Source organism: Rhizobium sp. RAF36, from assembly GCF_052114105.1.
In the GTDB taxonomy this organism is placed as follows: domain Bacteria; phylum Pseudomonadota; class Alphaproteobacteria; order Rhizobiales; family Rhizobiaceae; genus Rhizobium.
The window spans coordinates 56,990-113,823 of record NZ_JBFREC010000006.1 but is presented as its reverse complement, the minus strand read 5'-3'; the positions used below and the strand labels follow the sequence as shown (position 1 = coordinate 113,823).

Genomic DNA, 56,834 nt, shown 5'->3' with positions numbered 1-56,834 from the left:
ACGATTGGCGCCGCGTCAGGATGCCCTTTCGAACGCCACGAGAGACCCCATCTCTTGCGGGCGATCCTGTCGGTGGAGAGATGCGGAAAATGGAGCGCCAGAATGCGCTGCGAGCTCGCCTGGAAAGCGAGTGACGGCTGATTGATCGACGGGGAGAAACTGGCGGTCATGGGGGTTCCACTCCAGGAAGAGGGAGAGGGGGGCCGGATTGCGGCTCTTCTCCAGGGTGAGATGAAAAACCGGATTGCCGATGCTGCCGCATAGCATCGAACCATCCGGCAGAGGCCGTTCCCGCGCGGGCGCAGGTTCGGCAAGAAAGCGGACATGGGCACTGCTTGCCTCTTCCTCTCCTGATTGCCGCAGCAGCAGGAGAGAACGGCCAGCCGATTTTGCCCTAAGATGAAAGCGCCGGCTTTCGGTCAGGCCGAAGGATTTCGGATTGCCGCGAATTTCCAGGATCGTAGTGATGAAAGCGCGGCTTTCCAGCGCCGCCTCCGCAAGCCAGAGCGCATCCTCCAGCTTGCGCGGACTTGCATGCAGAAACAGCTCCGGCCGCAATCCGAAATCCTTGAGCCCAACCGCATAGGGCACACCGGCCTCGATCGATCCGACCTTGTCGGCGATCCAGAGAACGGGATTTTTTTCCTCGGCCTTGTGCTGCAGCGCTGCCGCGAGCGCCAGAGCAAAGCCGCTGCTGACGCCTGCATCACGAAACATCCGGGTGCGGATTTCAATCAAGGCATCGAGCGGCAAGCCGCCTTCGAGGGCTTCGTCCAGCTGCGGAACGCCGAAGGAGAATTGTGGTGCCTTCCCCCTCTTTCGTGGCGCATTTCCGGCGCCCAACGCTTCCTGCTCTGCTGCCGCCAGCGCCGGAACCGGTTTGCCCTCAAGCTTCGCAATGGTTTCGCGGAGCGCAAAAAGCCGCTCGCGCGTCACGGCCGTCTGTGCCATGACGTTCACTCCAAGTCAGAATTGTTCCTGTTATGTTCTTATGGATTCCAGAGCTGTCAGAAAGAGTCAACAGCCATTTCATGTGAATTTATTCCTGCCGTTGATTCCACACTCGAAAATCCTTCGCAAAGGTTCTATATGGGCGGCAAAGAAAGGGGTTTTTGATGGCCCGCATAGACCAGAGCGAGGATTGGCGTGATCGCCATGCACCGACGCTCAGCTCATTTGAATCGCTGGCGATGGAGGCCTACAGCCACCTGCCGGACGAATTTCGTTCTCTGACCGCCAATCTGACGATCGAGATCGAAGATTTTCCTGATGACGACGTTTTCGAGGATATGGCGCTGGAAACGCCTTTCGATCTGCTCGGCCTTTTCGAGGGCCGGGGCATTTCGGAACGGTTCACGATGGAAACCGGCGAACTGCCGAACCGCATCCGCCTCTACCGCCGTCCGATCCTCGATTACTGGGCCGAGAACGACGAGACGCTCGGCGATATCATCACCCACGTCCTCATCCACGAAATCGGCCACCACTTCGGCCTCAGCGATGACGACATGGAGCGGATCGAAGAAAGCGCCGAAGAAGCAGCCGACCGATAGGTATTACTGCTCGGAGAGCTTCATATCCGGGTGGTAGTCCTTGCCTTCGACGTCCTTGACGATCGCCTGGGCGGCGATGATCTGCTTGGTCTCGGCGTTGAAGGTGACCGAGGGAGAGCCCTGCAGCGACCAGCCCTTGTTGAGGGCATCGGTGACACGGTGGCAGAAGGCGGCATCGTCCTGGCCGGTCAGAAGGCGGTAAAGCTTCATGTCATGATTTCCGTTCAGCAATGAGGCGGGATTTATGAACCAGACTTTCCGCCTGGACAAGATGCAGGCGCTCGATCATCCGGCCGTTTGAATTGATGACGTTGAGGCCATCGGTCGCAGGATCGGCAAAGGCAGCAATGATCTCCCGGGCTTCGCGGATCGCCGCCTCGCCGGGTGCAAAATGCCGGTTGGCGGCATCGATCTGCGCCGGATGGATCAGCATCTTGCCGTCGAAGCCCATGGCCCGTGCTTGCGCGCATTCGGCCTCGAAGGCATCTGTATCCTTGAAATCGTTGAAAACGCTGTCGATCGCATCAAGGCCGTAAGCCCGCACCGCGAGGATCACCTGCATCAGCCACGGCACCAGATAGGTCCGCCCCGGCTGCGGCAGCACGCCGGTTTCCTTGCGCAGGTCGTTGAGGCCGACGACGAAGCAATCGAGCCTCGAGCCGGCGGTGCGCCCGAATTCGGCGATCGCCGCGCTGTTCAGGATACCCCGCGGCGTCTCGATCATCGCCCAGATCCGGAGCGTATCAGGCGCGTCGGCATCGCCAAGCATGTCACTGATCGCCATGACATCCTGCGGCTCGCTGACCTTCGGCAGAAGCACCGCATCCGGCTCAAGCGTGCGCACCAGTTCCATATCGGCAGGGCCGAAGCCGGAAGAGAGAGCATTGATGCGGATGATCCTCTCTTTGCCTTCGAGTGCTGGGCCAGCAAAGAAAGCCTTCAGGTTTTGCCGCGCCTCATCCTTCTTTTCCGGTGCAACCGAATCTTCCAGATCGAAGATCACTGCATCGCAATCCAGCACATGGGTCTTCTCCAGCGCGCGGGCATTGATCGCGGGAACGCTCAGCACAGAACGGCGCAGAGTAAAGGAACGGGCAGGGGAATTTCGGCTCATCACGAATGTGTGCCAAGCTTTGTGAAGGCTGACAAGACAACAAAAAGCCATGCTTGCCTTGCAAGGAGGGAAATCAAGGACCACATTCCTTTCGAAGAGAGGTCTAGAATTATGCAGAATATCCGTTCCATCTTCCTCATGCTGGCAGGCGTCACCGTATTCGTGGCGCTGGCGCTGTTCACCTTCTCGGTCACGCTCGCCGTCGGCGGCATCCTGACCGTACTGATGGTTGGCCGCGCAATGTCGCTGAAGATGAAACCGGCTCCGGTGCGCGCCAAGGCCCAAACCCAGCAGCGCGAAATGCGCATCTGGAACGATGGTCGCGGCACGATCATCGATCTCTGATTTCAGAGCCAGCTTAAGCCTTCACGAAAAATTCTTCGGGGCGCTGTCGGCGCACGTGTGATCTCTACGTCCTTGAGACGGACGGCTACGATGCCGGACCTTCAAAATCAGGAGACGGAGGAAAGAATGAGCACGACGGAAAACGCACCCGCCAAGATGCCGCCGGTCAAGAATGGCCTGCTGCCCTATCTGACTGTTGATGGCGCCCTCAAGGCTGCGGAATTTTACAAGAAGGCATTCGGCGCCGAAGAGGCCTATGTCGTTCCGGCCGACGAAAAGGGCCGAACGATGCATGTGCATCTCTACATCAATGGCAGTTCGCTGATGTTGTCGGATGCCTATCCCGAATATGGCCATCCCTTCAAAGGTCATGAAGGCTTCGCCATCCAGCTTGTCATCGACGATATCGATGCCTGGTGGAACCGCGCGGTTGCCGCCGGCGCAGAAGTCGTCATGCCGATCGAACTGATGTTCTGGGGCGACCGTTACGGCCAGTTGCGCGATCCTTTCGGTGTCATCTGGGGTCTGAACGAAGCATCGAAATAGCCGCCCAAGCGACCCGGCAGGCTGCGCGAAACGCCGCGCAGCCGCCACTTTGGAAAGATTCTCCTTCATTTCGGCAAAAAACTGGACTAGATGCTGATCAACGAAAGTACATCCGCTGAATTTGGAGCCTAGGTCATGGATAAATTCGTGAAGCTCACCGGCGTTGCCGCGCCCTTGCCCGTCGTCAACATCGACACGGACATGATCATCCCGAAGGACTATCTGAAGACCATCAAGCGCACCGGCCTCGGTACCGGCCTCTTCGCCGAAGCCCGCTACAATGAAGACGGCTCGGAAAATGCCGATTTCGTGCTCAACAAGCCGGCTTACCGCGATGCCAAGATCCTGGTTGCCGGCGACAATTTCGGCTGTGGCTCTTCGCGCGAACACGCTCCGTGGGCGCTGCTCGACTTCGGCATCCGCTGCATCATCTCCACCAGCTTCGCCGACATTTTCTACAACAACTGCTTCAAGAACGGCATTCTGCCGATCAAGGTCAGCCAGGAAGACCTCGACAAGCTGATGGACGACGCGTCGCGCGGCTCCAACGCCATTCTGACCGTCGACCTGGAAAATCTTGAGATCACCGGCCCGGATGGCGGCTCGATAAAGTTCGATCTGGACGCGTTCAAGCGCCACTGCCTGCTGAACGGTCTCGACGATATCGGCCTGACGATGGAAAAGAGCAAGGCGATCGACAGCTTCGAAAAGCAGAACAGCGCTTCGCGCCCCTGGGCCGCCTGAGGCATCGGAAACGACGGACAAAAAAGCCGGGCTCTCGCCCGGCTTTTTCATTTTGATCAGAGAAACCGCTCTTTCCAGACCTTGAGCTTGTCGAGCGAAACGCCGATACCGCCGCAGACTTCGATCAGCGGATTTTCGAAGCGCGACAGCAGACCGGCATGCACATCGGCGACCGCAAGTGCGGCCCCGCAGGCGGGCTCGACGAGAATACGGTGCGCATCCGCAAATTTCAGGCAGGCAGCCACCGCTTGCGCGTCCGTCACCGTCACGCTTTCGATCGGGTGATGGCTGGGCAGATCGAAGACATGCTGCGCCACCTGCCGCGCACCGAGCGAATTGGCGATCGAGGTGATGGCAGGCAGAGTGATGCGCTCCTTCGCCTTCAACGCCTCATGGAAGGAGGCAGCCCCTTCGGTCTCGACGGCAATCACAGGCACATTATCAAGACCATTGCGCTTCAACCCGGCAACGATACCGGCAAGCAGGCCGCCGCCGCCGACGCTGACGACGACGCAGTCAAATTTTGCGCCTGAAGCCACAGCTTCATCGATCAGCGTTCCATGCCCTTCCCAGAGCAGCGGATGGTCGAAGGGATGAACATAGGCGGCATTCCGGGCTTCGGAGAGTTTGATCGCATAGGCATTCGCTTCATCGAAGACGGAGCCGTGAACCAGCACGGAAGCGCCGGCCGCCTCGATCAACTGCCGAACCTCCGCCGATGTCGTCTCCGGCACGACGATGGTCACGGGCACACCGAGCGCGCGCCCGGCAAAGGCCGCCGCGATCCCGGCATTGCCGCCGGACGCGCAGAAGATCTCCTTCGCACCATTCTCCACTTCATGCTGGCAAAGCCTGCTGACGCCGCGCATCTTGAAGCTTCCGGATGGCTGCAAGGCATCGAGTTTCAGCCATAGCGGCTTGCCGCTGGCGCTGTAATCGGCGGCGCTGCGCAGGAGAGGGGTGTTGAGATGCAATGGGGACGGGGACATTCTGAATTCCATTTCTTGAAACCTGACGGTCTTCTTGGCCCGGAGACAAGCAGGGGTCAACACTTCGCTGCCAGCCGATACCGCGGCAAACCGTACCGATTCGGCCTCTCCCTTGCTTGAAATGCCGATTTCCGGGGTCTAAGAAGCCGCAGCTTGTTTTTCCTTCGGAGGGTTTCATGACAGCGCGCAATCTCTTCCTGCTGCCGGGCGACGGCATTGGTCCTGAAGCCATGGGCGAAGTCCGCAAGATCATCGCCTACATGAACGAGGAGATGAAATCAGGTTTCGTAACCGACGAAGGCCTCGTCGGCGGCTCGGCCTATGACGCACATGGCCAGGCGATCTCGGAAGCCGACATGCAGAAGGCGCTCGCCGCCGATGCCGTTCTGTTCGGCGCCGTCGGCGGCCCGAAATGGGATAGCGTACCTTACGAAGTCCGTCCGGAAGCTGGCCTGCTGCGCCTGCGCAAGGATCTGGAACTCTTCGCAAACCTTCGCCCGGCGATCTGCTATCCGGCACTCGCTTCCGCTTCCTCGCTGAAGCCGGAACTGGTCGAAGGTCTCGATATCCTCATCATCCGCGAGCTGACAGGCGGCGTCTATTTCGGCGAACCGAAGGAGATCATCGATCTCGGCAACGGCCAGAAGCGCGGCATCGATACGCAGGTCTACGACACCTACGAAATCGAACGCATTGCCGGCGTGGCCTTCGAAATGGCCCGCACTCGCCAGAACCGCGTCTGCTCGATGGAAAAGCGCAACGTCATGAAGTCTGGCGTCCTCTGGAACCAGGTGGTGACGGCAACGCACAAGGAAAAATATTCGGACGTCCAGCTCGACCATATGCTGGCTGATGCCGGCGGCATGCAGCTAGTCCGCGCGCCGAAGCAGTTCGACGTCATCGTCACCGACAACCTGTTCGGCGACATGCTCTCCGACGTTGCCGCCATGCTGACAGGCTCGCTCGGCATGCTGCCGTCGGCTTCGCTCGGCGCGCCCGATGGCAAGACCGGCAAGCGCAAGGCGCTTTACGAGCCGGTTCATGGCTCGGCCCCTGACATTGCCGGCAAGGGCATCGCCAACCCGATCGCCATGATCGCCTCCTTCGCCATGTGCCTGCGTTATTCCTTCAACATGGTCACTGAAGCCGACAACCTCGAAAAAGCGATCGCCAACGTTCTCGACAAGGGCATCCGCACCGGCGACATCATGGCCGACGGCTGCAAGCAGGTCGGCACCATCGAGATGGGAGCGGCAATCCTTGCGGAATTCAAGGCGCTCTCGGCCTGATATTTCACGTGAAACGCTTTTCAAGGCCCTTCGCGCAGCCGCGCGGAGGGCTTTTTCATTGAAGCCGGCGCCTCGTCTCCCTATCTCCCCCGTGCCAACGACGAAGGGACAGAATGAGCGACACCGCCGGACCGAAGCCAGGCTGCAGGGCCTATCTGAAGAAGCGCTATGAGGCGCGGCGCACGATCCATCGGCGGGTTCCCTGGAAGGCCTTCGCGCTCTTCGCCATCAATGCCGTCGCCATCGCCTTCTTCGTTTTCGACCGGCCGCTGGGCCAAGCGGTAAAGAGCCTTTCGCCGCCGCTCGTCTCGTTTGCAGGCGACGTCACCGATATCGGCAGGCTCGCCTGGATTCTTGCCGGTCTGCTGACGATCCTGGTTACCAGCTACGTAGTCCGCCGCCGCCTCTGGAAGGTGCGAAGGCGATTCCGCATGGCCTATTTCGGCCAAATGGCCGCCTATGTCGGCCTTTCCGTCATCCTGGCCAGCGCCATCGCCAACCCGCTGAAATTCCTGATCGGCCGCGCCCGGCCGCTGCTTTACGAGCAGGAAGGCATCTTCAGCTTCACGCCCTTCAGCTGGGATTTTCTGCACCAGAGCTTTCCGTCCGGGCATTCGGCCAATATTGGCGCGCTATTCATGTCTCTGGCGCTGCTCTTTCCGCGCTTCCGGCTGGTGTTCATCGGCATCGGCCTCTGGCTCGGCGCGACGCGCGTCATCATCGGTGTCCACTATCCAAGCGACGTCGCCGCCGGATTGGCGCTCGGCGCATGGCTGGCTTTCGCGCTGTCGATGGCTTTCGCCCGTTTCGGCTTCGTCTTCTCAGTCGGCCGTGAAGGCTGGCCAATACCGCGGCTCAGCCGTCTGATCTGACAGCCTTCGTAAAAAAACTGTCGCCACCCGATGTTACCGTCGCGCCGTTCTCGATATTGATTTTTGAACGGATCGAATTGGATGCAGGCGATACTTTCTTCGCTCGACAGGCGCTGGCGGCGCAGCACCTGCCGGATGCCGCAACTACGCTGGCAGACCTGCCTGTTCATCACTTTCAATGCCGTTCTACTCTCCATGCTGCTGCTGGATGGTCCTGTCGGCGCCGGGCACGTGCCGCCCGCCATGCGCCGCCTCGGCCGTATCCTCACCGATTTCGGCACCTCGGGCTGGATCAGCATCACCAGCGCCTTTCTCTTCTTCGAAGGCCTTGCAGCCCTTCGCGTCGTCAGATCGCTGCGCACCCGCATTCAAGCACTGCAGATGTGCTGGATCGGCGCCTATCTGCTGATCTCCATCGCGCTCTCCGGCATCCTCGCCAACATCCTCAAGCGGGTGATCGGCCGCGCCCGGCCGCAGCATTTCGACGACTACGGGATATTTTCCTTCTCGCCCTTATCCGGAAATGCAGCCTTCGAAAGCTTCCCTTCGGGACATGCGACGACGATCGGCGCCTTCTTCGCCGCGCTATCGCTTCTCTTTCCCCGATACCGCGTCGTTTTCCTCGCCTGTGCGCTCTGGCTCGGCATGACCCGCGTCATGGTCAGCGCTCACTATCCGAGCGACGTGATCGCCGGACTGGCGCTCGGTGGCTGGTTCTCGTTGATGATCGCCATCGTCTTTTCGCGCTACGGCGTCCTCTTCAAGCTCGCTGACGGCTGGCCCGCTCCGAAACGGCTGCTGCGCGCATAAAAAACCCGGCGCCTTGTGAGCGCCGGGTTCTATCGTCTCAATCCATCCGGTCTTAGTCGGCGTGGATATCGCGGTTCTTGGTTTCCGGCAGGAACAGCAGGCCGATGACCAGCGTGATGCCTGCGAAGACGATCGGATACCAGAGACCGTAGTAGATATCGCCGGCAGCCGCGCTCATCGCGAAGGCTGTTGCCGGAAGCAGACCCCCGAACCAGCCATTGCCGATATGGTAGGGCAGCGACATGCCGGTGTAGCGGATACGGGTCGGGAAGAGCTCGACCAGCAGTGCTGCGATCGGGCCATAGACCATCGTCACGTAGAGCACGAGAACGAAAAGTACGGCGATCGTACCGACCCAGTTGACGCGTGCCGGATCAGCCACCATGGCGAAGGTGCCACCACCGGCGACCGTATAGACCGCCATGTCGGTGACGCCGTTCGCTTCCTCAGCCGTCAGCAGCTTGCCAGCGACCAGCTTGTCGGCAGGCATGGTTTCCTTCTCGCCGGCGCGGATCGTCTCGGCGTTCAGGTTGAGCTCCGGGTTAGCGGCGATAAAAGCATCGAGCTTGGAATCCGGAACCTTGGCAGCACCGCGGTTCAGCGGGTAACCGGCATCGTGAAGCGCAATGTTGGTGCTCTTCTCGAAAGCCGCCGTCATGCCCTTGGCCTTGTCGCCAGCAGCGATGACGTCGAAGCTAGCGATCGTGGCGTCGCCGACCTTGACCGTTGCCGGCTGTCCGGCAGGGCCGGGCACGACATCGTAAGGCACCGAATTCTTCGTCAGGAACGCCGTGGCCACGTCGCAGGAGCTGGTGAACTTCGACGTACCGGTCGGGTTGAACTGGAACTTGCAATCTGCCGGATCGGCGGTCACCGTTGCGCGGATCGAGGCCTGTGCCTCATAGAGGGCCGGATTGGCCATATAGGTCATCGCCTTGAACAGCGGCTGGTAGGTGATGGCGGCGATAAGCAGACCCGCCATGATGATCGGCTTGCGGCCGATCTTGTCGGAAAGCGAGCCGAAGACGACGAAGAACGGTGTCGCCAGGATCAGCGCGATCGCCACCATGATATTGGCCGACTGCAGATCCACCTTCAGAACGTTCTGCAGGAAGAACAGCGAATAAAACTGACCGCCGTACCAGACGACAGCCTGACCCATCGTTGCACCGAGCAGCGCGATGATGGCGATCTTGGCATTCTTCCAGGTGCCGAAGGCTTCCGTCAGCGGTGCCTTCGAACCCTTGCCCTCCGCCTTCATCTTCTGGAAGGCCGGAGATTCGTTCATCTTCAGACGAATCCAGACCGAAACGCCGAGCAGCAGAATGGAAACCAGGAACGGAATGCGCCAGCCCCAGGCCGCAAATGCCGTCGTACCGAGTATCTGCTGCACACCGATAATGACGATCAGTGACAGGAAAAGGCCGAGCGTTGCCGTCGTCTGGATCCAGGATGTGAAGTAGCCGCGGCGGCCATTCGGCGCGTGTTCCGCGACATAGGTCGCAGCACCGCCATATTCACCGCCGAGTGCCAGACCCTGCAGCAGGCGAAGCACGATCAGGATGATCGGAGCCGCGATGCCGATGGTCGCCGCACCCGGAAGGACACCGACGAGGAAGGTCGAGAAACCCATGATCAGGATCGTGACGAGAAAGGTGTATTTGCGTCCGACGAGATCGCCGAGGCGGCCGAAGACCAGAGCGCCAAACGGACGGACCAAGAAGCCTGCCGCGAAGGCAAGAAGCGTGAAGATGTTGCGCGTGGCTTCGGGATACTGGGTGAAGTAGGTGGCGCCGATATAGGTTGCGAGCGCACCATAGAGATAGAAATCATACCATTCGAAGACCGTACCGAGCGACGAGGCGAAGATGACCTTCCTTTCCTCTCCAGTCATCGGACGGGCTTTTGCGCTCTCGGCGCTTGCGATATTTGCCATTGTCTGTCCTCCACAGAATGATGAGCAGCAAGGCGCGTCCCAAACTCTCCTCAAAGTATGCCCCTGGACGCGGCTCACCTGCGAAGAGTGTGGCAGAAAAGAATTCGGATAAAGAGAGCGGCTTTGGGATTATGACTTTAGTCTAACGTGTTTGCACAGCTTCGCGTAGCAGCCTGCATTATCACGCCCTGAGGGCTTCCGCCGGAGATTGCCGGTAGGCCAGAATCGCAGGCAGCGCAGCAAGAACGGCGCCAAATGCAATCAGCAGCCCGGCGAGTATCAGGTCGGCACGCACAAAGCCCACCGGCATGACAATACCGCTGCTGGCGCTGAAGAAACCGGAGAGCAGAGATGCTGCGCAATAGCCCAGCGCAAAGCCGCCCGCGATGCCAAGGGCGATCAGCGCAAAGAACTCGCCCCAGACAATGCCGAGGATGGCCAGACGCGGCGCGCCGAACGCCCTGAGCGCTCCGATCTGGCGGCGGCGCTGACCGATATGGATGACGGTCACCAGGATCAGCGATGCGGCGACCAGCCCCTGTGCGCCGGATGCCACCGCGACCAGAATACGCTTCGCATCGCCAAGCGTTGCGTAGAGGTTGGTCAGCACTTCGCCCGGAAAGACCGCGACCGTATTGCCGCTGCGATAGTCCTGCCGCAGCTTGTAGGCATCTGCGATCGACTTCGGCTTGACGAGAACGGCGGGCAGGCCGGGCAAGTCGCCGGACCAGCGATCATCAAGCGCGTGGTCATCCGCGTGATCGTGATCTTCATCGGCGGAATCACCGGATTCAAGGCCATGGATATGCCAGACAGCCTGGATCGGCACCAGGATCGCCCGATCCCAGGCGGTCCCCGTCGGCTTCATGCGGCCGGTCACGCGATAGGCGATTTCGGTATGGGTATGACCGCCGATTTCGACTGAGCCATGCATCGGCTTGATCTCGAATCCGAGCGGCAAGCTGACCGCTGCGCCGACAACGGCTTCGTTCTCCGCGGCAAGGCCACGACCCTCGCTGAACCCGCCGGAGAGATTGTCGGGCAGGGCCAGGCTGGTGCCGGCGATCGGATAGCCGGAAAAGGAATCGCCGAAGCCGATCGGCGAAACCCAGGCGACCCGCGGATCGGCAGTCAGCTTGGAAAGTATTCGACCCGGCATCAGCGGCAAGGGCGAGGGCTGCAGGAAGACGGATGACAGCACAAGCTGAGTCTCGCTGCCGCCAGCGCCGATCACGAGATCGAACCTGTCGGCCGCCCGCGCACTGCCGAGCCGCAACGCCCGCTCCTGCAGGACGACCGCAACGCCGAGCGCTATTGCCAGGGCAATCAGCAGGACCACGACGAGGGAACCCGCCCAGAGGCGACGAAGATCGGCGGCGATGAACCGGATCATGCCGCCACCTCGTTGCTGAAGGCATCTTCAACGATGCGTCCCGAGGACAGCAACAGGCGGCGGTCCATGCGGCCTGACAGATGCGGATCATGCGACACGACGATTAGCGTGCTGCCTTCCGCAATCGCCAGATCAAGCAGCAGGTCGCCGATGATGCGGCCGGTTTCGGCATCAAGGCTGGCGGTCGGCTCGTCTGCGACGATGACGCCCGGCTTGCGCAAAAGCGCACGCGCGATCGCCACCCGCTGCATCTCGCCGCGCGACATCGTCTCGATGTTCTGATTGGGCCGTGAAAGGCCGGTCCGCATCAGCAGTTCATGCGCGCGCAGCACCATCTGAGCATCGGCGGCGCGCGACAGACGGGAGGGCAATAGAATGTTCTCGATGGCCGAAAGCCCTGGAAACAGATGAAAATCCTGCATCACGAGTCCGATGTTACCCGCTCTGAAGCGGTCGCGGTGGCTCTCGGACAAAGCGCAGATATCGTCACCGTTCCAGCGGACGGATCCGAGCGCCGCACGTTCCAACCCGGTAATGATGTTGACGAAGGTGCTCTTGCCTGAGCCGGAAGCCCCGGTCACCGCAACCCGGCTGCCGGCAGACAGCGCCAGCGTGCCAATCTCAAGCGCCGGTGCGTTGAGTCCGCTGAACGTCACCGACAGATTGCTGATCTCGAGCGCCAGCATCAGACCGCCGAATATTCGGCCTGGCGCAGGCGCAGCAGGCTGACGAAGCCGGTTTCGGGATCGGTCCACGAGCCGTATTCGAGAATGCCGCGCACTTCGATCGTCTGGCTGGGCTGCACGAAGGTCTGCTTCTCGTCGAGATAGACGACGGCGATATTGTCGGGCCAGTCGGCATCAGACGAGCAGAATGGGCAGAGCGACATCGGAATTTCCGTCAGCACGAAAAACTGCGCTTCAGCCTTCAATGGTGGCGCCATGAAGCCGCGCATGCTGATTTGCCTGCCGGCGAGCGCCTTCACCTTCTCGGAAAATTCGAGGCCGAGAACGCCGAATTTGCCATAGAGCTCATCGAAGCTGAGCGTTGCGTCGGCAGCTTCGACACATCTTGCAGACGTCAGCACCGGCAATGCCATCATCATACCGAAAAGGCTCCGGCGTGTGATCCTATGCATATCAAACTCCTTGCAAGTTCCCGGCCGCAGATCGGCGGCCGGGAAGATTACGCGGAAGAGGCGGTTCACCGCGCTCCGTCAGTTGGTCTGTTTGACACCGAGTGCAAAAGCGTCGGCGAGTACCTTGTAGACGTCGCTCTGCTCCATGTAGCCGCGGAAGCCTTCGGAGCCCGGACCATCCGACTGCAGGACGACGTCATCGACGGCGTGAACGCCGCTGTCGCCGCTCTTCGGAATGTTGCCCTGAACGAAGACGGCGCCGGGAACATCCTTGTACTGTTCGTTGGCGACATATTCCTTCTTTTCGTTCTGCACGGCAGGAACGAATGGACCGTCGAGCTTCGGGCGGAACGTCTCGTAATGGTCGGGGCCGTTATTGGCACTGAGGAAGAGGCGGCGCGTGACATCGATCTTGTCGGGATAGCCGTCGCCGTTGTCGTCGGTATAATTCGGGAAGCCCGCTTCGGCATAGGTGCCTACCTTTTCGCGCATCTCCGTGCCCGGCTTTTCGTCATCGACAGTACCGATGATCGAAACGCCATGGGTGTGGTCGCCGGTGACGACGATCAGCGTATCGGGATGGGCCTTCTGGAATTCGCGGGCAAGGCCGACGACCTTGTCGAATTCGATGGTGTCGACGACGGCGCGGTCCCAATCGAGCGGATGGGACATCTTGTCGATCGACGAACCCTCGACCATCAGGAAGAAACCGTCGGGGTTCTTGGACAGGCGATCGAGCGCGACCGTTGCCATCTCGACGAGACCCGGCTGGTTCGGGAATTTCTCGACGGTGCCCTTTTTCAGAAATTCGCGATCGAGCGTGACGTCCATGTTGCCGGTATGGAAGAGACCGAGAAGGTTGCCTTCAGCCGATGCGTTGGCTGCAAGCTCGTTCTTGTCGATGGCAAGCTTGTAGCCGGCGTCCTGGAAGAGCTTGATGTAGTCCTTGTCATCCTTGCGCTTGGAGCCCGGAACGTCCTTTCCGAGGAAATAGGCCGAACCGCCGCCGAGTACGACTTCCGGCTTCACGTCGAGAAGCATCCCGACGATATCGGCCTTGTCGTTGCGATTGCGCGTGTGGGAGACAACCGCAGCCGGTGTGGCGTCCTCGATTTCGGCGGTCGCGACAATGCCGATCGACTTCTTGGTCTGGCGGCGGATCGCTTCCGCAATCGTCTCCACGCGCGGGTCGTCGAGCGAGTCGGGCGTGCGGTCTGCATAGACGCCGATCGCGTTGACGGCTGTCTTGTGGCCCGTCATGTAGGCCGACATGGTATTGGCGGAGTCGGTGGCAACAGCGTTGGTTGCCGATGTGCCGATGAAAGCTGCCGGCGGCACATCGTCCATGTTGAGGCGGCCGTTCGCCTTACCCTCGGTCATGCCCTTAGACATGATACGGGCGGCGGTGCGGTGCGCAACGGACAGGCCGTCGCCGATCAGGAAGATGACGTTCTTGGCCTTCGGCGCGTCGCCGGTGCCGTAGACATTCCAGGTAACCGACTTCTTCTCGTCGCCGGCCGACACTTCGACCTTGTAGTCGCCGGGTGCGGCGATCGTCAGGCCACGCAGGATGACGGCGGAACCGAGTGCCTTGTCGTCCTTACCCTTTTCCAGTTCCACAAACTTAGCCTCGCCCCCGAGAACCGTCTTGTAATCCTGACCGTTGACCGTAACCTTCACGTCCTCGGGCTTTACCTGCTTGCTGAGCTCAACCTTGAAGTCAAATGGCGAACCGGCAAGAATCGTTGCGCGATCAAGCGGATAAACCGTGGTCGCCTGCGCGGCACCGGCAAGAATCGTCGTGGCCGCCAGAGCGGCAAAAATCATACGCATGGAAAACCCCCGTTTTCGTTGCAGTAAATGAACAACGGGCCGGAGATAGCCCTGGGGGATGACATGTGGATGACACAGGTATGACAATCTGCCGCACCGGCACCAGGCGCCGCCCGCAGGCGCAAAAACCTTGACTCCTGTGGAAAACGTTTTATGAGCAACGGCGGAAAAGGAATTATCCATGGTTCGCTTCGAACACGCCATTGCTGCATGCAATGACCGGGCACTGAGTGCCGGGGTGGATATTGCCGTTCCGGTTTCTTCCAAAACCAAGGCCAAAACGACGACGAAAACCGTCTGACGTCTCTGGCCTGCCGCTCTCTCCCCGGCTCGGCTGGGGACAGGAAGCCGCGATGATTTCGCGCTTTCCCCCCTCACCGGACAAGAGGAGAGAAGAGAAAGAGAGCTGAAAATGGGTTTCAAAGTAGCAGTCGCGGGAGCAACCGGAAATGTCGGCCGGGAAATGCTCAACATCCTCTCCGAGCGTGGCTTTCCGGCTGACGAAGTCGTAGCACTTGCCTCCTCGCGTTCGCAGGGCACGGAAGTCTCCTACGGCGACAGGACGCTGAAGGTCTTCAATCTCGAGAACTACGATTTCTCCGACACCGACATCTGCCTGATGTCTGCCGGCGGCGAAGTCTCCAAGAAGTGGTCGCCGAAGATCGGCCAGCAGGGCTGTGTCGTCATCGATAACTCCTCTGCCTGGCGCTATGATCAGGACGTGCCGCTGATCGTGCCGGAAGTGAACCCGGACGCCATCACCCAGTTCACCAAGCGCAACATCATTGCCAATCCGAATTGCTCGACCGCCCAGCTCGTCGTCGCGCTGAAGCCGCTGCATGATTTCGCCAAGATCAAGCGCGTCGTCGTTTCGACCTACCAGTCGGTCTCCGGCGCGGGCAAAGACGGCATGGACGAGCTCTTTAACCAGACGCGCGCAGTCTTTGTTGCCGATCCGATCGAGAACAAGAAGTTCACCAAGCGCATCGCCTTCAACGTCATTCCACATATCGATAGCTTCATGGAAGACGGCTATACGAAGGAAGAGTGGAAGGTTCTGGCCGAAACCAAGAAGATGCTTGACCCGAAGATCAAGGTGACCTGCACCGCGGTTCGCGTCCCCGTCTTCATCGGCCATTCGGAATCGGTCAACATCGAATTCGAAAACGAAATCACCGCCGATCAGGCCCGCGACATCCTGCGCGATGCACCGGGCTGCCTCGTCATCGACAAGCATGAGAACGGCGGCTACATCACGCCTTACGAATCTGCCGGTGAAGATGCGACCTTCATCTCGCGTATCCGCGAAGATGCGACGGTCGAAAACGGTCTCAACATGTGGGTCGTTTCCGACAACCTGCGCAAGGGCGCTGCTCTCAACGCCATTCAGATTGCCGAGCTGCTCGTCAATCGTGGCCTCATCAAGCCGCGCAAGCAGGCCGCCTGATACCGAATATTAACCATAGCTTGCTATCAGCCTCGCATGTCGTCAGACTTGCGGGGCTTTCTTTGAACCAGCCAGGCGGCAATCGTGCGGCAGGCGGCCAATCTCGCCAAAAGGTGATCGTGACAAAATCACCCTTGGCTGGCATTCTGCCCGGCATTCCAGCGACTGCAGATCGAGATCGGGGTTTCTCATGCGCATGACAAAATTCTTGGTGGCGGCCATCGCGGCGGTGGGCGCTTTCCATGCAGTTCCGGTGGCGGCCAACGCCGCGCAATGCGGCAATAACGGCGCCGGCTTCGATGCCTGGGTGCAGCAATTCAAGCAGGAAGCTGCAGCACAGGGCGTCAGCCAGTCGGTTCTGAGCCGCGCATTCGCCAACGTCGCCTACAATCGTCCGACGATTGCCGCCGACCGCGGCCAAAAGAGCTTCAAGCTGTCCTTCGACGCCTTCATGCAGAAGCGTGGCGGCGCGGCGATCATTTCCCGCGGTAAGGGCATGAAGCGCTCCAACCAGGCTCTCTTCACCTCGATCGAGCGCCGCTACGGCGTGCCGGCCGGCCCGCTGATCGCAATCTGGGGCATGGAAACCGGCTTCGGCAGCTATATGGGCACGCAGCACACGCTGTCAGCCGTTTCGACGCTGGCCTACGACTGCCGCCGCTCGGACTATTTCACCGACCAGCTCTATGCTGCCCTGCAGCTCGTCTCTGAAGGCTATCTGAGCCCGCAGGCGCGCGGCGCCGCACATGGCGAGATCGGCCAGACGCAGTTCCTGCCGCGCAATGTCGTCCGCTTCGGTGCCGATGGCGATGGCGATGGCCGTGTCGACATGGTCGGTTCGCGTGCCGACGCGCTGGCCTCGACCGCAAACTTCCTGAAGGGTCATGGCTGGCGGGCAGGTGCCGGTTACCAGCCGGGCGAACCGAATTTCGTCGCTATCCAGGGCTGGAACGCGGCAACCGTCTACCAGCAGGCGATCGCCTATATCGGCCAGCAGATCGACGGCGGCCAGTAAGCCACCCATTTGCAATTGAATTGAAGGCGCCGCTTGCGGCGCCTTTTTCATTTGGCCTCGGCTTTGATCGCGGTGGCCTGCGGCACCAGCGGACCCGAGACGACACGGTTACGTCCGGACGCCTTGGCGGCATAGAGCGCCATATCGGCGCGCTTGACGAGATCTTCGAAATTGTGCGTGCCGCCGCCAAGCGTCCGGCCGGCGCAGCCGAAGCTCGCAGTCACCGAAAGACACTCGCCGCCGGGAAGATCGACCATCGCAGCCTCGATGGCGGCGCGAACACCTTCGGCGATCCCTGCCGCCTCATCCGGTGACGCATCCGGCAGCAGGGCCAGAAACTCCTCGCCGCCATGCCGGACCAGAAGGTCGAAGCTGCGAAAATGCTGCTTGGCCGTTGCCGCGACATGGCGAAGCACGATGTCACCCGCATCATGCCCATGGATATCGTTGATCTTCTTGAAGTGATCGAGATCGAAAAGCACGACGGAAATCCAGCGCGAACCGCTTTCCGCCTGGGCAAAGAGTGCTGCGGCAGCCGCCTCGAATCCACGGCGATTGTAGAGACCGGTCAGGAGATCCGTCTGCGCGGCGCTTCTGAGTTCGCCAACCAGCGCCTCGCGTTCGCGTGACAGGCGCGAGATCATCCTCAACCCCTTGGTCGCCAGCGTGGCAACGACACCAGCAAGAACGAGCAGACCGCCGCAGAGAACGAGAACCAGCGTCATGTGAAGATGCGAACGCTTGGCGAGCGCCTCGCCGGTGCGGTGGATATCGGCAGCGGCTTCGCCGATCTTTCCCTTGAGAAAATCGATGCGTTCCGCCTGCGCGCGCGACCACTCGTCGCGAACGGCAGCATGCGGACGGGCCTCCCGCGTCAATATCGCGTCGGTCACGGCATCGGCACGAACCTGCGCGGGGCTCTTCAGATATTCCATGATTGCCGCAACCAGCGGCGACGAACTGTGAAACACCATATGGTCCATGCCCGCCGCCTGCATGGTTCTGCCCTGCATGAAGAGGTCGCTGGAGCGAAGGCTGTAATTGTGTTCGTTGAGGTAGCGCGTGCCGAGTGAGGTGATCAACCGCTCGGCATAATAGGTAAGCAGCACGCCCATCAACTCGTTCGACTTTCCGAGCAGCACTGGATCCTGGATGAGTGGTGAAAGCGCATCGACGACGTCGAGCTGTTTCATCGCTGCCTGCCAATAGACATAGACAGGATCGCTCCCGGCATAGAACCCGCGATCGACCGCCGCGCGGATAGAGACGATGCGGCTATAAGCCAGCGCGAGATTGGAAAGCTCGCCACCCAGGTTTCCGTCAAGCTGGTCGACCGGCGGCAGGCTACCTTTGAACTTCTGACGTTCGCTGTCGAGCTGCTGGCGGCTCTGCTGCATCGCTGCAGCGGTTTCGCTGCCTGGATGAGCGAGATACTGTCGCGTCGCGACGATCTCACCCAAAATTTCTGTCGCCGCAATCGTGCCGCCGCGCGCCAGCACGTCGGCGAAGCGGTAGTCCTTCTCAAGCGACAGATATTGATGAAATGACGAACGGACAACCAGAACGCCTTCGGCGATCATGAACATGAACGGCAGCAGGATTGCCGCCAGAATGATCTTGCTGGTTGTCTCAAATTTCATCGAAGGCCGCCGTAAGCCGGTGGTTGAGGGTGCCTGTCGATGAAATCTTAACGGGATTCCTTAAAGAACCCATAAACCTATAGGCTAAGGCCTATACTTCCGGACGGATAAAATCCCGGCTTTCCGCATCCATGACCCACAGTTCGCCGGTCGAGATATCGAACCAGGCGCCGTGCAAGGCAATCTTGCCTTCCTTCTCGAGGGCTTTGACCTCGGGGAAAGTCCGCAGATTGTTGATCGAGTTGCGGATCGATACACGCTCCAGCGCCGTCTGCCGCTCGGTCTGGGTCATGATATCGTTGCTGCCGATCTGTTCGGCAGCGTCCTTCACCAGCGACATCCAGCGGCCGATGAAGTCACCCTGAGACAGCGGCTCAGCGCTTGGATCGAGGGCAGCTCGAATGCCCCCGCAACGACCATGCCCCATCACCACGATGTCGGTCACCTTCAGCGCCTGCACGGCAAATTCCAGCGCCGCGGATGTAGCGTGAAAATGCCCGTCGGGCTCATAAGGCGGAACGAGATTGGCGACGTTGCGGATAACGAAGAGTTCGCCCGGACCGGCATCGAAGATAAGCTCCGGTGCCGCACGGGAGTCGCAACAGGCAATGACGAGTGTCGTCGGGTTCTGGCCGTTTTCCGCAAGAGTCTTGTATCGGTCGCGCGCATCTGCGTAGCGCCCGCTCATGAAGTTGCGATAACCGTCCAGAAGTGTTCCAGGAAAACGCTGCATAGGATTTCGATTAACGCTTGGTGCGCAGAAGATCAACTGCTGCAGTGCAAAATGAGTCGTTGCTATTTCTTGCGCCGCTGTGCCGGATGCAGCAAATGGCGCATCTGCACCATTGCCATAGGCGTTGCGAGGCTCGATGCGTCGCTCGCCAGCGTCAACTCGTCGCTGCCGCGCTTGACCGCCCGCGCCAGAACTTCATAGACGCTGGCCGTTGCCAGTTGCAGCGCCTTTTCATCGTCCATGCCGGAAAGCAGCCGCGACAGGAAAAGAGCCGCAAGAAGATCGCCGAGCCCGTTCGGTGGATTATCGATGAGCCTGTGCTCGGCCAGCAGCGCATGCCGGCCCGAGAGATAGAGATTGCCGGTCCCACCCGTCATCATAGGCACCGCCGACGTGACCAGCATTCGCGACGGACCCAGCGATAGCGCTGCCTCCATCACCGCCGTGTTGTCATCGAGCGGCGCGCCGGCCATCCAGGCAAGCTCGTAACGGTTCGGCGTTGCCAAAGACGCCAGCGGGATCAGGTGATCGCGGATTGCTTCGGCTGTCGCCTGTGGAACGTAGAGACCGCCGAGATCGCCCATCACCGGATCGCAGACATAGAGCAGATCGGGATTGTCCTGGCGCAGTGCGCCGATCAGCCGGGCGACGGATTTGGCCTGTGCGGCATTGCCGAAATAGCCTGTCAGCACTGCCTTCACTTCGCCGATCCAGGGCGCCCTGATCAGGTCGTCGATCGCCGCATCGAAATCGGCCTCGGCAAATGTCAGCCGCGTCGAGCGCCCGTGACCGGGATGCCATGGAAGCACGACCGTCGGCAGAGCCCAGACCTGGTGTCCCAGTGTCTCCAGCGCAAAGACCGCGGCACGGTTGCCGACCGAACCACGCACGACATGGCTTGAAATGACGATGACCGTTCCGGCGGCGGTATTTTCTGGCATGATGATAGCCCTGAACCTGATGCGCAGTTGATCCACTTTTTACGGCACGCCTGTCAACCATTGTTCATCTCTGCATGGAAAGGTCGCGAAGCAGCAGTCCAAAGTCGGCCGCAAACAATATTAGTCGAATCGAATAGGCGGAGATTCTTCCGAATTCTGACAAAAACAGGGGCCAGAACGAACGAAAGCTGCCATCAAGCGGCCTCTTTTAGAGATTTTTTCGGCAAATCTTCTGATATTTTGCACCAAATCGAACAGATCGGGGAACATCTGAAATGGCCGCCAGACACAATCCGAAACGCGAGAAACAGATCGAGAGCGCAAAAAAGATTGCTGCCGCCACCGGCGACAAGCATCTGCAGCCCGAAATTCTGTTCGGCCGCGCCAGCGGGGATGATCTCGATCTCTATACGCCCGAAATGCTCGCTCTCTCTGCCATCCACTCGGCGCGCGAGTTGAAGGCCTGGAACGGCAAGACGCCCCGCGTCAGCATCGAGACAGTTGCCGACGTCGAGCCGTCAGGCGTTCCGGTCTCCATTCTGACGGTCACCGACCACAATATGCCGTTCCTCTATGAATCGGTCATGGGCGAGGTCACCAGCACCTATCGCGATCTCTACATGGCGGTGCATCCAATTCTAGTGCTGGAAGACGGCAAGGAGCCGGGGCTTTATTCCGCCGACGAGCCAAGTGATCCGGCCTCGCGCGTCAGCCACATCCAGATCCACCTGTCGCCGCTGACATCGGCGCAGTCCTCCGATCTGCAGAAGCGCATCAAAACCGTTCTCGAACAGGTGCAGCAGGCAGTTTCCGACTGGAAACCGATGCTCTCGAAACTCGACACCGCCATCGATGAGCTCCGGGAATATAGCGCCAGCCGCAAGAAAGCCGATCGCGACGAAGCGCTCGCCTTTCTGACATGGCTGCGCGACGAGAACTTCACCTTCCTCGGCATGCGCGAATACGTCTATTCGGGCAAGGGCGCCGGCGCCAAGGTGGAGCGCGACAAGGGTACCGGCCTCGGCATTCTCTCCAATCCCGACGTTCTGGTTCTGCGCACCGGCAAGGACGCGGTGACGACCACGCCCGAGATCCTGGCCTTCCTTGATGGCCCGGAATTTCTGATCGTCACCAAGGCCAACGTCAAATCGGTGGTCCACCGCCGCGCCTATATGGATTACGTCGGCGTCAAGCGCTTCGACAAGAATGGCAACGTCACCGGCGAACTTCGTATCGTCGGCCTGTTCACGTCGACAGCCTACACATCCTGGGCGTCGGAAATCCCACTGCTGCGATCGAAGATCGCCAAGGTGAAAGAGCATTTCGGCTTCGATCCGATGAGCCATTCCGGCCGCATGCTCGACAACACACTGGAATCCTACCCGCGCGACGATCTCTTCCAGATCGATACGACGCTGCTGTCGAGCTTTGCCGAGCAGATCAACGACCTCGCTGACCGGCCGCGTGTCCGCGTTCTGCCGCGCATCGACCATTTCGACCGTTTCGTCTCCGTCATCGTCTACGTCCCGCGCGAGGAATATGACTCGATCGTCCGCGAGAAGATCGGCACCTATCTGAAGACCATCTATGACGGCCGCGTCTCTGCTTATTATCCGGCTTTCCCGGAAGGCGGCGTGGCACGCGTCCATTTCATCATCGGCCGCTCCGGCGGCAAGACGCCACGCATTCCGCAGGCAAAGCTGGAAGAGGCCATCCGGGCGATCACCGCCCGCTGGGACAACCGCTTCGAAATGCTGGCGGGACCGAAGGCGCCGAAAATCGGCGTCAGCAATGCCTTCCAGGAGGCTTTCACGCCTGACGAAGCGGCTGGTGACCTTGCCGATATCACCGCTTGCGCGGGCGGCGAGCCGATCCGCATCGAATTCTACTACCGCAACGACGACGAGCGCGGCAGCATCCTGTCGCTGAAGATCTTTCACTGCGGTGAGCAGCTACCGCTGTCCCGCCGTGTGCCGCTTCTTGAAAATCTCGGCTTCAACGTCCTCAGCGAGCGCACCTTCGACATCGAAGTAACGGCTGCCGACGACGCGATCAACATCGTCGTCCTGCACGACATGGAGCTCGAGGCCCGCAGCGGCAACGCGATCGACCTCCCGCGCTTTGGCGCGGCGCTGGAAGACGCCTTCGTTGCCGCCTTCAATGGCACGATCGACAATGACAGCTTCAACCGGCTGATCCTCTCCGCCGGGCTTTCGGCACGCGAGACCAATGTGCTGCGCGCCTATTCGCGCTACCTGCGCCAGGCTGGCATTGCCTATTCGCAGGATTATATTGCCGCGACGCTCGACAAATATCCGGACATCGCCGCCGCCACCTTCCGCCTCTTCCATGAGGCAATGGACCCGGCGCTGGCCGAGAAGCCGCGTCTCAAGAAGCTGGGCGATCTGCATCAGTCGATCGAAGCATCGCTGGCCGATGTCCCGAGCCTCGACGACGACCGCATCCTGCGCCGCTATATCAACGTCGTCGACGCGACGCTGCGCACCAACTATTTCCAGCGCAACGAGGATGGCTCGCCGAAGGCGATGCTCGCGTTCAAGCTCGACCCGCATCTCGTCGACGGCTTGCCGCAGCCGTTGCCCTTCCGCGAAGTCTTCGTCTACGGCGTCGAGGTCGAAGGCGTCCACTTGCGCTTCGGCAAGGTCGCCCGTGGCGGTCTCCGATGGTCGGACCGTGCCGAAGACTACCGCACCGAAGTGCTTGGCCTAGTGAAAGCCCAGCAGGTCAAGAACGCCGTCATCGTCCCCGTCGGCGCCAAGGGCGGCTTCTATCCAAAGAAACTGCCTGCAGGCGGCACACGCGACGAGATCTTCAACGCGGGGCGCGAAGCCTACAAGACCTATATCCGCACGCTGCTGTCGATCACCGACAACATCTCGGGCGCCGACATCGTGCCGCCGGCCAAGACGGTGCGCATCGACGGCGACGATCCCTATTTCGTCGTCGCCGCCGACAAGGGCACGGCCACCTTTTCCGACACCGCCAACGCGCTGGCGCAGGAGGCCGGCTTCTGGCTCGACGACGCCTTTGCGTCGGGCGGTTCGGCAGGCTACGACCACAAGAAGATGGGCATTACCGCCCGCGGCGCCTGGGAGACCGTCAAGCGCCACTTCCGCGAGATGGATATCGACATCCAGACAACGCCCTTTACCGTTGCTGGCGTCGGCGACATGTCCGGCGACGTCTTCGGCAACGGCATGCTGCTCTCGCCGAAAATTCGCCTGCTCGCCGCCTTCGACCACCGCGATATCTTCATCGATCCAGATCCGGATATGGACAAGACGCTGGCCGAACGCCAGCGGCTCTTCAATCTCGCGCGCTCCAGCTGGCAGGACTTCGACAAGTCGGTGCTCTCCAAGGGTGCAATGATCATTTCGCGCGCCGCGAAGTCCGTAACGCTGACTGCAGAGGCGGCTACCGCAATCGGCATCGACAAGACGGTCGCGACACCGTTCGAGATCATGACTGCCATCCTGAAGAGCCCGGTCGATCTGCTGTGGTTCGGCGGCATTGGCACCTATGTGAAGGCCGCGGCCGAAACCGATACGGAAGTCGGTGACCGCGCCAACGACCCGATCCGCATCATTGCCGACGATGTCCGCGCTAAGGTCATCGGCGAGGGCGCCAATCTCGGCGTCACCCAGAAGGGCCGCATCTCCTACGGCATGAAGGGTGGCCGCAGCAATTCCGACGCCATCGACAACTCCGCCGGCGTCAACACCTCGGACGTCGAGGTCAACATCAAGATCGCGCTGGCAAATGCCATGCATGACGGCCGCCTGACGCGCCCGAAGCGCGACCAGCTGCTGTCATCGATGACCGATGAAGTCGCAAGCCTCGTTCTGCGCAACAACTATCTCCAGTCGCTGGCGATCTCGTTGACGGAACGCAAGGGAACCGGCAACGGCCTGGAGCTCGCCCGCTTCATGACCGTGCTCGAATCTGCCAAGCAGCTGAACCGCAAGGTGGAGACGCTGCCTGACGACGCGACGCTTGCCGAGCGTTATGCGGCCAACAAGCCGCTAACCCGCCCGGAAATCGGCGTTCTGCTATCCTACGCCAAGATCGTTCTCTTCGACGCCCTGATCATCAGCGATCTGCCCGATGATCCCTATTTTGCCTCGACGCTGTCGAACTACTTCCCGGCGAAGATGCAGAAGACCAACGGCTCCGACATCACCAGCCACCGGCTGAAGCGTGAAATCGTCGCCACCGTGCTCGCCAACGAGGCGATCAATCGCGGCGGCCCGGCCTTTGCCGTCAGCATGGTCGATGCGACAGCCGCTTCTGCGGCCGAAGTCGTCCGCGCTGCGATCATCGCCCGCGACGGTTTCGACCTCAATCGCCTCTGGAGCGAAACGGACGCGCTCGACGGCAAGATTTCCGGCCAGACGCAGAACCGCGTCTACGACGAAATCAGCCAGAGCTTCACCGTTCTGACCCGGCTGATGCTGAAAACGGGCATGGCCAAGGGTGACATCGCCGAAACGGTTAGCCGGCTGCAGGCTGCCCTCAAGAAACTGAAGCCATCGTTCCCGGCGCAGGCTCCTGTCGAGTTCGAAGCACGCCAGACGGAGTATCAGGAAGCAGGCCTTCCGGAGAAACTGGCAGCCGACATTACCGGCCTGCCGGGTTTTGCGCTCGTGCCCGAAATCATGCAGATTGCCGAACGCACCGGCGAGCCGCTGGCACGTGCTGCGGAAAGCTACTTCGCCGTCTCGCAGACCTTCCGGATCGGCAGGCTGCTTGCCGCGGGCGGGCGCATCGTCACCTCGGACCACTATGAAAATCTGGCACTTGCGCGCAGCATCGACCAGATAGCCAGCGCCCGCCGCGACATCGTCATCTCCGCACTCTCGGATCACGGCAAGGAAAAGCTGCCGGTTCAGGCATGGCATGCGGTCGATCGCATCAGGATCAATCGCATCACCGAAGAACTCTCCAGTCTCAGCGATAGCGGCGAGCCGAATCTCGCACGCATCACCGTCGCCGCGGGCCTTCTGACCGATCTTGCGCGCGACCGGACGAGGTGACACAGTCCGCCGCGACAATGGGAGCGGATGCGTGAGCAGAATTGACTGGACGGGAGACGGAACTCCGGCGCCGCAGAAAGCGCCGGGGAGGGGCATCTGGGGCTGGATGTTTTTCGATTGGGCGGCCCAGCCGTTCTTCACAGTCGTCACCACCTTCATCTTTGGTCCTTACTTTGTCTCCCGGTTGACCTCTGATCCCGTCCATGCGCAGGCGATGTGGAGCAACACCGCGACGATCTCGTCGGTGATCATCGCGGTCCTGTCGCCGATCCTGGGCTCGATTGCCGATCAATCCGGCGCCCGCAAACCCTGGATCGCATTCTTCGCGGTTATCAAGATCACCGCGCTCTTCGGCCTCTGGTTTGCGGCTCCCGGCTCGCCCGTCATCTATCCCATCATCTTCATGATTCTGGCCTCGATCGCCGCCGAATTCTCGATCGTCTTCAACGATTCGATGATGCCGCGGCTAGTGAGCAAGGATGAGGTCGGCCGCTTGTCCAACACTGCCTGGGGCCTTGGCTATCTCGGCGGGATGATCGTGCTGATCGCAGTCGTCGCTCTACTGGCTGGTAGCCTGGAGACCGGCAAGACGTTGCTGGGGATGGATCCGCTGTTTGGCCTCGATGCCCACACTGGCGAAGACGCCCGCATCACCGGGCCGATCTCGGCCGTCTGGTATCTGGTCTTCATCATTCCGATGTTTCTTTTCACGCCCGATGCGCCCAAGGGCGTTCCGCTCGGACGTGCGGTGAAAACAGGCTTTGCCGAGCTCCGCAACACGATCGGCGAGCTTAAGCACCGGAAGGGCATCCTGAAGTTCCTGATCGCACGGATGATCTACCAGGACGGCGTCAATGGTCTGCTGATCCTCGGCGGCACCTTCGCCGCCGGCATGTTCGGTTGGGCCACCATCGAGATCGGCCTTTACGGCATCATCCTCAACGTCGTCGCGATCTTCGGCTGTATCATAGCCGGGCGCGTCGATCAGCGGATCGGCTCGAAAGTGACGATCGTCATCAGCCTGACGATGCTGCTGCTTGCCACGATCGGCATCATTTCCACCGGGCCGGGCTACACGCTCTTCGGCGTGATCGAGCTGCCGGTCGCCGACTCAGGCGGATTTTTCGGCACCGCCGCCGAGAAGGCCTATATTCTCTACGGCCTTCTGATCGGTCTTGCCTTCGGCCCGGTTCAGGCCTCGTCGCGATCCTATCTCGCCCGCAGCGTCAGCGTCGAGGAGGCCGGTCGCTATTTCGGGATCTACGCGCTCTCAGGGCGCGCGACGAGCTTCATGGCGACGCTGCTTTTCTCGATCGTCACCTATTCCAGCGGTTCTGCCAGGCTCGGCATGGCAACGCTGATAATTTTCCTGCTGGGCGGCCTGATCCTTCTCTTTGCCACGCCATATCCGGCCGATAAGCAGAAAGCCTGAACGAAAAACCCCGGCGCAAGGCCGGGGTCTTTCAAATCAGATAACCGGTCTCAATGGCGGAAGTGCCGCATCCCGGTAAACACCATCGCGACATTGTGCTCGTTTGCCGCGTCGATGACCTCCTGGTCACGCATAGAACCGCCAGGCTGAATCACCGCAGTGGCACCTGCCGCAATCATCGACAGCAGGCCGTCGGCAAACGGAAGGAAAGCCTCCGAGGCAACTGCAGAGCCATGCGTCATCGGAACGGCAAGACCGAGCGCCTTGGCGGCCTCTTCAGCCTTCAGCGCAGCGATACGGGCAGAATCGAGGCGGCTCATCTGGCCGGCACCGATACCCGCGGTCTGGCCGTTCTTGGCGTAGACGACGGCATTCGATTTCACATGCTTGCCGACCTTGAATGCAAACTTCATGTCCTCGAGCTCCTGAGCCGTCGGCGCACGCTTGGTGACCACCTTGAGCTCGAGGTCCTCGACCATGCCATTGTCGCGGCTCTGGACGAGAAGACCGCCGGAAACGGTCTTCGCCGTGAGGCCGGCAACGCGCGGATCGGGCAATCCGCCGGCCGAAAGCAGGCGCAGATTCGGCTTGCGAGCAACGATTGCCTTGGCTTCCTCGGTCACATCAGGCGCGATGATGACTTCGGTGAAGAGCTTGATGATCTCTTCCGCCGTCGCCGCATCCAGCGTCTGGTTCAGCGCGATGATACCGCCGAAAGCCGAGACGGAATCGCAGGCAAGCGCCCGGCTGTAGGCCTCGACGAGGCTTGACCCCGTGGCGACGCCGCAGGGATTGGCATGCTTGATGATGGCGCAGGCGGGAGACTTCTCCGGCAGGAACTCGGAAACGAGCTCATAGGCGGCATCGGTATCGTTGATGTTGTTGTAGGAGAGCTGCTTGCCCTGGATCAGCGCCGCCGTCGAAACGCCCGGGCGCTGTTCGCCGGTAACGTAGAAGGCGGCCTTCTGATGCGGGTTTTCACCGTAGCGCATCTCTTCCTTCAGCACGCCGCCGATCACGCGATGGCGCGGCGTATCGATCGATAGAGCTTCGGCGAACCAGTTCGAGATCATCGCGTCATAGGCGGCCGTGCGGGCATAGGCCTTTGCGGCCATGCGCTGGCGGAAAGCATAGCTCGTCTGCCCGGCATCCTCGGCAAGCTGCTGCAGCAGCTCGGCATAGTCGGATGGATCGGTGAGGATGGTCACATAGGCATGGTTCTTTGCCGAAGCGCGGATCATCGCCGGGCCACCAATGTCAATATTCTCGACCGTCGTCGGATAGTCGCCGCCGGCAGCGCGGACTTCCTCGAACGGATATAGGTTGATAACGGCGATATCGATGCCTTCGATGCCGTGCTTTTTCATCGCGTCCTGATGCTCGGCGTCGTCGCGAATGGCAAGCAGGCCGCCATGAACCGTCGGATGGAGCGTCTTGACGCGGCCGTCCATGATTTCCGGAAAACCGGTAACTTCGGAAACGTCGGTCACAGCAAGGCCCGCCGCGGCGATAGCCTTATGCGTACCGCCGGTGGACAGCAGGCGAACACCTTTGTCGGACAGCGCCTTGGCAAGCTCGACAATACCCGTCTTGTCGGAGACGGATAGCAGCGCGGTCTTGACCTTGACCTTGTCGGGGGCGGGGATTTTCTTGGAAATGACGGCCATGAACCTTCTCCGTTCGGCGTTCGGGAGACATCCGGCGAGGGACGTATAGGACTATGGCGCCGCGTTAGCACGAGCGCTGCCGCCGCGTAAATGCCGACTAGCTCTTACGGGAAAGAAACCAGCGAATTTCGGGCTTTTCGGCAAAATCGAAATCGATTTCGATCTGGTCGGAGCCGCAGATGCCCGAGGCGTCGGCAAAGAAGATATCTTCCGAAATCAGCACTTCATTGCCCGGCGACGAGAAGAGCCAGCTTTCGCCATCCGGCGCGGTCATCAGAACGGACTCGCGATCATTCTGTTTCAGATTGATTGCCGGATGGACATGAAACCTGACTGCGGCCTTCAACGGATCGTCGCTGACGCGCCCGTCAGGCAGCACAAGGCGGTCGCGGCCGGTAACGATCGCGCCTGTGGCGTTCATCGAGATTTCGCGCTCATGCAGAACCCCGAAGCCACGAAGATAGCCATCGTGGCTCATCTTCAGCCCGTCACGTCCGTCCTCGGTTTCCGCCCGCTCGACGATTACGTTCTTTACGGTTTCCGTCATCCGGTGGCCGAGAAATTCGGACGGCGAGAAGCGGCTGGAAGACGTATCGTTGAGCGTCGCTGTCGAATGCGTTGCCGTGGTGCGCGCCATCTGTACGTAGCGGCGGCCGGCGAATTTAGGGGAACCGGAATTGACGATGAAACGATAGCGTCCCGACGACATCTCGAAGGACAGACATCCGGCATGCGCCGTGCGCGACAGCTCGCCGGTTGGTGGCGGTCCGGTATCGGCGATGACGACAGTTTTTCCCGCAGAGAGACGCTGGTACCGGGAATGCGGCATTGCCTTGAACGGTTGGCCCGCCGTCTCGTCGTAGCGCAGCACCGACATCAATTCATTGGCGAGGGTCGATGTCGCGCCATTGAAGAGCGCGAGATCGCCATCCTGGTGCCGGAAGAAGCGAAGCGCCGGATACATCCGATCGATGCCTGAAATCAGCTTCTGCGGCAGATCGTGACCAAGATTGACATAGGTCTGCCGCAGCGGCAGCAGGTCCAGCAGCAGCTCAAGACCGGCGCGCGGATTGCGCGATATGTGGCCGCCGTCAGGAAGGATCTGCAGATCGAACTCGTTATCGAGCGCCTGTGCGGCCTTCCGCAGCGCGCCTGCCCGTGTCGGCATGGCGATTGACGCCATCGCGAGGGCGATCCGCAGCCGGAACAGAACCTCACCCGCCGGCGCATAAGGCGCCATCCGCCGCAGGAAACGCACCTGGAAAGCCAGTGAACGCATGAACCGGCGATAGAAACCACGGTCGGCATTCTGCAGGACGACGGGTGAATGCGAGAGCCAGGCGATGACGCGCTGCGCCGTCACGTCGATTTCCCAGGCAACGCCTTCGATCCGGCCAGAATGCAGCGACAGCCAGCTATCGACGATCGAACGGGCAATCAGCGATGCGCGCTCGCTCTTGTATGCCCTCATATGGCGCAGCCATCCGAAACCATGCAGCCGGTTGGCAAAGGCCCGTGACGGCAGCGTAAAAGTAAAGGGCGACTTGCCGTTGGTCTCGAGAAGGCGGCTCGCGAGCGGAAACCGCCCGTTCATGATCTCGTCGGCGACGTGGGAATCGATTGCCCGCAAATCTGTCGGCGCGACAATGAGGCGTTCGGGCGCCTGGATGGTATGGCGGAAGAGGCGCAGGCGCACCAAGGCGGCACGGCGCGACAAGCGCCGCCAAGCCTCCCGAACATACAAAGTCGAAAAACGCCCGCCGGATTGCATATTTATTTTCTATTGACCCTCGTTATTAAGAATAGGTGAACGAGAGCAGCTTTCACCGGTAAGGCTGCATTAATTTGTGACAAGGATGAAATATAAGAGACCGTCTTGCAATCAGGCAACACGTCGCAACATCGCGGCGTAGAAGCCGTCGAGGCCGGACGCGATACCATCGGACATCGGCAGCATCACCGGAGTGGTTCTGAAATCGCCAACCGGACTGATCGCCTGTTCGAGACCCGGCCACGCCGCCGGATCGATCGGCACCCTTGCCACACCGGGCACATCGGCAAGCACGCGCGCAACAACGTCTTCGCCTTCGGCGGGATCGAGCGAGCAATTCGAAAACACGATGACGCCATTGGGCTTCAACAGCGTCAGCGCGTGCCGCAGCAACCGCTCCTGAACACCGGCAAGCTTGCTGATCTCTTCGGGCCCCTTTGTCCAAAGCACATCGGGGTGACGACGCGTCGTACCGGTCGAGGAGCAGGGCGCATCAAGCAGGATCGCGTCGAAACCCTCATCCGGCTGGAATTTGGTCAAGTCGGTCGCAAGGGTCTCAGCCTGCAGCCCTAGACGCGCGAGATTGGAGCGCAGACGCTTCAGACGGCTCTCCGATTGGTCAATCGCGGTGACATCGCCACCCGCGAGAATAAGCTGGGCCGTCTTGCCGCCGGGAGCAGCGCAGAGATCGGCAACGCGCTTGCCTGTCAGATCACCGAACAGCTTTGCCGGGATGCTGGCGGCGGCGTCCTGCACCCACCATTCACCATCCTCGAAGCCTTCCAGAGACGGAATGCTGCCATCGAAGGCGGCGAGACGAACGCCGCCCGTCGGCAGCACCGCGCCGTTCAGCCGCGCCGCCCAGCCCGCAGCATCCGATTTGACGGTCAGATCGATTGCGGCAGGTTCCAGCTGCGATTCCGAGATCGCCAGCGCCGCATCCTTGCCATAGGCCTTCTTGAGCCGCGCCAGGAACCAGTCGGGCATTGCCGGGACATCGGCGACGGAGGCGAGAATTTCCTCCTTCTCACGGCCGATACGGCGGAGAATGGCGTTGACCAGCTTGGCGAAGCGGCGATTGCGGGGATCACCGTTCGCCTGCTCGACGGCGAGATCGACCGCCGAATGGTCGGGCACGTCGAGGTAGAGGATCTGCGCCGCGCCGACGGCAAGGACGTGATGCAGCGCCCGGGCGCCTTCCGGAAGCGGGGTATCGAGAAGCGAAGCGATGGCCGCATTGATCCGCGGCATGTGCCTCAGCGCGCTGTTCAAAATGGCACGAACCAGCGCGCGGTCGTTTTCACCGAGCGCCTTGTAGGCAGGATTGCCGTTCTCATGGTCGAGCGCGCCATCGAGCGGCAGCTTCTTGTCGACAACGGCCGCCAGAATCTTGACCGCGGCCGACCGCGCCTGCAGGCCGGGCTTGGCGGGGGCACGTTCCGAATGGCTGCTGCTGTTTTTGAAGGCCTTCTTGCCGTTTGAATTCAAGACCACGGACCTTTTGGCGGTTGCAAACCACCGCGGCCAACACCGGTATCCGGAACCGAACGCGATTTCCGCGACGGATTAGCAGTCCGCACGGGTGGCGTCGAGATATTCATGCCGCCAGCCGCCATTTCCCGCAGTGCCGCAATGCGGTTCTCCGTATTCGGATGGGTCGAGAACAGATTGTCCATACGTTCGCCGGAGAGCGGATTGATGATGAACATATGCGCGGTCGCCGGATTGCGCTCGGCATCGTAGTTCGGAACCTGCGCCGCACCGCGGGCAATCTTGCCGAGAGCGGAAGCAAGCCAAAGCGGATTGCCGCAGATCTCAGCGCCGCGCCGGTCCGCCGAATATTCGCGCGTCCGGCTGATCGCCATCTGCACCAGCATCGCCGCCAGCGGCGCGACGATCATGGCGGCGAGAACACCGACGAAGCCGAGCGGATTGTTATTGTTCTCGCGGTTGCCGCCGAAGAAGAAGGCAAAGTTGCCAAGCATCGAGATCGCACCGGCGAGCGTCGCAGTGATCGTCATCGTCAGCGTGTCGCGGTTCTGAACGTGGGCAAGCTCATGCGCCATGACGCCGGCGACTTCTTCCGGCGACAAAACCTGGAGAAGTCCGGTCGAGGCCGCGACGGCTGCGTTCTCGGGATTGCGTCCGGTCGCGAAGGCATTCGGCTGCGGGTTGTCGTAGAGATAGACTTTCGGCATCGGCAGACCGGCCCTCTGCGACAGATCGCGAACAATGCCGTAGAATTCGGGTGCATTCCGCTCATCGACCTCCTGGGCGCGATAGGCCGACAGCACCATGTTTCCCGAATTCCAGTAGGAGAAGAAGTTCATTCCGGCAGCGAGCAGGAAGGCGATCATCATGCCACCACGGCCGCCGATCAGAAATCCGACAAACATGAACAGGGCCGTCATGAAGGCAAGCAACATGGCAGTACGAACGAGGTTCATCGAGGTCTCCGTCTCCTATGACCGGTATTGAGGGTTCCAATCGGCGCCCCAGCGCACTATGATTTGGTTATTCGCCCGCCATTTTCAATGTTTTCCGGCAGGAGAGCGCCATGCAGTCAGCCGACAACGACAATACCGAAAGCCAAGCCGCGGACAGCACCGTGCCACGCAAGGTATTGTCGCCTGCCGCCAAGCGGGCGCTTGCCGAAGCCGAGGAACGCCGGCGCAACGCCGCGCCGCTGGCATTGCCCCCGGAGATCGGCGGCCGCGGCGGGGCCGAGCCTGCACGCTTCGGCGACTACGAGATCAACGGCCGCGCCATCGACTTCTAAGTAAATATTCCTATTGACTACGTCAGAAAATCGGAATTTATTCCTTACATGAGGAAGCTGATCCCGATTCTTCTTGGCGCATGCCTCGTCCCGGCTTCGGTCGCGGGCAGCGAGAAAATTGCCGGTCCAGTCATGGCCGAGATTATCAGGGTCGTCGATGGTGATACGATACTGGTGGAAGCAACGCCCTGGCCGCAGCAGCGCATCGAGGTTTACGTCCGCATCCGCGGCATCGACACTCCCGAAATCAAGTCGAAATGCCCGGCCGTCCGGCGCGCGGCGGAAGAAGCGCGTCTTGTGCTGGACGAGATGGCAGCCTCTTCACCACATGTTCTTCTGAGCAATATCAGCGGCGATAAATATTTTGGGAGAATCGTCGCCGATATTTTGTTCGAAGATGGGCGGAATCCGGCTCACGAAATGATGGCAGGCGGTTTGGCCACTGGATACGATGGCGGGCATAAGCCGCGTATTGCCTGCACCAGCAACGATTGAAAAAGCCGCCCCGTATGAGCGGAGCGGCTTTGAAACATCAGGCGTTTGCCTTGTTCTGCCGATTGGCGATGAGATCGTCGACGACGGCAGGATCGGCCAGCGTCGAGGTATCGCCCAGCGCGCCAAAATCGTCCTCGGCGATCTTGCGCAGGATGCGGCGCATGATCTTGCCGGAGCGGGTCTTCGGCAAGCCGGGTGCAAACTGGATCTTGTCTGGCGAGGCGATCGGACCGATTTCGGTGCGGACATGTTTGACCAGCTGCTGACGCAGCTCGTCGGTACCCTCATGGCCGGCCATCAGCGTGACGTAGCAATAGATGCCCTGCCCCTTGATCGCATGCGGATAGCCGACAACCGCTGCTTCCGAGACGAGATTGTGCGAGACGAGGGCCGATTCCACTTCCGCGGTTCCGAGGCGATGGCCGGAGACGTTCAGCACGTCATCGACGCGTCCGGTAATCCAGTAGTACCCGTCTTCATCACGGCGGCAGCCGTCACCGGTGAAATACTTGCCCTTGTAGGTCGAGAAGTAGGTCTGGATGAAGCGCTCGTGGTCGCCATAGACGGTGCGCATCTGGCCCGGCCAGCTATCGGTGATGCAGAGATTACCATCAGCCGCACCTTCGAGAACCTTGCCTTCATTGTCCACCAGCTGCGGCTTGACGCCGAAGAACGGTACCGTTGCCGAACCCGGCTTCAGGTCGATCGCACCCGGCAGCGGCGTGATCATGTGACCGCCGGTTTCCGTCTGCCACCAGGTATCGATGACGGGGCAACGCTTGTCGCCGACCACATTGTAATACCATTCCCAGGCTTCGGGATTGATCGGTTCGCCGACAGTTCCAAGCAGGCGCAGCGAGGAGCGCGAGGAGCGCGTGACGAACTCGTCGCCCGCGCCCATCAGCGAGCGGATCGCCGTCGGTGCCGTGTAGAAGATGTTGACCTTGTGCTTGTCGATGACTTCCCAGAAACGTCCCTGATCCGGGAAATTCGGCACGCCCTCGAACATCAGCGTCGTCGCGCAGTTCGCAAGCGGGCCGTAGACGATATAGGAGTGGCCGGTAACCCAGCCGACATCGGCCGTGCACCAGTAGATATCGCCGGGGTGATAGTCGAAGACATATTCATGCGTCATCGACGCATAGACCAGATAGCCGCCGGTCGTGTGCAGCACGCCCTTCGGCTTGCCCGTCGAACCCGACGTATAGAGGATGAACAGCGGGTCTTCCGCCTTCATCTTCACCGGCGGGCATTCCGCCTTCACGGTCGCGACTTCCTGGTGATACCAAAGGTCACGACCCGGCGCCCAGCCGGTCTTGCCGCCGGTGCGGCGAACGACGAGAACCTTGTCGACGATGACGTGCTGCTTGGCGGCGATATGGATCGCCGTGTCGGTATTTTCCTTGAGTGGCACCGGCTTTCCACCACGCACGCCCTCGTCACAGGTGATGACGAAGGTCGATTCGCAGTCGACGATGCGGCCGGCCAGCGCTTCCGGCGAGAAGCCGCCGAAGACGACCGAATGCACGGCGCCGATGCGCGAACAGGCGAGCATCGCGTAAGCCGCTTCCGGGATCATCGGCATGTAGATGGTGACGCGATCGCCCTTCTTGACGCCGTGCTTCTTCAGCACATTCGCCAGACGGCAGACATGCTCGTAGAGCTCGTTATAGGTGATCTTCTTGTCGACATAGGGATTGTCGCCTTCGAAGATGATGGCGGTCTGGTTGCCATGTGTCTTCAGGTGGCGGTCGATACAGTTATAGGAGACGTTGGTCTGTCCGTCTTCGAACCACTTGATCGAAACCTTGCCGGTGAATGAGGTGTTCTTGACCTTGGTATAAGGCTTGAACCAGTCGATCCGCTTGCCATGCTTGCCCCAGAATTTGTCAGGGTTCTCGACACTCTCTTCGTACCACTTTTCGTATTTCGCCTTGTCGATCAGGGCATGGCTCTTCACCGGTTTGCTAACCGGATAGATCTTTTCCGACATGGAAACTCCTCCTCACACGGGCACCGGTTTCGCCGCTTCAAGCGGCGCCCGGGACTCAATTCAGGGCATTCATAGCAGGTCAAAACGGCCCGGCAATTAGACAAAGGTCATTTCAATCCACATCAATTGCAATTCTGTGTCACTCCGGTTATATACCGCCCATATTTCCCGGAAATTGTGGTGACAATCCACGGACCGCGACACCGGCGCGGACGACAGAAGGACTATATCCATGGCTCAACAACTGCTTATGCCGAAAGCGACCGCCATCTGGCTGGTTGACAACACGGCGCTGTCTTTCGACCAGATCGCACAGTTCTGCAAGCTTCACCCGCTGGAAGTGAAGGCAATTGCCGACGGTGAAGCCGCACAAGGCATCAAGGGCCTGGATCCGATCTCGACCGGCCAGCTTTCCCGCGACGAAATAGCGCGCGCCGAAGCTAACCCGAACCACAAGCTGAAGCTTTCGGAGCCGAAGGTTCGCGTGCCGGAATCCAAGCGCCGCGGTCCGCGCTATACGCCGGTCTCCAAGCGCCAGGATCGCCCGAACGCCATTCTCTGGCTGGTTCGCAATCATCCGGAACTGAAGGACGCGCAGATTTCGCGCCTCGTCGGCACCACCAAGTCGACGATCGAGCAGATCCGCGAACGCACCCACTGGAATGCAGCGAACTTGACGCCGATGGACCCGGTCACGCTCGGCCTCTGCAGCCAGATCGACCTCGACATGGAAGTCGAAAAGGCATCGAAGGGCCGTCCGCTGCCGACCGCCGCTGAACTTGGCGCTACCCTGCAGTCTGCCCAGGAAACTGAGCGTCTGACGCCGAGCTTCGAGCGCGAAGAAGAGCCTGAAATCGACGCAGATGCCGTCTTCGCCAAGCTGAAGTCGCTGAAGTCCACGACAAACGATGAGGACGAAGACGATCGTTTCTGATCGCCGCTTCTCGTAAATGCAAAAACCCGCCGGATCGCTCCGGCGGGTTTTTTGTTGGCCGCTTTTCCGGGCTTAGCTGCGGAAGAGCGAAAGGATGTTCTGCGAAGCGGAGTTGGCGATCGACAGCGACTGGATGGCGAGCTGCTGCTGCGTTTGCAGCGCCGTCAATTTCGACGATTCTTCTTCCATGTTCGCATCGACAAGTCGCCCGACACCCGATTCGATCGAGTCGCTGAGCGTTGAGACGAAATTCTCTTGCAGCTGAATACGCGTCGAAATCGAGCCCAACTGCGAACCGGCGCTGGTCATCGCCTTGAGTGCGTTCTCGACATTGTTCAGCGCGAGCGCGATATCGTCGGAAGACAGTTTGCTGATGTCCATCGCGTATACCGAACCGACCGAACCGTTGGACGTGCCGAGGATGCCCGTCGAAGTGTCGATGATGCCGCCGGTGGAGGTGCCGAACAGCACGTTGCCCATCGAACCGCTATCGAGAACGTAATCGGTCATCTTGACCGAAATGCCATTCGAGCCGTCGCGAACGAAGGTGGAGACGACGCTCTTTGTGCCATCGCCAGCAACCCAGTTCTCGCCCGAGAAGGATGCGGATTCGGAGATGCTCTTCAGCTGCGCCTGCAACTGGGTGATTTCTTCCTGGATCTTCGATTTGTCGACGCCCTTTTCGGTCGCGGCGACGATCTTCGCCTTGATTTCGCTGACGACGTCGATCGCGCTGTCCATGGCGGAATAGGCCGTATCGACCTTTGCCGCGCCAAGACCCAGCGCGTCGGAAACGGCCGAGAGAGCCTTGTTATCGGATTTCATGGTCGTGGCAATCGACCAGTATGCCGCGTTGTCAGCGGCCTTGGCGACACGCAGACCGGAGGAGACATGCGCCTGAGTGGTCTGGAGACTCTGGTTTACGTTACGCAGCGTCTGAAGGGCAGACATTGCAGCCGTGTTTGTCAGGATGCTTGACATCGCTTTTTCCACTTCTCTTGAAAATGAAGGAGCATTCCGGCAATGGCCGGCTGGGGCGGTGCTTCATGCTTCACCTGCAATCAGGTGTCCGTTGAGTGGAAGCTAATGAGAACATGGTTAACAACTCGTCAACGACGGTCATAACTCGTCAATGATTGTTACCGAATAGGAAATTTTCTATATAACCGGGGAACCTAACCCCTTGCGCCGCAGGGCTTCGGCGACCTCGTCCAGAATGGCCGGATCGTCAATTGTTGCAGGCATTTTCCACGGTATGCCGTCCGCGATCTTCTGCATCGTACCGCGCAGAATCTTTCCGGAGCGCGTTTTCGGTAATCTTTCGACAGTAATCGCTGTCTTGAAGGCAGCAACCGGACCTATCTCGTCGCGAATCATCTTAACGATTTCCGATTCGATCTCGGGTGATTCGCGCAGCACACCTTTCTTCAGCACAAGAAACCCACAGGGCACCTGACCCTTCAGCGAATCAGAAATGCCGACGACGGCGCATTCCGCGACATCCGGATGCTTGGCACAGATCTCTTCCATTGCGCCGGTCGACAGGCGATGCCCGGCGCAGTTGATGATGTCATCTGTCCGGGCCATGATGAACAGATAGCCGTCCTCATCGATATAGCCGGCGTCGGCCGTCTTGTAGTACCCCGGAAACTCTTCGAGATAGGCAGCTCGAAATCTCGAGTCCGCCTGCCATAGCGTTGGAAGGCAACCCGGCGGCAGTGGCAGCTTGATGGCAATGTTGCCGAGTGTGCCCGCCGCAACCGGATGGCCTGCGTCATCAAGGACGCGGACATCATATCCGGGCATCGGCACAGATGGTGACCCATGCTTCACCGGCAGTTTGCCGAGCCCCAGGGGATTGGCCGCAATCGGCCATCCGGTCTCGGTCTGCCACCAGTGATCGATGACCGGCACACCAAGTGTTAGCTCTGCCCATTTCAGAGTTTCCGGATCGGCCCGCTCCCCGGCAAGGAAAAGCGCCCGGAACTTCGATCTCGGATAGCGGCCGGCAAACTGGCCATCAGGGTCTTCCCGGCGGATCGCCCGGAAAGCGGTTGGGGCAGTGAAGAGGACGCGGACATCGTAATCCGAGACGACCCGCCAGAAAGCTCCCGCATCCGGCGTGCCGACGGGTTTACCCTCGTAGATCACAGTCGTGACACCTGAGAGCAGCGGTGCATAAACGATATAGGAGTGCCCGACGACCCAGCCGATATCCGATGCCGTCCAGAACACCTCACCGGGATTCAGCCCGTAGATGTTCACCATCGACCAGTGCAAGGCAACCATGTGCCCGCCATTATCGCGAACGACGCCCTTCGGCTGTCCTGTCGTTCCCGATGTATAGAGAATGTACAGCGGATCAGTTGCCAGCACCGGTGTGCATTCAACTGCAGTCCCGCGTCGTTGGCCGACCGCCACCTCGAAATCAAGGTCGCGCCCATGCAGCAATTCTGCAGTAAGCTCAGGCCGTTGCAACACCAGGCAATGCTCCGGCTTCGCCTTGCATACTGCGAGAGCCTGATCGACGAGCGGTTTATAGGCGACGACTCGGCCCGGCTCGAGGCCGCAGCTCGCGGTAATCACCAGCTTCGCACCGCAATCATCGATCCGGGATGCGAGTTCGTTTGCAGCAAAACCGCCAAAGACCACCGAATGCACGGCGCCGAGACGGGCGCAGGCAAGCATCGAGAAGATCGCCTCCGGCACCATCGGCATATAGAGGATCACCCGATCACCCTTGGCGATGCCGAGATCGCGCAGCGTCGCGGCAATCGCCTGTACCTCTTCCAGCACCTGGGCAAATGTGTAGCGCGCCCTGGCGCCGTTCATCGCGCTGTCGAAAATGACGGCCGTCTCGTTGCCCCGGCCCGCCTCTACGTGCCTGTCGAGGCAATTGAAGCAGGTATTGGTCTCACCGCCCACAAACCAGCGGCCATAGACCCCGTCTTCTGGAGCGAAAATCTGCTTCGGCTCAACGAACCAGTCGATCGCCTGGGCAGCATCCCGCCAGAAGCGTTCAGGACTGTCTTTCCAGCCGGTATAGACATGGTGATACAGGCTCTGCATCTGCTCCTCCCCAGGATATGCAAGCGATGACGCCAATCTAGGGGAGGGAGAGAGGAACAGGAAGCCCGACGAAAGGCGGTTCTATCGCGTACCGAAGATCGCCGAACCGACCCGAACGCTGGTTGCTCCGAAAGAGACAGCCGTCTCGTAGTCGCCGGACATGCCCATCGACAACTTCTCAAGGCCGCAGGTCTTTGCAAGCTTGGCGAGGAGGGCAAAATGCGGACCCGGATTTTCTTCCGCCGGCGGGATGCACATCACCCCCTCAATGGCGAGCCCAAGTTCGCCACGGCAGAGATCGACAAAAGCCGCGGTGTCATCAGGCGCGATCCCGGCCTTTTGCGGCTCAAGCCCGGTATTGACCTGGACATAGAGGCGAACCGTCTTGCCCTGGCGCTTCATCGCATCGGCAAGTGCGCGGGCGATCTTTTCCCGATCGACAGTCTCGATGACATCGAACAGTGCAACGGCATCGTCAGCCTTGTTGGATTGCAACGGACCGATCAGGTGGAGCTCGATTCCCGCCGTTTCGCTCTTCAGCTCCGGCCATTTGCCTTGGCTTTCCTGCACGCGGTTTTCACCGAAGACCCGTTGGCCAGCCGCAATCGCCGGCCGGATCGCCTCCGCGTCGAAGGTTTTCGAGACGGCAACGAGCTGCACCGCACCATCAGGACGCTTCGACTGCTTCGCTGCTTCCGCAATGCGCGAACGCACCTCGTTCAGGCGCTCTTGAAGTTCCATCGCCGATCTCCGACATGATGCTGTGAGAATACTGGCAATGCACTAACTGCGGCATGCGTGATTGCCAAGACCCACCCGGCCGAAAACACCTTTTCCGGCGCTTTGCCGGACACTTGCTGTGCCCTCGAAACTTGACGCTACGGTGGTTTCGTGGTGAAGGTCACCACCAACTTCCCCTGATTTTCCGGAAATTTGAATACTATGGCTACCGAACGTTATAATCCGCGCGACGCCGAGCCTCGCTGGCAGCAAAAATGGAACGAGGCAAAGGTCTTCGAGACCGATAATGCCGATCCGCGCGAGAAATACTACGTCCTCGAAATGTTTCCCTATCCATCGGGCCGCATCCACATGGGCCACGTTCGCAATTATGCCATGGGCGACGTGGTTGCCCGCTACAAGCGCGCCCGTGGATACAACGTTCTGCACCCGATGGGCTGGGACGCCTTCGGCATGCCTGCCGAAAATGCCGCCATGGAACGTGGCGTTCATCCCGCGTCCTGGACCTATCAGAACATCGGTTCGATGAAGGCGCAGCTGAAGGCCATGGGCCTGTCGCTGGATTGGAGCCGCGAATTCGCGACCTGCGACGTCGAATACTATCAGCATCAGCAGCATCTCTTCGTGGACTTCCTCGAAAAGGGTCTGGTTTACCGCAAGCAGTCCAAGGTCAACTGGGATCCGGTCGATAATACCGTTCTGGCAAACGAGCAGGTCATCGACGGCCGCGGCTGGCGCTCTGGTGCGCTCGTCGAGCAGCGTGAACTGACACAATGGTTCTTCAAGATCACCGACTTCAGCCAGGACTTGCTGGACGCGCTCGATACGCTGGATCAGTGGCCGGAGAAGGTCCGTCTGATGCAGAAAAACTGGATCGGCCGGTCGGAAGGCCTGACGATCCGTTGGGAAATCGTGCCCGAGACCGCACCGGCCGGTGAATCCGAGGTCACTGTTTATACTACGCGCCCGGATACCCTCTTCGGCGCATCTTTCCTGGCGATTGCCGCCGACCATCCGTTGGCGAAGGAAGCGGCAGCAAAGAATGCTGATATCGACGCTTTCTGCGAGGAATGCCGCCGCGCCGGCACATCGCTGGCTGCGCTGGAAACGGCTGAGAAGAAGGGTATCGACACCGGAATACGCGTCCGGCATCCGCTGGATGCGTCCTGGGAATTGCCTGTGTACGTCGCAAACTTCGTGCTGATGGACTACGGCACCGGCGCCATTTTTGGCTGCCCGTCCGGCGACCAGCGCGACCTTGATTTTGCGCGCAAGTACAGCCTCTCGGTCGTGCCCGTCGTCATGCCCGGGGACGGCGACGCTTCCAGCTTCACGGTTGGCGATGTCGCATATGACGGCGACGGCGTGATGATTAACTCCCGCTTCCTCGACGGCAAGTCCACGACCGAAGCCTTCGATATCGTGGCGGAAAAGCTGTCTTCGACGCAGATCGGCGGCGCAGCGCAAGGCGAGCGAAAGGTCAATTTCCGCCTCCGCGACTGGGGGATCTCACGCCAGCGCTACTGGGGCTGCCCGATCCCGGTCATCCATTGCGAAGACTGCGGCGTCGTGCCGGTGCCGAAGAAGGATCTGCCCGTTCAGCTGCCGTCCGATGTGACCTTCGACCAGCCCGGCAACCCGCTCGACCGTCATCCGACCTGGCGTCACGTCGCCTGCCCGCATTGCGGCAAGGATGCACGGCGCGAAACGGACACGATGGACACCTTCGTCGATTCCAGCTGGTATTTCACACGCTTCACTGCGCCGTGGGAAAAGCAGCCGACCGATCCCGCAGCGGCCAATCGCTGGCTGCCGGTCGATCAATATATCGGCGGCATCGAACACGCGATCCTGCATCTGCTCTATTCGCGCTTCTTCACCCGCGCCATGCGCGAGACGGGCCACGTCGATGTGAAGGAGCCCTTTAAGGGCCTCTTTACGCAGGGCATGGTCGTGCATGAAACCTATCGCCGCGGGACCGGCTCTCATGGCGAGTGGGTGGCACCCGCGGATATCCGGATCGAGGAAGTCGATGGTACCCGCCGCGCTTTCCTGCTGGAAGGCGGCGACGAGGTATCGATCGGCTCTATCGAGAAGATGTCCAAGTCGAAGAAGAACGTCGTCGATCCTGATGACATCATCGCCTCCTACGGCGCTGACACTGCACGCTTCTTCGTGTTGTCCGATTCGCCGCCGGACCGCGACGTGATCTGGTCGGAGGCCGGTGTCGAAGGTGCGCACCGCTTCACCCAGCGCCTGTGGCGGCTGATTTCTGAGGCAGCTGAAATTCTTGCTGCCGTACCGGCGAATCCGGCTAAGGAAGGCGAAGCGCTGGCGATCTCGCAAGCTGCTCACAAGACGCTGAAAGCCGTCCAGAACGACTATGACAAACTGTGGTTCAACAAGGCAGTCGCCCGCATCTACGAGCTGGTGAATGCCATTGCCTCGCCACTGACCAAGGTTGCCGCCGGTGAAGGCGACGCCGCCTATCGATCGGCTGTGCGCGAGGCCGCACAGATCGTCGTGCAGCTGGTTGCCCCGATGACCCCGCATCTTGCAGAAGAATGCTGGGCGGCACTTGGCAATACTGGCCTGCTGGCGCAGGCGGCGTGGCCGGCCTATGACGAGGCGCTGACGACCGAGAACGACGTGATTCTGCCGGTGCAGATCAACGGCAAGAAGCGCGCCGAATTGACAATTTCTCGCGACGCGGATCAGAATGCCGTAACGGAAGCCGTTCTGGCTCTCGATGCGGTTATCAGTGCCTTGAATGGCCAGGCGCCGAAGAAAATTATCGTGGTTCCACAAAGGATTGTGAACATTGTCGTCTGATTTCGCTTCGAAACTCGGCCGCCGTGCCGCACTCGGCCTCATTATTGCATCGGCAGCTTTGCTCGGCTCCTGCCAGGTCCGTCCGCTCTACTCGGAATCATCGGGCGTGGCAGGCAAACTCTCGTCGGTCGGCTTTTCCGAGGCGACATCGCGGGTCGAACAGGAAGTGCTCAACCGGCTGATCTTCATCGCCGGTCGCGGCGCCGGCGAGGCGGAAAATCCGGAGTATGAAGTAGAGATCCACGTTCGTTCGAGCGTCACCGACACCCTGCTGGTGAAGTCTTCGGATACGTCACAGGCAGGACGCGTCACAGTCAGCGTCGATTACACGCTCCGTTCAAACAAGGACACGCAGGTCATCAAGGCCGGCAACCGTTACGCCACGGCCTTGCTTGACTATCCCGGACAGGAATTCGCCAAACAGCGTGCTGTCCGCGACGCAGAAAACCGTGCGGCGCGTGAGGCCGCAGAATTCGTAAGTCTCGATATCGCCGCCGCACTCGGCCGCTGAGGAGAGAGCAGTGGCGGAGATCAAGTCCCACGAGTTTGAAGGTTTCCTTCAACGCTCCGCCACGATCTACCGGCTTTTCGTCATCTACGGCCCCGATCGCGGCCTGGTGTCAGAGCGTGCGTCGCAGATCGCCGCCAAAACGGGTGTCGCTCTCGACGATCCCTTTTCGCTGATCAAGCTGGATATTGGCGACCTGCAAAAGGACCCCGGCCGCCTGATCGACGAGGCCGGATCTATCGGTCTTTTCGGCGGTCAGAAACTGATCTGGATCCGCGGCGCAGCAAACGAGAAATATCTTGTCGATTCGCTGCAGCAGCTGTCGGAAAAACCGCTGGAGGGAACCTCCGTCATCATCGAAGCCGGCGACCTGAAGAAAGGTGCCTTGCTTCGCAAGATCGCCGAAACTGCACGCAGTGTTGCGACGATACCCTGCTACGCAGACGACGCGCGCGCCCTTAACGCCCTGATCGACAACGAGCTCGCAGCAGAAGGCCTGCGCGTGACCACGGCGGCCCGGCAGGCACTCGTTGAGCTTATTGGCGGAGATCGTATCGCTTCGCGCAACGAAGTCCGCAAGCTGGCGCTCTATTGCCGCGGTATGGAGACGGTGGAAGAACATCACGTCAACGAGATCATCGGGGACGCCAGTGCCGTCTCCGTCGATGACGCGGTCGATGCGATCCTGAGCGGAAACACATCGACTTTCCTGCATGCGATGCAGAAGATCACAGCATCAAAGACCGCGATCTTTCTCGTCATTCAGGCATGTCTGAAGCAGTTTCAGCTGCTCGACACCATGCGTGCGGAAATGGATGAGAAACGGCTTCCACCCGGCCAGGTGATGCAAACGCTAGGACGTCACCTGCATTTCCGCCGCAAACCGATTATCGAGCAAGCATTGCGGACCTGGTCGGCAGACGCCATTGCGCGCGAGACGGGCCGCTTGCAGGCCGCCATTCTGCAGACCCGCAAACGGCAAAGCTTGGAAGACAGTATTGCCCTTCAAACCTTGCTGTCTACAACACTGCAATCAGGCCGAAGGGCCTGATCAACGGCGCTCCAGCAACCTGCATATTTCTTCCAGTTGCTCGAGGGATTTGTAGGCAATCTTGATCTGGCCGCCGGACGCCTTGTGATTGATCGTCACATCAAGCCCCAGCGTGTCGGAGAGGGTTCGCTCCAGAGCGATCGTATCCGAATCCTTCTGATCAAGCCGCGGACCGGTGTTCTTCGGCTCCGACTGCGCCTTGATATCGTTTTGCGCCAGGCGTTCGGCATCGCGCACCGACATGCCCTTGGCAACGATCGTCTTCGCCAGCAGAGCCGGATCCGATGTCGAGACAAGTGCACGGGCGTGACCGGCGGACAGGCTGCCTGCGGCAAGAAGGTCACGAACGGGATCCGGCAGCTTCAACAGCCGCAACGAATTTGCCACATGGCTGCGGCTCTTGCCGATGATTTCGCCAAGATCATTCTGTGTATATCCGTATTCCGCAATCAGCTGCTCATAGCCGAGCGCTTCTTCAAGCGCATTGAGATCGGAACGTTGAACGTTTTCAACGATCGCAATTTCCAGCGCGGTCTTATCGTCAACATCGCGCACCAACACCGGGATTTCTACCAGCCCGGCAAGCTGCGCGGCGCGCCAGCGTCTTTCGCCGGCTATAATCTCAAACCGGTCTTCGGTGGATGTGCGAACGACGATCGGTTGAACGATACCGTGCTGGCGAATCGAGCTCGCAAGGTCATGAAGCTCGCTATCATCGAAAAACCGACGCGGGTTGCGCGGGTTGCGGCTAACAAATTCGATTGGAATCAACCGGTCAGCGCTCACATTCGGCTTTTCACCCTCGACGGGCAACGGCTGATCCATTTCGCCGATAAGGGCTGCAAGACCGCGCCCCAGACGGCGCTTTGAGACATCGTCGTTCATCGTCTGATACTCGCTTTACAATTCACGCCGCGAGGCGTCGGCGTTCGCGCTGGATAACCTCCGACGCGAGCTGCAGATAAGCCTGACTGCCGGCACATTTCAGATCATAGAGGATCGCCGGCTTTCCGTAAGATGGCGCCTCAGAAACGCGAACATTCCTCGGAATCAAGGTGTGGTATACCTTATCACCCAGATGCGTCCGGACGTCGTTGACAACCTGCTGCGCCAGATTGTTTCGGGCATCAAACATTGTCAGGACGATACCCTGAATGTCGAGCCGCGGATTGACCGTGCGGCGAACCTGATCGACAGTTTCCAATAGCTGGCTGAGACCTTCAAGCGCAAAGAATTCGCATTGAAGCGGCACAAGCACCGAATGTGCCGCAGCCATCGCATTCATCGTCAACAGGTTGAACGACGGCGGGCAATCAAGAATTATATATGAGAAATCAAAAGCTTCCTCGGATGCGAGAGCCTTCTTCAGCTTAAAGACCCGATCCGATTGCTGTGCAATCTCCATCTCGATACCAAGAAGATCCATGGTCGATGGCACAATGAACAGGTTCGGAACTGCCGTCTGTTGTGCGGTCTCGCGAACACCGGCCTCACCCACAAGCAGATCGTAGGACGAGACCAACCGGCTCTTTCGGTCAATACCTAGCCCGGTGCTGGCATTTCCCTGAGGATCCAGATCGACGATCAGGACGCGCTCACCGATCGCAGCGAGGGCGGTAGCGAGATTGATCGCCGTCGTCGTCTTGCCGACGCCACCCTTTTGGTTTGCAATGGTGATAATCCGGTTGCGTTCGCCAGCCATCGTTTGATGATCCAAAATCGTTAAACCAAGCGCCGGAGTTCGGAAATCTCAAGAATAATGGAATCCCGCTCGACGACACTGGTATGTTCTACCAGATCGAATTGCCATCGGCCATGCGCTTTCGCAATCTCGCTCTGGTAATCCCGGCCTTTATGGAAGAAAGCCCGGCATTTCTCATTCTTATGCATCCAGGGCAGCGAAAACTCCAGTAACTTGTCGAGATCGGCAAGCGCGCGGCCGGAAATCGCATCGCAATCTCCGACCTCGCTGTAGACATCTTCGATCCGCACGGCATGGACAGAACCCCGCGCACCTGTTTCCCGCAACGCAAGCCGCAAGAATGACGCCTTCTTGTTATTACTCTCCACGAGATGCACCCAGCCGTCCTTCTGTTCCGCGAGGAGGATGGCCGTGATGATACCAGGAAAGCCGCCGCCACTTCCGAGATCCACCCAGACTTTCGCATCAGAGCTCAATTGAAAGATTTGAGCGCTATCGACGATATGCCGATCCCAGGCATCGGCCAAGGTCGACGGTGCAACGAGATTGATGGTCTTTGCCCACTTCTGGAAGAGCTGAAGAAAATACTCAAGGCGAGACTGTGTTTCACGTGAAACACTTTGACCGTTCAGGTTCATTCGAGGACTCTTTCCGCGTGTATCAGATAGCGCGCGCCATGTCGGCTCGCCGGAGGTGGACAAGCAAGAGCGATATCGCCGCCGGCGTCATACCATCGACTTTCGCCGCGTGAGCGATATTAAACGGCTGCGCGCGCTTCAGTTTCTGCTTCAGCTCGTTGGAAAGACCTGAGAGCACGGAATAGTCGAAGTCCGCCGGTATCACGCGGTCTTCATCACGCTTTATGTCCGCAATATCAACGGCTTGCCGCTTCATATACACCGCGTATGACGCCTCGATATCCATCGCCCCGGCCACCTTGGCGCTCAATGACCGAAGTTCCGGCCAGATCGAAGCGAGCTTCGCAATGTCATGATCCGGATAGGACAGCAGCTCATAGGCCGTGCGGCGCTGTCCATCCTGATTCAGCATCAGCCCGGCTTTGCGAGCCTCGTTCGGTGTTGTCTCCAACGACTGAAGCAGCCTGCGGGCTTCGTCGAGCTCACCCTTATACGCGTCAAAGCGAACTGATCGCGCCGCCGCTACGCAGCCAATTTCCTGTCCCAGAGGCGTCAAGCGGACGTCCGCATTGTCCGCTCTCAGCGACAGCCGGTACTCCGCTCGCGATGTAAACATGCGATAAGGCTCTGCAACACCGCGCGATGTCAGGTCATCAATCATCACGCCGATGTAGGAATTGGTCCGGCTGAGATATATCGGGTCGCTGTCGCCAGCCAGGCGCGCCGCGTTCAAACCCGCAACCAGGCCCTGCGCTGCCGCTTCCTCATAGCCAGTGGTGCCATTGATCTGTCCGGCGAGGAAGAGCCCTGACAACTTCTTGACTTCCAACGACGGTGTCAGCTCTCGGGGATCGACATGGTCGTACTCAATGGCGTAGCCCGGCTGCAGGATCGAGACATTCTCGAGACCTGGAATGGTACGGATAAACTGATCCTGTATATCTGCGGGCAGAGATGTCGAAATCCCATTCGGATAGACCGTATGATCGTCGAGGCCTTCAGGCTCCAGAAAAATCTGATGTCCATCACGTTCACCAAACTTGACGATCTTATCCTCAATTGACGGGCAATAGCGCGGGCCGACACCCTCGATCTGCCCGGAATACATCGCAGACTTGCCAATGTTCTCGCTGATGATCCGATGCGTCGCCTCGGTCGTACGGGTTACGCCGCAATCGACTTGTGTATTGGTAATTTTGTCGGTCATAAACGAGAACGGCGTCAACTCGTCATCGGCGCCCTGACGGCCGACACTCGCCCAATCGATGGTGCGGCTATCCAGACGAGCTGGCGTTCCGGTCTTCAAACGCCCGAGCGAAATGCCAAGACGCTGAAGCGTGCCTGACAGGCCTAACGATGGATCTTCGCCGACGCGGCCCGCAGGAATTTTCGTATCGCCAATATGGATCAATCCCCGAAGAAAAGTTCCGGTCGTCAGGACAACCGCACGGCACGAAAGAATCCGGCTATCTTTCATGATGACACCGGTAACGGACCCGTCCGCGGTCGCCAGGTCGAACGCGTCGCCTTCGATGATATCAAGATCGTCGATCGCTTCGATTTCCCGCAGCATCGCTTCGCGATAAAGTTTGCGATCGGCCTGTGTACGGGGGCCCCGGACGGCCGGGCCTTTCTTGCGATTGAGCATGCGGAACTGGATACCAGCTGCATCGGCAACCCGACCCATGAGCCCATCAAGGGCGTCAACCTCGCGAACAAGGTGTCCCTTTCCAAGGCCACCGATAGCGGGGTTGCAGGACATCACCCCGATCGTATCACGCCGATGGGTGACGAGCGCCGTCTTAGCACCCAGACGCGCAGCGGCGCTTGCCGCCTCTGTTCCGGCATGACCGCCGCCTATGATAATGACATCGTATTTCATGAGCCAAACCAAGTTTGTTTCAGACGTTTCACGTGAAACTCACGCAAGTCACATCCGTCCGATGTTTCACGTGAATCATTTCCCAATACAAAATTCGGAGAAGATCACGTCAAGCAGGTTTTCCACATCCACACGGCCGGTGATGCGGCCAAGGGCATTTGCCGCGATCCGCAACTCTTCAGCCCTCAAATCGAGATCGACAGGGCCATCCATACCAAGAGATCGCTCAATCGCCGACAAGCATTCCGCCAACGAATCCTTATGGCGGAGCCTGCTCGGCAATGAGAAACTATCTGGCCGGACCATCTGCTCAATCCGGCCGCCAATCATCGACCGAAGCTCTTGAAGCCCCGCACCGGTCTGAACGGAGATTGAAAGATCAAGCTCGTTCCTAGCCGGCGCCAGGTCTGCCTTCGTCCCCACGGTCAAGACGCGCGGATCAGCAGGTGTTGAAACCGCGGCACCAACAGATAGGTCATGCAGATACAGCACCAGATCGGCCTCGGCAACCATGTTCTCGGCGCGGCGAATGCCCTCGCGCTCGACGAGCTCGTCTGTCTCTCTCAATCCCGCCGTATCATAGAGCTTCACAAGGTAGCCGCCGATATCGAGATCGACTTGCAGCACGTCCCGGGTCGTGCCCGCGACATCCGTCACGATCGCCAGATCGCGCTGCGCCAGCGCATTCATCAGAGACGATTTTCCGGCGTTCGGTGCGCCGGCAATGACGACCTTAAAACCATCCCGGATGATTTCCCCGGCTGGTGCATCCGAGAGATGCGCGTCAACCGCAGCTCTGAGAACGGCAACCTCTGCCCAGACCTGGTCGGAGACCGACCCTGGCACATCATCCTCATCAGCGAAATCCAACTCCGCTTCGATCAGTGCACGGCACCGCGTCAATCGTTCCGCCCACGAATCGTATAGCGTGGACAGGTGACCGGAGCTGTGCTCAACGGCAAGGCGGCGCTGCATCTCGGTTTCCGCCGCAATAAGATCGGCAAGTCCCTCGACTTCGACGAGATCGAGCTTTCCATTCTCAAAGGCCCGACGGGAAAACTCCCCCTCAACGGCCATGCGTGTCGTCGGGAATTCGCCAAGTCTTGATAGGAGACGCTGCACAACGGCCCGGCCGCCGTGAACCTGAAACTCGGCGCAGTCTTCGCCGGTGAAAGAGGCTGGGGAGGGGAAGAATAGTATCAGGCCCGAATCGATCGGTAGACCGTTCCGGTCACGAATCGTTCGAAGAGTTGCCGATCTGGGGCCGGGGAGACTGCCGATAAGATCCTCGAGGATCACAGATGTGGCAGGGCCGCTGATGCGGATAACCGCAACACCGGACGGCAATCCGCCACTCGACAGCGCGTAGATCGTCTCTCCTGGCATTTCCCAGATCGCCTCTTTCTCTACAAATGGCAAAGCCGGCCGCTATTCGCGACCGGCTTTCTAGCTGAATCCGGCTAAAGACTACGTGTTCATCGAGTCGAAGAAATCCGGATTATTCTTCGTCTGCTTCAGCTTGTCGATCAGGAACTCGATCGCATCGGTGGTTCCCATCGGTGCAAGGATACGGCGCAGAACGAAGATCTTCTGCAGATCCTGGCGCGGCACCAGCAGGTCTTCCTTGCGCGTGCCGGACTTGAGGATATCCATCGCCGGGAAGATGCGCTTGTCGGCGACCTTGCGGTCAAGCACGATTTCCGAGTTGCCGGTACCCTTGAATTCTTCGAAGATGACTTCGTCCATTCGGCTGCCGGTATCGATCAGCGCCGTGGCGATGATCGTCAAGGAGCCGCCCTCTTCGATATTACGGGCTGCGCCGAAGAAACGCTTTGGACGCTGCAGGGCGTTTGCATCGACACCACCGGTCAAGACCTTGCCCGAGGACGGTACGACGGTGTTGTAGGCGCGGCCGAGGCGGGTGATCGAATCGAGCAGGATGACGACGTCACGGCCATGCTCGACAAGGCGCTTGGCCTTCTCGATGACCATTTCGGCAACCTGGACGTGGCGGACCGCCGGCTCGTCGAAAGTCGAAGAAACGACTTCGCCCTTCACCGAGCGCTGCATATCCGTCACTTCTTCCGGACGTTCATCAATGAGGAGAACGATCAGATAGCATTCCGGATGATTGGCAGTGATCGAATGCGCGATGTTCTGCAGCAGAACCGTCTTACCGGTGCGCGGCGGAGCGACGATCAGACCACGCTGGCCCTTGCCGAGCGGAGCCACAAGATCGATGACGCGCGAAGAGAGATCCTTCGACGTCGGGATGTCGAGCTCCATACGGAAGCGCTCGTTCGGATAAAGCGGCGTCAGGTTGTCGAAGTGAACCTTGTGACGGATCTTTTCCGGGTCGTCGAAATTGATCGTGTTGACCTTCAGCAGAGCGAAATAGCGCTCGCCTTCCTTCGGTCCGCGGATCGGGCCCTCGACGGTATCGCCCGTCTTCAGCGAGAAGCGACGGATCTGCGAGGGGGAAATGTAGATATCGTCAGGACCCGGCAAATAGTTGGCGTTTGCAGAACGCAAGAAACCAAAACCGTCCTGTAGAACTTCGACGACGCCTTCGCCGATGATTTCAACGTCCTGGCTGGCAAGAACCTTCAGGATCGCAAACATCAATTCCTGTTTGCGCATTGTACTTGCATTTTCGACCTCGAGCGATTCGGCGAAGGCCAGAAGATCGGTCGGGGATTTACTCTTAAGTTCCTGAAGCTTCATTTCAGCCATGAAGTGACCATTACTCTATATTTCAAAGGGGGAAGGCTATGTCGGGACGTATTCGGTCTCGCGAAAGGCTCGCAGACGACTGAACTCAAAACACATGCCACGAAGATGAGATGCGCGGAAAATAGCGACTAAGATAAGGCGCCGCAAGGGGGCTGCTTAAAATGAAGCAAATTTAACCTGAGACCGCCACAGCCCCTAAAACGGCTTCACCACGACGAGGATAACGATCAGGATCATCAGCGCCGTCGGCGCCTCGTTCATGAACCGCCAGTAGCGCGCCGAACGCCTGTTCCGGTCGGCTGCGAAGTCCCGGACAGCCCGGCTGAAGAACATGTGCACGCCCGTCAAGAGAACGACGAGGCCGATCTTCGCATGTAGCCAGCCGCCTTGGAAACCATAGACCGACCAGGCAAGATAGAGCCCGAAAATCCAGGTCAGCATCATTGCCGGGTTCATGATGATCTTCAGCAGCCGGCGCTCCATCACCTTGAAGGTCTCGGACTGCGCGGAGCCCGGCTCCGCATCCGTGTGATAGATGAAAAGCCGGGGCATGTAGAACAGCCCGGCCATCCAGGAAATCACTGCGATGATGTGCAGCGCCTTGATCCAGAGATAGAGGTTCTCCGGGTTCCAGGCGAAAAGCCCAACTGCCAGAAGCGCAAAGAAGATCAGCGCGAAATGAGCGCGTCGGCGGGCATAGGCCCCTGGCCGGGCATCGGTCTGCTTCTCCATCCTCAGCCTCGCGATCCGCGCACGCGCTCGACAAGCAGCCGCACGTTCTCGGGGTCAGCCTGCGGTGTGATGCCATGACCGAGATTGAAGATCAGCGGCCCGTTCCCGAGCTTGTCGAGAATTTCATCGATCCCTTCCTCCAGAGCTTTGCCGCCGGCAACGACGCGCATCGGATCGAGATTACCCTGGACGGGACCATCCTTCTGCAGCTCCTGGGCAAAGGCAAGCGGCACCGACCAGTCGAGCCCGATCGCATCAGCGCCGGTCTTTTGCCGGTAATCCTTCAGCTGATAACCAGCGCCCTTGGCAAAGGCGATGATCTTGGCCTTTGGCCGCTGGGATCGGATCGAGGCAATCATCCGCGCCACCGGGCGGATCGCGTATGCCGTGAATTCCTTCTCTCCGAGAACGCCAGCCCAGGAGTCGAAGATCTGAACGGCATCGGCACCAGCATCGATCTGAGCCACCAGATAATCCGCCGAGACGTCGGCCAACAGCATCAGCAGACGCTCGAAGGCTTTCGGATGCTTGTAGGCGAACAGCCGGGCAGGGGCCTGATCTGGTGTGCCCTTACCGGCAATCATATAGGTCGCAACCGTCCAGGGAGCTCCACAGAAGCCGAGCAGCGTCGTTTCGGTAGGAAGCTCGGCGCGCAGGCGCCTGACAGTCTCCATGACCGGCTGTAGATAGGAAACGATATCCTCATCGCTGAGATTAGCGATACCCGCTTCGTCGATCGGATCCATCTCCGGTCCATGCCCCTCGGTAAAGCGAACGTTGCGCTTCATCGCATCGGGAATAACAAGAATATCTGAGAACAGGATTGCGGCATCGAAGGCGTAGCGCCGGATCGGCTGCAACGTCACTTCGACGGCATGCTCGGGAGAATAACAGAGGTCGAGGAAACTTCCGGCGGTCTGGCGCGTTTGTTTGTATTCCGGCAGGTACCGTCCTGCCTGTCTCATAAGCCAGACTGGCGGAGGGGTGAGAGTTTCACCGTCGAGAACTCTCAGAATTTTCCGGCGCGTTTCGCTCAAGCGCTTCTTCCCTATAAAAAAACAAAGATATTTTAAAAGGTTTCTATTTCTTAGAGTCGGTGACTATCAAGGATTAAAATCCATCCACTCAAGATACGATTTGTCGCTCGTCGCTCGCTGGCTCAGGACAAATTTGCCCGGCCTCGCCAGTTTCTGTTGAAGGTTTTGAATCACGAAGGGATTCCAATCGCTTCTAACGGCCTGCTGATTGGCCCAATCTGTGGATAAGCTGTGAGCTTCAGATGGGCAGAGAAGAGCTGTCCACAAAGTCCACAAGCCGGCCTGAGCCGTCTCCTGAAAATCCGTATTGTGGAAAACTGGGCATGTTTTCCCTTGCCTCGGACCCTCCGGCTCCCGTAGCTCTTGGTCATCCAGTCTTTTCAACAGGTGGCGGAAAATAACGTGGAGAACCGGACGAACTTCTTCCATCTGCATCTGATATCTGACTCAACGGGAGAGACTCTGATCTCGGCGGGCAGGGCGGCATCGGCGCAGTTCAAGTCCTCGCAGGCGATCGAGCATGTTTATCCGCTGATCAGAAACCGTCGGCAGCTGCTGCCCGTCCTTGACGCAATCGACGGCGAGCCCGGGATCGTCCTTTATACAATCGTCGACCGCGAACTTGCGACCCTGATCGACGAACGATGCGCGGAGATGGGTGTTGCCTCCGTGAACGTGCTGGAGCCGGTCATGGCGGCATTCCAGATATATCTCGGCGCTCCCTCGCGCCGCCGGGTTGGCGCGCAACATGTCATGAACGCCGGCTATTTCGCGCGTATCGAAGCCTTGAACTTCACCATGGACCATGACGACGGCCAGATGCCGGATGATTATAATGACGCCGACGTCGTCATCGTCGGCATCAGCCGGACATCTAAAACGCCAACCAGCATCTATCTCGCCAATCGCGGGATCAAGACTGCCAATATCCCCATCGTCTACGGCGTGCCGCTGCCCGAGGCGATCTTCTCGGCGACTAAGCCGCTCATCGTCTGTCTGATCGCGACGACCGATCGCATTTCCCAGGTGCGGGAAAACCGTGTGCTCGGAGCGACTGCTGGTTTCGACCGCGGCGAATATATTGACCGAGCGGCGATTTCGGAGGAGCTGAAATATGCCCGCTCGCTCTGCGCCAAACACAATTGGCCGATCATCGACGTGACACGCCGCTCGATCGAGGAGACGGCAGCGGCGATCGTTGCCCTGCGGCCAAAGCTGCGCTAAGCGCATCATCACCAGTGAACCGATCGCGAGAACCAATGACATCGCCGCTGATCCTTGCTTCTTCCAGCCCCTTTCGCCGAACGTTGATGCTGAACGCCGGTCTGACGTTCGACGCCCACGCCGCCAGCATTGACGAGCGGGCGATCGAAGCACCACTTGAGAAGAATGGTGCCTCTCCGGATGAGGTGGCCCTCGTGCTTGCGCGGGCCAAGGCGGAGGACGTCAGCAGGCGATTTCCGGATGCCCTGGTGATCGGCTCCGATCAGACCATGTCGCTTGGCGACCGGGTGTTTCACAAGCCGGTGGATATGGGTGATGCTGCAGCCCATCTTGCGGCGCTCAGCGGCAAGACTCATCGCCTCAACAGCGCGATTGCTCTCTACCGCGGCGGCACTGCACTTTGGGATCATGTCGCGCATGCGTCTTTGACCGTCCGCCAGCTGTCGCCGCAATTTATCGAACGGCATCTTCAACGCGTCGGAACCAAGGCTCTGTCGAGCGTCGGCGCCTATCAGCTGGAAGGCGAGGGCATCCAGCTGTTCGAGAAAATCGACGGCGATTATTTCACGATCATCGGCCTGCCCATGGTGCCGCTGCTCGCCAAACTGAGGGAACTGGGTGCGATCGATGGATGATTCACGTGAAACACTTGGCCCCAAGGCTTTCGTCACCGGCTTCCCCGTCAAGCATTCGCGCTCGCCCCTCATCCATGGCTACTGGCTGAAGACGCTCGGTCTGCCGGGCAGCTACCGCGCCCATGAAGTAGCACCGGCGGAATTCGCCGGCTTCATTGCCAGCCTGAAAGATGGAAGCTCCGGTTTCACCGGCGGCAATGTCACGATCCCGCATAAGGAACTGGCCTATCAACTTGCCGACTGTCCGGATGCGCTTTCCGAAGAATTGGGAGCATCGAACACCCTCTGGATCGAAGATGGCAAGCTGCACGCCACCAACACAGACGGCCGCGGCTTCACCGCCAATCTCGATGAACGCCATCCGGGCTGGGACCAAACCGGCACGGCCGTCATCTTCGGTGCCGGGGGCGCAAGCCGCGCTGTCATCCAGGCGGTGCGCGATCGCGGGTTGAAGAACATTCACGTCGTCAATCGCACGCTCAGCCGGGCGCAGGAGTTGGCCGATCGCTTCGGTGCCCAGGTTCGAGCCCATGCGCCGGAGGCGCTAAACGAAGTGATGTCCGGCGCCGGACTTTTCATCAACACCACGTCGCTCGGCATGGATGGTGAGGCAGCACCTCAAATGGACTTCTCGCCGCTCGCTTCAGGCGCAGTCGTGACCGATATCGTCTATGTGCCGCTGCGGACACCGATGCTCATCCAGGCAGAACAGCAGGGCTTCGCAACGGTCGATGGGCTCGGCATGCTCTTGCATCAGGCCGTACCGGGTTTCGCAAAGTGGTTCGGCAGAACGCCCGATGTCGACGCCGAACTTCGTGCGCTCATCGTCGCCGACATGGAAAAGCATTGATGTTGCGGATCGGCCTGACGGGCTCCATCGGAATGGGAAAATCGACGACGGCAAAGCTCTTTGCCGCCGCCGGTATTCCCGTCAACGATGCTGATGCCGTCGTGCACGACCTGTATGCCGGAGAGGCAGTAGCCGCGGTCGAAGCCGAATTTCCCGGAACATCGAAGGAAGGCGCGGTCGATCGCGCCGAGCTGGCCCGGCAACTCGCTCTGCGCCATGATGGCTTCAAGGCACTGGAAGCGATCGTTCATCCGCTCGTGCGCCAGCGCGAAGCCGCATTTCTGGCCAATCAGCAAGCTGCGGGTCAGAGCATCGTATTGCTGGATATTCCCCTGCTGTTCGAAACCGGCGCGGAAAATCGCGCCGATGTGATTGCTGTCGTCAGCTGCGATCCACAGATTCAGAAGGCGAGGGTGCTTGCGCGCCCGGGCATGACGGAAGACAAATTCAAGATGATTCTCTCGCGGCAGATGCCCGATGCCGAAAAGCGCCGGCGCGCCGATTATGTGATCGACACCGGTCACGGCATCGAAATGGCGCAGCAGCGGGTCAGCGAGATCATTGCCGATCTTCAAAGCAGGATCGCCAAAGGAGAGTTCCGGAATGCGTGAGATCATCTTCGATACGGAAACCACCGGCCTCGACAATCGCCTGGACCGGATCATCGAAATCGGCGGTATCGAGCTCTTCAATCATTTCCCGACGGGCCGGACGATCCATATCTACATGAATCCCGG

General features: G+C 59.7%; 51 protein-coding genes and 1 pseudogene (2 of these 52 running past the window's edge). 23 read left to right on the top strand and 29 right to left on the bottom strand.

Going from position 1 to position 56,834, the window contains the following annotated elements; translation table 11 throughout:
* Both AB4Z25_RS20785 and AB4Z25_RS20780 read right to left on the bottom strand, forming a co-directional pair.
* Positions 1–5: the 5' end (the start) of a Y-family DNA polymerase gene (locus AB4Z25_RS20785; RefSeq protein ID WP_442208976.1), read on the bottom strand. Its footprint begins 1,435 nt before the window's first position; 5 of the gene's 1,440 nt are visible here — the first part of the coding sequence; it begins with the start codon at positions 3–5; the stop codon falls past the left edge of the window.
* 10 nt (positions 6–15) lie between these two features.
* Complete coding sequence (locus AB4Z25_RS20780) at positions 16–951, bottom strand: ImuA family protein (protein ID WP_442208900.1); 936 nt, start codon at positions 949–951, stop codon at positions 16–18.
* Between the two features lie 164 nt (positions 952–1,115).
* Here AB4Z25_RS20780 and AB4Z25_RS20775 point away from each other — a divergent pair, with 164 nt between their 5' ends.
* Positions 1,116–1,553: a metallopeptidase family protein gene (locus AB4Z25_RS20775; protein ID WP_112385959.1), complete on the top strand. Its 438-nt coding sequence runs from the start codon at positions 1,116–1,118 to the stop codon at positions 1,551–1,553.
* A gap of 3 nt (positions 1,554–1,556) precedes the next feature.
* Here the strand turns inward: AB4Z25_RS20775 and AB4Z25_RS20770 are convergent, their stop codons facing one another.
* Positions 1,557–1,763 carry a DUF1737 domain-containing protein gene (locus AB4Z25_RS20770; protein WP_112385960.1) on the bottom strand — a complete coding sequence of 69 codons (207 nt, stop codon included), beginning with the start codon at positions 1,761–1,763 and terminating at the stop codon, positions 1,557–1,559.
* Between the two features lies 1 nt (position 1,764).
* On the bottom strand, positions 1,765–2,667 hold the full coding sequence (locus AB4Z25_RS20765; protein ID WP_112540392.1) for an HpcH/HpaI aldolase/citrate lyase family protein: 903 nt from the start codon (positions 2,665–2,667) through the stop codon (positions 1,765–1,767).
* A gap of 111 nt (positions 2,668–2,778) precedes the next feature.
* Here AB4Z25_RS20765 and AB4Z25_RS20760 point away from each other — a divergent pair, with 111 nt between their 5' ends.
* The 3 genes from AB4Z25_RS20760 to leuD all read left to right on the top strand — a co-directional run bounded on the left by AB4Z25_RS20760 (position 2,779) and on the right by leuD (position 4,302).
* The gene (locus tag AB4Z25_RS20760; protein ID WP_112385962.1) at positions 2,779–3,012 is read left to right on the top strand and encodes a hypothetical protein; all 234 of its coding nucleotides are present in this window, start codon (positions 2,779–2,781) and stop codon (positions 3,010–3,012) included.
* Positions 3,013–3,138: 126 nt separating this feature from the next.
* On the top strand, positions 3,139–3,558 hold the full coding sequence (locus AB4Z25_RS20755) for a VOC family protein (protein WP_112517969.1): 420 nt from the start codon (positions 3,139–3,141) through the stop codon (positions 3,556–3,558).
* A gap of 135 nt (positions 3,559–3,693) precedes the next feature.
* Positions 3,694–4,302 carry a 3-isopropylmalate dehydratase small subunit gene (gene leuD / locus AB4Z25_RS20750; RefSeq protein ID WP_112540391.1) on the top strand — a complete coding sequence of 203 codons (609 nt, stop codon included), beginning with the start codon at positions 3,694–3,696 and terminating at the stop codon, positions 4,300–4,302.
* A 56-nt stretch (positions 4,303–4,358) separates the two neighbouring features.
* On the opposite strand, the gene AB4Z25_RS20745 is transcribed toward leuD, so the two are convergent.
* A complete protein-coding gene (locus tag AB4Z25_RS20745) occupies positions 4,359–5,291 on the bottom strand; it encodes a pyridoxal-phosphate dependent enzyme (RefSeq protein ID WP_112540390.1) in 933 nt (310 codons plus the stop codon).
* A 176-nt stretch (positions 5,292–5,467) separates the two neighbouring features.
* On the opposite strand from AB4Z25_RS20745, the gene leuB reads away from it, so the two are divergent.
* The 3 genes from leuB to lpxE all read left to right on the top strand — a co-directional run bounded on the left by leuB (position 5,468) and on the right by lpxE (position 8,262).
* Positions 5,468–6,580, top strand: a complete 1,113-nt coding sequence (gene leuB, locus AB4Z25_RS20740) for a 3-isopropylmalate dehydrogenase (protein ID WP_112540389.1) — start codon at positions 5,468–5,470, stop codon at positions 6,578–6,580.
* Between the two features lie 113 nt (positions 6,581–6,693).
* Complete coding sequence (locus tag AB4Z25_RS20735) at positions 6,694–7,452, top strand: phosphatase PAP2 family protein (RefSeq protein WP_112540388.1); 759 nt, start codon at positions 6,694–6,696, stop codon at positions 7,450–7,452.
* A gap of 81 nt (positions 7,453–7,533) precedes the next feature.
* Positions 7,534–8,262 carry a lipid A 1-phosphatase LpxE gene (gene lpxE, locus AB4Z25_RS20730; RefSeq protein WP_112540387.1) on the top strand — a complete coding sequence of 243 codons (729 nt, stop codon included), beginning with the start codon at positions 7,534–7,536 and terminating at the stop codon, positions 8,260–8,262.
* 52 nt (positions 8,263–8,314) lie between these two features.
* Here the strand turns inward: lpxE and AB4Z25_RS20725 are convergent, their stop codons facing one another.
* The 5 genes from AB4Z25_RS20725 to AB4Z25_RS20705 all read right to left on the bottom strand — a co-directional run bounded on the left by AB4Z25_RS20725 (position 8,315) and on the right by AB4Z25_RS20705 (position 14,562).
* A complete protein-coding gene (locus AB4Z25_RS20725) occupies positions 8,315–10,198 on the bottom strand; it encodes an MFS transporter (protein WP_112540386.1) in 1,884 nt (627 codons plus the stop codon).
* A 181-nt stretch (positions 10,199–10,379) separates the two neighbouring features.
* On the bottom strand, positions 10,380–11,591 hold the full coding sequence (locus AB4Z25_RS20720; protein ID WP_112540385.1) for an FtsX-like permease family protein: 1,212 nt from the start codon (positions 11,589–11,591) through the stop codon (positions 10,380–10,382).
* Entirely contained in the window at positions 11,588–12,277 is a 690-nt protein-coding gene (locus AB4Z25_RS20715) for an ATP-binding cassette domain-containing protein (RefSeq protein WP_112540384.1), read from the bottom strand. Before AB4Z25_RS20715 ends, AB4Z25_RS20720 begins: the two co-directional genes overlap by 4 nt.
* Positions 12,277–12,729: a hypothetical protein gene (locus tag AB4Z25_RS20710; RefSeq protein ID WP_112540501.1), complete on the bottom strand. Its 453-nt coding sequence runs from the start codon at positions 12,727–12,729 to the stop codon at positions 12,277–12,279. The genes AB4Z25_RS20715 and AB4Z25_RS20710 overlap by 1 nt, the downstream gene beginning before the upstream one ends.
* Positions 12,730–12,807: 78 nt before the next feature.
* A complete protein-coding gene (locus tag AB4Z25_RS20705; RefSeq protein WP_112540383.1) occupies positions 12,808–14,562 on the bottom strand; it encodes an alkaline phosphatase in 1,755 nt (584 codons plus the stop codon).
* 117 nt (positions 14,563–14,679) lie between these two features.
* On the opposite strand from AB4Z25_RS20705, the pseudogene AB4Z25_RS20700 reads away from it, so the two are divergent.
* From AB4Z25_RS20700 to AB4Z25_RS20690, 3 genes and pseudogenes are all read left to right on the top strand, one after another.
* Positions 14,680–14,863, top strand: a pseudogene (locus tag AB4Z25_RS20700) (hypothetical protein); the annotation flags it as partial.
* A 111-nt stretch (positions 14,864–14,974) separates the two neighbouring features.
* Entirely contained in the window at positions 14,975–16,009 is a 1,035-nt protein-coding gene (locus AB4Z25_RS20695) for an aspartate-semialdehyde dehydrogenase (RefSeq protein ID WP_112540381.1), read from the top strand.
* A gap of 190 nt (positions 16,010–16,199) precedes the next feature.
* On the top strand, positions 16,200–17,024 hold the full coding sequence (locus tag AB4Z25_RS20690; protein WP_112385974.1) for a lytic murein transglycosylase: 825 nt from the start codon (positions 16,200–16,202) through the stop codon (positions 17,022–17,024).
* A 47-nt stretch (positions 17,025–17,071) separates the two neighbouring features.
* On the opposite strand, the gene AB4Z25_RS20685 is transcribed toward AB4Z25_RS20690, so the two are convergent.
* The 3 genes from AB4Z25_RS20685 to pdxY form a co-directional block, all read right to left on the bottom strand.
* Positions 17,072–18,664 (bottom strand): diguanylate cyclase, encoded by a 1,593-nt coding sequence (locus AB4Z25_RS20685; protein WP_112540379.1) that lies wholly within the window; start codon positions 18,662–18,664, stop codon positions 17,072–17,074.
* Positions 18,665–18,755: 91 nt separating this feature from the next.
* A complete protein-coding gene (locus tag AB4Z25_RS20680; protein ID WP_112517881.1) occupies positions 18,756–19,397 on the bottom strand; it encodes a carbonic anhydrase in 642 nt (213 codons plus the stop codon).
* A gap of 62 nt (positions 19,398–19,459) precedes the next feature.
* Complete coding sequence (gene pdxY, locus AB4Z25_RS20675) at positions 19,460–20,338, bottom strand: pyridoxal kinase PdxY (protein WP_112540500.1); 879 nt, start codon at positions 20,336–20,338, stop codon at positions 19,460–19,462.
* Positions 20,339–20,613: 275 nt separating this feature from the next.
* Here pdxY and AB4Z25_RS20670 point away from each other — a divergent pair, with 275 nt between their 5' ends.
* A complete protein-coding gene (locus tag AB4Z25_RS20670; RefSeq protein ID WP_442208892.1) occupies positions 20,614–25,392 on the top strand; it encodes an NAD-glutamate dehydrogenase in 4,779 nt (1,592 codons plus the stop codon).
* 31 nt (positions 25,393–25,423) lie between these two features.
* Positions 25,424–26,824 (top strand): MFS transporter, encoded by a 1,401-nt coding sequence (locus tag AB4Z25_RS20665; RefSeq protein WP_112540375.1) that lies wholly within the window; start codon positions 25,424–25,426, stop codon positions 26,822–26,824.
* Positions 26,825–26,874: 50 nt separating this feature from the next.
* Here the strand turns inward: AB4Z25_RS20665 and purH are convergent, their stop codons facing one another.
* The 4 genes from purH to htpX form a co-directional block, all read right to left on the bottom strand.
* Positions 26,875–28,491 (bottom strand): bifunctional phosphoribosylaminoimidazolecarboxamide formyltransferase/IMP cyclohydrolase, encoded by a 1,617-nt coding sequence (gene purH, locus AB4Z25_RS20660; protein ID WP_442208890.1) that lies wholly within the window; start codon positions 28,489–28,491, stop codon positions 26,875–26,877.
* A 97-nt stretch (positions 28,492–28,588) separates the two neighbouring features.
* Entirely contained in the window at positions 28,589–30,262 is a 1,674-nt protein-coding gene (locus AB4Z25_RS20655; protein WP_112540371.1) for a heparinase II/III domain-containing protein, read from the bottom strand.
* 111 nt (positions 30,263–30,373) lie between these two features.
* Positions 30,374–31,756: an RsmB/NOP family class I SAM-dependent RNA methyltransferase gene (locus tag AB4Z25_RS20650; RefSeq protein ID WP_112540370.1), complete on the bottom strand. Its 1,383-nt coding sequence runs from the start codon at positions 31,754–31,756 to the stop codon at positions 30,374–30,376.
* Complete coding sequence (gene htpX / locus AB4Z25_RS20645; RefSeq protein WP_112540368.1) at positions 31,747–32,709, bottom strand: zinc metalloprotease HtpX; 963 nt, start codon at positions 32,707–32,709, stop codon at positions 31,747–31,749. Before htpX ends, AB4Z25_RS20650 begins: the two co-directional genes overlap by 10 nt.
* A 110-nt stretch (positions 32,710–32,819) precedes the next feature.
* On the opposite strand from htpX, the gene AB4Z25_RS20640 reads away from it, so the two are divergent.
* Positions 32,820–33,041, top strand: a complete 222-nt coding sequence (locus AB4Z25_RS20640; protein WP_112540366.1) for a DUF1674 domain-containing protein — start codon at positions 32,820–32,822, stop codon at positions 33,039–33,041.
* A 48-nt stretch (positions 33,042–33,089) separates the two neighbouring features.
* Entirely contained in the window at positions 33,090–33,536 is a 447-nt protein-coding gene (locus AB4Z25_RS20635) for a thermonuclease family protein (protein ID WP_442208887.1), read from the top strand.
* Positions 33,537–33,573: 37 nt separating this feature from the next.
* Here AB4Z25_RS20635 and acs read toward each other — a convergent pair whose 3' ends face one another.
* Entirely contained in the window at positions 33,574–35,529 is a 1,956-nt protein-coding gene (gene acs, locus AB4Z25_RS20630) for an acetate--CoA ligase (RefSeq protein WP_112540362.1), read from the bottom strand.
* A 232-nt stretch (positions 35,530–35,761) separates the two neighbouring features.
* Here acs and AB4Z25_RS20625 point away from each other — a divergent pair, with 232 nt between their 5' ends.
* Positions 35,762–36,463, top strand: a complete 702-nt coding sequence (locus AB4Z25_RS20625) for a DUF1013 domain-containing protein (protein WP_112385987.1) — start codon at positions 35,762–35,764, stop codon at positions 36,461–36,463.
* A gap of 72 nt (positions 36,464–36,535) precedes the next feature.
* Here the strand turns inward: AB4Z25_RS20625 and AB4Z25_RS20620 are convergent, their stop codons facing one another.
* The 3 genes from AB4Z25_RS20620 to AB4Z25_RS20610 all read right to left on the bottom strand — a co-directional run bounded on the left by AB4Z25_RS20620 (position 36,536) and on the right by AB4Z25_RS20610 (position 40,273).
* Positions 36,536–37,444: a flagellin N-terminal helical domain-containing protein gene (locus AB4Z25_RS20620; RefSeq protein ID WP_112385988.1), complete on the bottom strand. Its 909-nt coding sequence runs from the start codon at positions 37,442–37,444 to the stop codon at positions 36,536–36,538.
* A 177-nt stretch (positions 37,445–37,621) separates the two neighbouring features.
* Positions 37,622–39,532: a propionyl-CoA synthetase gene (locus tag AB4Z25_RS20615; protein WP_112540360.1), complete on the bottom strand. Its 1,911-nt coding sequence runs from the start codon at positions 39,530–39,532 to the stop codon at positions 37,622–37,624.
* 81 nt (positions 39,533–39,613) lie between these two features.
* Complete coding sequence (locus AB4Z25_RS20610) at positions 39,614–40,273, bottom strand: YggS family pyridoxal phosphate-dependent enzyme (RefSeq protein ID WP_112540358.1); 660 nt, start codon at positions 40,271–40,273, stop codon at positions 39,614–39,616.
* 201 nt (positions 40,274–40,474) lie between these two features.
* On the opposite strand from AB4Z25_RS20610, the gene leuS reads away from it, so the two are divergent.
* From leuS to holA, 3 genes are read left to right on the top strand one after another with little or no spacing between them, the layout of a single operon-like run.
* Positions 40,475–43,105 (top strand): leucine--tRNA ligase, encoded by a 2,631-nt coding sequence (gene leuS / locus AB4Z25_RS20605; protein WP_112540356.1) that lies wholly within the window; start codon positions 40,475–40,477, stop codon positions 43,103–43,105.
* Positions 43,095–43,616 (top strand): LPS assembly lipoprotein LptE, encoded by a 522-nt coding sequence (gene lptE, locus AB4Z25_RS20600; RefSeq protein WP_112540354.1) that lies wholly within the window; start codon positions 43,095–43,097, stop codon positions 43,614–43,616. Before leuS ends, lptE begins: the two co-directional genes overlap by 11 nt.
* 10 nt (positions 43,617–43,626) lie before the next feature.
* Complete coding sequence (gene holA / locus AB4Z25_RS20595) at positions 43,627–44,664, top strand: DNA polymerase III subunit delta (protein ID WP_112517895.1); 1,038 nt, start codon at positions 43,627–43,629, stop codon at positions 44,662–44,664.
* On the opposite strand, the gene AB4Z25_RS20590 is transcribed toward holA, so the two are convergent.
* The 8 genes from AB4Z25_RS20590 to hemE all read right to left on the bottom strand — a co-directional run bounded on the left by AB4Z25_RS20590 (position 44,665) and on the right by hemE (position 53,388).
* Positions 44,665–45,549 (bottom strand): ParB/RepB/Spo0J family partition protein, encoded by an 885-nt coding sequence (locus AB4Z25_RS20590; RefSeq protein ID WP_442208883.1) that lies wholly within the window; start codon positions 45,547–45,549, stop codon positions 44,665–44,667.
* A gap of 22 nt (positions 45,550–45,571) precedes the next feature.
* Complete coding sequence (locus AB4Z25_RS20585; RefSeq protein WP_112540352.1) at positions 45,572–46,366, bottom strand: ParA family protein; 795 nt, start codon at positions 46,364–46,366, stop codon at positions 45,572–45,574.
* A gap of 20 nt (positions 46,367–46,386) precedes the next feature.
* A complete protein-coding gene (rsmG, locus tag AB4Z25_RS20580) occupies positions 46,387–47,004 on the bottom strand; it encodes a 16S rRNA (guanine(527)-N(7))-methyltransferase RsmG (protein ID WP_112540350.1) in 618 nt (205 codons plus the stop codon).
* 22 nt (positions 47,005–47,026) lie between these two features.
* On the bottom strand, positions 47,027–48,886 hold the full coding sequence (gene mnmG / locus AB4Z25_RS20575; protein WP_112540348.1) for a tRNA uridine-5-carboxymethylaminomethyl(34) synthesis enzyme MnmG: 1,860 nt from the start codon (positions 48,884–48,886) through the stop codon (positions 47,027–47,029).
* Between the two features lie 75 nt (positions 48,887–48,961).
* Positions 48,962–50,272, bottom strand: a complete 1,311-nt coding sequence (gene mnmE, locus AB4Z25_RS20570) for a tRNA uridine-5-carboxymethylaminomethyl(34) synthesis GTPase MnmE (protein WP_112540346.1) — start codon at positions 50,270–50,272, stop codon at positions 48,962–48,964.
* Positions 50,273–50,353: 81 nt separating this feature from the next.
* Positions 50,354–51,619, bottom strand: a complete 1,266-nt coding sequence (gene rho, locus AB4Z25_RS20565) for a transcription termination factor Rho (protein ID WP_112385999.1) — start codon at positions 51,617–51,619, stop codon at positions 50,354–50,356.
* A 195-nt stretch (positions 51,620–51,814) separates the two neighbouring features.
* Positions 51,815–52,351 (bottom strand): protoporphyrinogen oxidase HemJ, encoded by a 537-nt coding sequence (hemJ, locus tag AB4Z25_RS20560; RefSeq protein WP_112386000.1) that lies wholly within the window; start codon positions 52,349–52,351, stop codon positions 51,815–51,817.
* Positions 52,352–52,353: 2 nt separating this feature from the next.
* Positions 52,354–53,388 (bottom strand): uroporphyrinogen decarboxylase, encoded by a 1,035-nt coding sequence (hemE, locus tag AB4Z25_RS20555; protein WP_112540344.1) that lies wholly within the window; start codon positions 53,386–53,388, stop codon positions 52,354–52,356.
* Positions 53,389–53,790: 402 nt separating this feature from the next.
* Between hemE and AB4Z25_RS20550 the strand changes: the two genes are divergently transcribed.
* The 5 genes in view from AB4Z25_RS20550 to dnaQ are tightly spaced (at most 35 nt apart) and all read left to right on the top strand, a layout consistent with a single transcriptional unit that may run on beyond the window.
* Positions 53,791–54,612, top strand: coding sequence for a pyruvate, water dikinase regulatory protein (locus AB4Z25_RS20550; protein WP_112386002.1), 822 nt, complete (start codon positions 53,791–53,793; stop codon positions 54,610–54,612).
* A 35-nt stretch (positions 54,613–54,647) separates the two neighbouring features.
* On the top strand, positions 54,648–55,247 hold the full coding sequence (locus AB4Z25_RS20545) for a Maf-like protein (RefSeq protein WP_112540342.1): 600 nt from the start codon (positions 54,648–54,650) through the stop codon (positions 55,245–55,247).
* Complete coding sequence (locus tag AB4Z25_RS20540; RefSeq protein ID WP_112540340.1) at positions 55,240–56,097, top strand: shikimate dehydrogenase; 858 nt, start codon at positions 55,240–55,242, stop codon at positions 56,095–56,097. Before AB4Z25_RS20545 ends, AB4Z25_RS20540 begins: the two co-directional genes overlap by 8 nt.
* Complete coding sequence (gene coaE / locus AB4Z25_RS20535; protein ID WP_442208975.1) at positions 56,097–56,708, top strand: dephospho-CoA kinase; 612 nt, start codon at positions 56,097–56,099, stop codon at positions 56,706–56,708. Before AB4Z25_RS20540 ends, coaE begins: the two co-directional genes overlap by 1 nt.
* On the top strand, positions 56,701–56,834 hold the start of the coding sequence (dnaQ, locus tag AB4Z25_RS20530; protein ID WP_112540337.1) for a DNA polymerase III subunit epsilon. The gene runs 580 nt beyond the window's last position; the window shows 134 of its 714 coding nt (coding positions 1–134); it begins with the start codon at positions 56,701–56,703; its stop codon lies beyond the right edge, outside the window. Before coaE ends, dnaQ begins: the two co-directional genes overlap by 8 nt.

Excerpts from the sequence above, each read along its gene's own strand:
- AB4Z25_RS20780 (WP_442208900.1), bottom strand. The coding sequence starts at position 951 with ATGGCACAGACGGCCGTGACGCGCGAGCGGCTTTTTGCGCTCCGCGAA.
- AB4Z25_RS20775 (WP_112385959.1), top strand. The coding sequence starts at position 1,116 with ATGGCCCGCATAGACCAGAGCGAGGATTGGCGTGATCGCCATGCACCG.
- AB4Z25_RS20770 (WP_112385960.1), bottom strand. The coding sequence starts at position 1,763 with ATGAAGCTTTACCGCCTTCTGACCGGCCAGGACGATGCCGCCTTCTGC.
- AB4Z25_RS20765 (WP_112540392.1), bottom strand. The coding sequence starts at position 2,667 with ATGAGCCGAAATTCCCCTGCCCGTTCCTTTACTCTGCGCCGTTCTGTG.
- AB4Z25_RS20760 (WP_112385962.1), top strand. The coding sequence starts at position 2,779 with ATGCAGAATATCCGTTCCATCTTCCTCATGCTGGCAGGCGTCACCGTA.
- AB4Z25_RS20755 (WP_112517969.1), top strand. The coding sequence starts at position 3,139 with ATGAGCACGACGGAAAACGCACCCGCCAAGATGCCGCCGGTCAAGAAT.
- leuD (WP_112540391.1), top strand. The coding sequence starts at position 3,694 with ATGGATAAATTCGTGAAGCTCACCGGCGTTGCCGCGCCCTTGCCCGTC.
- AB4Z25_RS20745 (WP_112540390.1), bottom strand. The coding sequence starts at position 5,291 with ATGTCCCCGTCCCCATTGCATCTCAACACCCCTCTCCTGCGCAGCGCC.
- leuB (WP_112540389.1), top strand. The coding sequence starts at position 5,468 with ATGACAGCGCGCAATCTCTTCCTGCTGCCGGGCGACGGCATTGGTCCT.
- AB4Z25_RS20735 (WP_112540388.1), top strand. The coding sequence starts at position 6,694 with ATGAGCGACACCGCCGGACCGAAGCCAGGCTGCAGGGCCTATCTGAAG.
- lpxE (WP_112540387.1), top strand. The coding sequence starts at position 7,534 with ATGCAGGCGATACTTTCTTCGCTCGACAGGCGCTGGCGGCGCAGCACC.
- AB4Z25_RS20725 (WP_112540386.1), bottom strand. The coding sequence starts at position 10,198 with ATGGCAAATATCGCAAGCGCCGAGAGCGCAAAAGCCCGTCCGATGACT.
- AB4Z25_RS20720 (WP_112540385.1), bottom strand. The coding sequence starts at position 11,591 with ATGATCCGGTTCATCGCCGCCGATCTTCGTCGCCTCTGGGCGGGTTCC.
- AB4Z25_RS20715 (WP_112540384.1), bottom strand. The coding sequence starts at position 12,277 with ATGCTGGCGCTCGAGATCAGCAATCTGTCGGTGACGTTCAGCGGACTC.
- AB4Z25_RS20710 (WP_112540501.1), bottom strand. The coding sequence starts at position 12,729 with ATGCATAGGATCACACGCCGGAGCCTTTTCGGTATGATGATGGCATTG.
- AB4Z25_RS20705 (WP_112540383.1), bottom strand. The coding sequence starts at position 14,562 with ATGCGTATGATTTTTGCCGCTCTGGCGGCCACGACGATTCTTGCCGGT.
- AB4Z25_RS20695 (WP_112540381.1), top strand. The coding sequence starts at position 14,975 with ATGGGTTTCAAAGTAGCAGTCGCGGGAGCAACCGGAAATGTCGGCCGG.
- AB4Z25_RS20690 (WP_112385974.1), top strand. The coding sequence starts at position 16,200 with ATGCGCATGACAAAATTCTTGGTGGCGGCCATCGCGGCGGTGGGCGCT.
- AB4Z25_RS20685 (WP_112540379.1), bottom strand. The coding sequence starts at position 18,664 with ATGAAATTTGAGACAACCAGCAAGATCATTCTGGCGGCAATCCTGCTG.
- AB4Z25_RS20680 (WP_112517881.1), bottom strand. The coding sequence starts at position 19,397 with ATGCAGCGTTTTCCTGGAACACTTCTGGACGGTTATCGCAACTTCATG.
- pdxY (WP_112540500.1), bottom strand. The coding sequence starts at position 20,338 with ATGCCAGAAAATACCGCCGCCGGAACGGTCATCGTCATTTCAAGCCAT.
- AB4Z25_RS20670 (WP_442208892.1), top strand. The coding sequence starts at position 20,614 with ATGGCCGCCAGACACAATCCGAAACGCGAGAAACAGATCGAGAGCGCA.
- purH (WP_442208890.1), bottom strand. The coding sequence starts at position 28,491 with ATGGCCGTCATTTCCAAGAAAATCCCCGCCCCCGACAAGGTCAAGGTC.
- AB4Z25_RS20655 (WP_112540371.1), bottom strand. The coding sequence starts at position 30,262 with ATGCAATCCGGCGGGCGTTTTTCGACTTTGTATGTTCGGGAGGCTTGG.
- htpX (WP_112540368.1), bottom strand. The coding sequence starts at position 32,709 with ATGAACCTCGTTCGTACTGCCATGTTGCTTGCCTTCATGACGGCCCTG.
- AB4Z25_RS20640 (WP_112540366.1), top strand. The coding sequence starts at position 32,820 with ATGCAGTCAGCCGACAACGACAATACCGAAAGCCAAGCCGCGGACAGC.
- AB4Z25_RS20635 (WP_442208887.1), top strand. The coding sequence starts at position 33,090 with ATGAGGAAGCTGATCCCGATTCTTCTTGGCGCATGCCTCGTCCCGGCT.
- acs (WP_112540362.1), bottom strand. The coding sequence starts at position 35,529 with ATGTCGGAAAAGATCTATCCGGTTAGCAAACCGGTGAAGAGCCATGCC.
- AB4Z25_RS20625 (WP_112385987.1), top strand. The coding sequence starts at position 35,762 with ATGGCTCAACAACTGCTTATGCCGAAAGCGACCGCCATCTGGCTGGTT.
- AB4Z25_RS20620 (WP_112385988.1), bottom strand. The coding sequence starts at position 37,444 with ATGTCAAGCATCCTGACAAACACGGCTGCAATGTCTGCCCTTCAGACG.
- AB4Z25_RS20615 (WP_112540360.1), bottom strand. The coding sequence starts at position 39,532 with ATGCAGAGCCTGTATCACCATGTCTATACCGGCTGGAAAGACAGTCCT.
- AB4Z25_RS20610 (WP_112540358.1), bottom strand. The coding sequence starts at position 40,273 with ATGGAACTTCAAGAGCGCCTGAACGAGGTGCGTTCGCGCATTGCGGAA.
- leuS (WP_112540356.1), top strand. The coding sequence starts at position 40,475 with ATGGCTACCGAACGTTATAATCCGCGCGACGCCGAGCCTCGCTGGCAG.
- AB4Z25_RS20590 (WP_442208883.1), bottom strand. The coding sequence starts at position 45,549 with ATGAACGACGATGTCTCAAAGCGCCGTCTGGGGCGCGGTCTTGCAGCC.
- AB4Z25_RS20585 (WP_112540352.1), bottom strand. The coding sequence starts at position 46,366 with ATGGCTGGCGAACGCAACCGGATTATCACCATTGCAAACCAAAAGGGT.
- rsmG (WP_112540350.1), bottom strand. The coding sequence starts at position 47,004 with ATGAACCTGAACGGTCAAAGTGTTTCACGTGAAACACAGTCTCGCCTT.
- mnmG (WP_112540348.1), bottom strand. The coding sequence starts at position 48,886 with ATGAAATACGATGTCATTATCATAGGCGGCGGTCATGCCGGAACAGAG.
- mnmE (WP_112540346.1), bottom strand. The coding sequence starts at position 50,272 with ATGCCAGGAGAGACGATCTACGCGCTGTCGAGTGGCGGATTGCCGTCC.
- rho (WP_112385999.1), bottom strand. The coding sequence starts at position 51,619 with ATGGCTGAAATGAAGCTTCAGGAACTTAAGAGTAAATCCCCGACCGAT.
- hemJ (WP_112386000.1), bottom strand. The coding sequence starts at position 52,351 with ATGGAGAAGCAGACCGATGCCCGGCCAGGGGCCTATGCCCGCCGACGC.
- AB4Z25_RS20545 (WP_112540342.1), top strand. The coding sequence starts at position 54,648 with ATGACATCGCCGCTGATCCTTGCTTCTTCCAGCCCCTTTCGCCGAACG.
- AB4Z25_RS20540 (WP_112540340.1), top strand. The coding sequence starts at position 55,240 with ATGGATGATTCACGTGAAACACTTGGCCCCAAGGCTTTCGTCACCGGC.
- coaE (WP_442208975.1), top strand. The coding sequence starts at position 56,097 with ATGTTGCGGATCGGCCTGACGGGCTCCATCGGAATGGGAAAATCGACG.